The sequence below is a fragment of the Shewanella sp. POL2 genome, from assembly GCF_000282755.1.
Classification (GTDB): Bacteria; Pseudomonadota; Gammaproteobacteria; order Enterobacterales; family Shewanellaceae; genus Shewanella; species Shewanella xiamenensis.
On sequence record NZ_AKZL01000037.1, the window covers coordinates 1 to 44,685 of the forward strand.

The following is a 44,685-nucleotide window of genomic DNA, read 5'->3' on the forward strand; positions in this document are numbered from 1 at the left end:
GGTCAATAACATCAATTACAGTTTGAAAAACCTCAAAAAATGGCTCAAGCCAAGCCGCCGCCATGCGGGCATCTTACTCGCCCCCGCCCAAGTCAAAGTGCATTATCAGCCACTAGGCGTTATTGGGATAATCGTGCCTTGGAACTTCCCCGTCATGCTCTCCATTGGGCCATTAGTCACGGCGATTGCTGCGGGCAACCATGCCATGCTCAAACTTTCGGAATTTACTCCAGCAACCAATAGCGTTATCAAACAGTTGCTCGCCGAAGTATTTGATGAATCCCATGTTGCCGTTGTCGAAGGTGAAGCTGATGTCGCGGCGCAGTTTTCAGCACTGCCCTTCGATCATCTCCTATTTACTGGCTCAACCACGGTTGGCCGCCATGTGATGCGCGCCGCGGCCAATAATCTCACCCCCGTTACCCTTGAACTCGGAGGTAAATCGCCAGTAATTATCGCCCCCGATATGCCACTAGAGATAGCGGTAGAACGAATGATTTATGGTAAGTGTTTGAATGCTGGACAAATCTGTGTAGCGCCTGATTATGTGCTTTGCCCTAACGCTAAAGTGAGCGATTTTATTCAAGCCTATCAAGCAAAATTCCAAGCCATGTACGGCGCAATTGCCCAAAATAAGGACTACGGCAGCATTATTAATGCCCGCCAATTTGATCGTTTATTGGCTGTACTTGAGGATGCCAAAACCAAAGGTGCCAAGATTATCTCTGCCTCAAATGAAGCAATAGACAGCCAGAATCGTAAACTCGCCACTCAGCTGATTACTAATACCACTGAAGATATGCTATTGATGCAAGAGGAAATCTTTGGGCCGCTATTACCCGTTATCGGTTACGACTCTTTAGATGAAGCCATTAGCTACGTAAACCGTCGCGCCAGACCCTTAGCGCTCTATGTGATGAGTTTTGATGAAGCGAGCCAACAAAAAATCCTCAAGCAAACTCACTCTGGCGGTGTTTGTATCAATGAAACGGTATTCCATGTAGCAGCCGATGATGCGCCCTTTGGCGGCATAGGCCCATCTGGTATGGGGCATTATCATGGTAAAGAAGGGTTCCTCACCTTTAGCCACGCCAAAACCGTGCTAAGCCGTGGGCGCTTTAACACGGGTAAATTTGTCCATCCACCCTATGGCACTTTTATCCAACGTATGTTGATGAAGCTGTTTTTACGCTAATACGGGCCGCTTAGGAGTGGTTATGTCGAGCTTATTACCAACAGATACAGATACTAAGCCCATGACAGATAAACGTCAGGCGATACTCGATACCGCCTTATCGTTATTTGTCAGCCAAGGCTTTCATGCCACCTCGACCGCTTCAATTGCCAAGCAGGCTGGCGTAGCGACAGGCACACTGTTTCATCATTTCCCAACCAAAGAAGTGTTGATGGAAAGCCTGTTTCTCACAATTAAACAAGAGTTTGCTAATGCATTATTGTTAAATATCAAAGAAGGGAGCGATCTTAAAGAGCATGCAGAAATCCTCTGGCAGAGCGCGATTGACTGGTCGATTGATAATCCAATCAAGCAATTATTTTTTCAGCAATATTCAATGTCACCTATGATTGCGGCTTCTATCCGCGAACAAGCAATGAATAGCATCTTAGGGTTTATCGCCCAGTTGATAAAAAAAGGGCAGCTAATGGGATTAATTGCCCACTATCCCATTGAATTAATGCTTGAAAATTGCCACGGACAATACTTAGCAGCCACACGATTTTTTATAGATAACCCCGAATTGGGCAGAGATAAACATTATCGTGATGCCAGCTTTGCGCTGTTTTGGAAGGCGTTACGGGCCGACTAAACCTAAAAGCAATCGAGCCAGACTTATATCTGGCTCGATTGTGGCGATGTTTAACTGAATGAACAGATATTTAATACGATTAGTATAATCAGCTTTGGCTTAATTCAGGTTGTTTTTCTATAGGTTGCGACAACTGCGAAGCACTCCAATAACCTTGTTTTACACCCTTTTCGATAAGCTCAGCGACTGCTAACTCAATGGCTTGTAGTACACAAAACTGCACAGGTTCATTGGTGGTAAAACCGACTTCGGCTTCGGCCAAACGATTCAAACTGGTATAACGGAACAGGCCTGCACGCATTTCCTGCGAAAGTACCCTTTTACTCGTAGATACAGACATCATCACTTTGCCCGTGTGTACATCGACAGCACGCAGATAGATAGTGACTAAATCCTCACGGTACATTTCCGAGGCGCCGATACCGTAATATTCAACCCCTGTACCGCCTGTACTGGTGTTGGTCTCGTAACTGATAATGCCACCTTCTAGTAGCAATCTCGCCGTCGATAACACGGGGATATCATCGCCCTTTGAGCCATTTTGCTTATTACTGATCTTGCGCTCAGTTAATAAATTTTGCAGGCCTTCACGCTCAACGGGCGTAAACCATTTAGAGTCAATCAAGGTTTGCATCAGCATCGATGTTGCCCCTTGAGTGACCGCAGTTGAAAATGAGCTGACGTTAGCTTGAGGTTTATATTGCCCGGTTTGGTCTCGGAATGAATATACCGCAACTGGGATCGGAAATTTTGGCCCAGGCTGACTCTGTAGCTCCTTCATCACCTCACTCATTGGATTAACTTGAGCAGGAGTAATATTTAAGTCAGGCTTGGGGATCAAGCTACAGGCGGACATACTCAGCAGCATAGAAGCGATAAAGATGGAACGTGCCATTAGTTTCCGCCTCCAAAAGTTGGCATTTCAATCACCGTCACTTCGCCAGTTTCGATGTTAGTGATGGTTAACATCACTCCGGTGCCAGTAGAGGCGACTTCGATACGAAAATCGCCAGTATCGTACACCCCATCTTTGATCTCACCATCAGCAACGCCGCGGGTGATGGAGTTAATGATGTTACGTTCCAATGACTCCTTAAAACGGGTAACAAAGTCCTTCTCGGTCGAGCTGGCTTTATTATCGTTTTGAGCCTGCGCTTTATTGAGTAAAAAGGAGCCATTCGCAGGATTGCCCCCAAAGCTTGGGTTGACGGGGGTATAGATTAATTCGGTTGCTTGGCTGGTGTGAGCTATGCAAAACACAGCAAGAGAAAGTAACGTCCTGAATGTCATTATTGTTATCCTACAAATCGTCTGATGTTCCTGAAAAATCACCCGTAATCGCATTAGCCCTGACTTGAGCTAAGTAATCAATCGTCAACAAAATAGCCTGCTCTGCGCTCTCCTTAATCGGGTTCGCCCGACGACCAAAGTGCGTGGTATAAATACGAGTTCCATTCACTTCTAAGGTTAAAACGGTTCCGGCCTGCGGAAACACCGTCTCATACAAGGTCACGTTAAACCCTTGAGTAAACGGCAATTCGCGCCAATAACTTGAATAGTAAAACCCAAAATCCTTACCAAAACGCGTTAAGGTTCTATCTATCACAAGCCCACTGATTTCAATATCATCATCGGCTAACGCGCCAGGAGCGCTTATAAACAAGAATGGACACAAAATACTGAACAACAACCGCTGAATTAACGATTTCACAGGTCCCTCCTTACCTACAATGCTCAAACCTTCAGATACAGCGATAGCGTAAAATGCACACTTTGCCATGTTGTGCATGTAACATTTCACGCTTATTTTTATTAAAAGAAGGTTAACAGGATTGAAGAATGCTAGTCATTAGACTGAGACCTAAATTAGCCCAAAAAGCTAAGGTAAAAACCGCAAAATAGCCCATTTGGGTAATACATTAGAATGAGCAATGAAAACTCTTGATACACTATCAAACGCAGATTATTGCGGTAACCAGAGTTGTACTGACAGCCCGCCATCGGTGCGATTATGCATACTAATGCTGCCTTCATGGGCCTCAATGATTTCGCGGCAAAGTGGTAAGCCTAAGCCAGTACCCGATTGCTTGGTTGAGTAAAAAGGCAACAGGGCTTGCTCTAACACTTCCTCCGACATGCCACTACCACGGTCCTCTATCTTGATAATAAAGCCAGCGCCATCAACCAGCGTTTGAAAGCGAATGGTAAGCATGACCTCATCGGGATCGGAACCTGATTCATGGGCATTTTTCAGCAGGTTTAGCAGAACTTGCTCCATTTGCCCTTGATCGAAATAGCCCATTTCAGCGGGTAATTCATTGGCTAAGGTAAAAGGATAATGCTGGGTTAAATGTTCGATAAGCTGCTGCCACGCGACTTGACGTCGCTGCGGTAAAGGCAGTTTAGCAAAGCGAGCATAATTGAAAATAAACTGACTTAAGTGATTCGTGCGACTCTCTATAGTGTCGAATATCAGTTTAAGCTTTGGATTATCGAGATCTTTCGTGAGTAAACGCCCCGAGTTCACCATTGAAGCAATGGGCGCGACAGAATTATTTAGCTCATGGCTGATAATACGGATCACCTTCTTCCACACCGCCACTTCCTGACGATTAAGCTCTCGGGTCATCTGCTTAAGCAAGATTAAATTATGCTGTTGGTTATTCAGCAAAAATTGGCCGCGACTCAGATACCAAGTCTCAGTATCATCCTCACCCATGGTAAACAGGCCGCTCTTTTCTTGCTTAAGGGCCAAGGCAAGGGCATCGGGTAAGTCTTGCAGCAGTTCGTCGAGGCTCAAGCCTTCCATTTTGCCTTTGATATGGAAAAGATGCCGCGCCGCATCGTTGGCATACATGAGTTTTTGGTGATCGTTAAACAGCAGCATCACGTTAGGTGAGCTTTGAATCACTTTATCCAGCAGCAATTCGCGCTGATAAATATACTGCCGCTCCTGGCGCAGCTTAGCTGCCGAATCATTAAATAACTCAGCCAATGCCTTAAGCTGGCCCTCACCATTTGCCGGAATGCTGACGCTAAAGTCATTATCGTTAAAGTTGAGTAAGCCAACCTCTAAGGCATTGAGGCTACGAGCTAAATGGCGGGTAAACCAAGCCAAACCTAAGGCGCAAATACCACAGGTAAACAATAATATGAATAACCATTCGGTGATTGGTAGCCCTTGATCTGTCCCTTGCGCTAACGTCAACTTAGGCAGTGAGATAGGTTCTGCTGGCGGGGCCGTGGGCGGCACATCAGGATGGGCAGAAGGACTAAAAAGCCCGTCTTTAAGCTGCTCGAGTTTAAAAAGCTTAATTTGCAATTGTTCTTGCTTGAGCTGCTCTAACTTTTGCAGCTCATGCTTAATCTGCTCGGCCCTTAAACGCTCCTGTAATGACAACGTTTGTTGTAATTTCTCGTTATTTTTAATTGCCGCTTCGACGTTTTCTTGAAGCTTATCTACGTCGATGGGCGGTATATTAATTGCGGGGAGCTTGATGGGAGCTGGGACTTCAACTGACGAGATAGAGGGGCGATAGCTCACAGCACCTAGGGTCAATAGCACACCTAAGGCGCAACAAACAGTTGAATAAATGATTAATTTTGTTCGCAGTTGCACCTAAAACTCCACCTAAGACTCAATGTTTATCATGCTATGACTATTTTTCTAGACCAAACTTATCCATGCGGCGATACAGGGCTTGCCTACTTAGGCCAAGGGATTTAGCTACTCGTGCAATCACGCCCTTGTGCTGTCTTAAGGCCATTTCAATCTGCTCACGGCTAACATCCATAGCGTCGCTCGAATCCAGTTGAGCGGACACGTCTTGATTGGCAACTTTTATCTGTGATTCAATCGGGGCAACTTCGGTTATGGTTCGCCCAAACGTCATCGTATTTATCGTGTGAGTGTTGTTAGCATTGACTGGCGGTAAACCAAAATCAGCTTCCGTTAACACTCGACTTTGCGCCAATAGCGCCGCACGTTTACAGGCATTTTCTAGCTCGCGCACATTCCCCGGCCAACGATGCTGTAATAGCGCCTGTTGGGCGGGTTTACTCAAACTAAAACCCTCACCGACAAAATGTTTCACTAAGGGCAAAATATCGTCAATACGCTGATTCAGTGGCGGTAAGGCCAGTTCAATCACATTTAAGCGATAGAATAAGTCCTCACGGAAACGTCCCTCGGCAATATCTTGGGCAAGATCGGCATTGGTCGCACTGATCACCCTCACCTTCACTTTTAAGGTTTTATGGCTACCTAAACGTTCAAACTCCCCGGTTTGTAATACCCGCAATAATTTCACTTGGCCCGAGAGCGGTAAATTACCAATTTCATCCAAAAACAGCGTGCCGCCATCGGCCGCTTCAAAGCGACCAATGCGCGCCTTATTAGCCCCCGTAAACGCCCCCGCCTCAGCACCAAAGAGTTCGGCTTCGAGCAACTCCATTGGCAAAGCCCCCACATTCACCTTAATAAAGGGTTTGTTTTTTAAGGGAGAATTAGCATGGATAATATCGGCAAGCTTATCTTTACCGGCACCGTTAGGGCCTGTGATCAATACAGATACATCGGAGCGTGCCAGTTGTAAGGCTAAGTCAATACAACGCTGCATCGCACCACTACCAAAAACAATCCCGCACAGATCCGCATCGGCAATCGCGACTTGGCGTTGTGAATTAACTCGCTCGAGCCGATGATTTGTACGTGCAAGCTTATAGAGAGCAATTAAATTCGTAATGCTGTTTAGTAACTTAGCATCATCCCACGGTTTGCCCATGTAATCAGCGGCGCCGGCTTTAACCAACTCAACAGCGGTTTCGAGCTGCGTCCAAGCCGTCATTAAAATGATCGGCAAATCCGGCTGCCTATCACGCAATGCATAAAACAACTGCCGCCCTTCTTCCCCAGAGGTGGTATCGCGGGTGAAGTTCATATCTTGGATAACAAGATCAATATCATGGGTCGCGATCAGACCAAGGGCATCATCTGGTGTATGGCAAGTTAACACCTGATAACCATTGATCTCCAGCATTAAGCCTAAGGCCTGGCAGATGGCGTGGTTATCGTCGACAATCAGAATTGTGTCCATGTGGCAAAGTATATCCCGAGTAAAACTATTAACCTTAAAGTAACAAAAAGTGCAATAACATCCTACTGTTATCGCACTTTATGCCGCTCAGCTTATGTTACACAGTACGCGTCGCTGTCGCCGGAGATATCTTGGCAGCCTTGCGTGCAGGTAAGTACACCGCAAGGGTGGTCACCACAAATAATCCAACAACGGTGAATAATGGATAGGAAAGCGCCAGCATAGGTAAGCTATACAGGCTCATCAATTGCTGGCCTAACTGAATCGCTAACAGCACACCCAAAGTGCCACCTAACAGACATAGCAGATAGTTTTCCACTAAGAAGTAGCTGATAATATCGCGCTTTTTAGCACCTAACGCGCGGCGAGTGCCAATCTGCTTGGTGCGACGCTGGATATTAAACATCACCATCCCTGTCACCCCAAGTGAGGTAATCAACAACAGCAATACCACCATCATGGTTAGTACGGTTGCCATTAATTCATGGTCACGATATGCCTCGATACGGCGCTCGCTCATGGTTGTAAAGCCTTCGACTACCCGGCTAGGATATTCTTTATGCAGGGCTTCGGGGATGACCTCTTTTAAGCGCTCAATATCAGCTGGCTTAGCTCTTACTAAATAACGTTTATAGTCAGCGGGATAATTCACCGACAACACAGAACTAAACTCAAGGTTACTATTATCAACCCATGCCGTTTGTAAGCGCTCCAGCACTCCAATCACCACAAAGTGCTGTGTGCCCATATATACGCTCTTGCCAAGCGCTGATTCATTCGGCCACACCTTATCGACAAAGGCTTTAGTGACTATCATCTTGCCCCCATCTTCCAGCAACTCTGTGGTGATTTCCTGGGGATAGAAGTTACGTCCCTCGACTAACTTCAGCCCTAAGGAGTCGATAAAATGCTCATCACTCATATACATGCCGGTATTGGGCGTAGATTTAGCGCGCTCCTCAGGCCCTAGGGTAAAGTTACTCGACCAACCGCCGCCGCTCAGGGGAGCCATAGAGGTAGGTGCAACATCGATAACGCCAGGGATCGCACGAATGATCTCTAAATCTCGTTTATCCTGCGCTACTAAATCTGTCGATTTATCAAAATGATAAATGCTGAAATCAAAGACTTCACTTTCAACAATCCCCGACTCACGCGCCATTAAATTTAATCGTTCGGCGATAATAAAGCTGGCATTAGCGACGATAGCCACAGACAAAATAATCTGTAATAACAGTAGTAAGGGGCCGCTTTTACTGCGTAATAAACTGCTGAGAATAGGTTTGATATGTAACATATTGCCCCCGATTATTGGCTCTTAAGATAAACACTTGGGTTAGTGGTACACACACGCCACGCAGGATAAATACCCGCCACAATCGCTGCAAAAATGGCAATAACAGGCGCAATGAGCCACATGCTGGCGTCGAGATGAGTAATCGAAGCCTCAAGTTGAAACTTCTTTGTGAGCAACGCAAGTGAGCCCCAAGCCCAAGCCAAGCCGAGTAAGCCACCGAATAGTCCCATCAAAGACACTTCCACCATATGTTGGGCAAAGATCTGCCCTTGGCTGGCGCCGATGGCGCGGCGCACGCCAATTTCGGGAGCTCGGCGTAAAAACTTAGACAGCAACAACCCTAACATATTGACTAAGCAAACAATGAGGAAGAGTGCACTGAGGCCCACCAGCACCTTGTTATCCTCTGGCACCACTTTATTAATGGCTAGCCATTGGTCAATATCGGACAATTGCACATCGGCCTTAGGTGAGCTAAAGCGACCTAATTTCTTTTGTTGTTCAATATATTGGCGAACCCACTGACGGTACTCAGCAACTTGTTCAGGCGTATCGAGTTGCACCCAAAATTGTGTCCAATGCTTTTCGGAGGTTAAACGCTGCGCGTAGTTGTTGATGCTCTCATAGTTCCAGCCATTGGTATTTCCCCAACTGCCATATTCCTCAATCGGCGCTAAGCTGTAGGGCACAAACAAGGTATCCACATTACCAAAGGCGCCGTTGTTAAGGTCATAATAGTTTGGACTCGGCGCCCAAGGCTTAAGCACGCCAACCACCTGATAGGGCTTAGCATTAAAATAAATCGTCTTGCCGACACTATTTTGGCCCGCAAACAGCGTCTTATTCAGCTCATCGGTGAGCACCACTTCGTAGCGAGCATCTTTATCGACGCTGTCATCCCACGCCTGACCGTATTGAAACTCGAGGCCAAACAGTGGGAAAAAGTCGTTATTGGTTACCCTAACCCGAGATTGCAGCACGGGTAAAAAAGCGGGATCTTCGGTTTGCACCGCGCCGCCAGTGCGAAACATGGGGGTTTGCAGGCTCGGAATATCACTCTTAAGTAAGTTCATCCCGTCTTGATAGGTGATCTGTTGATCGAAGCGATCCCAGGCATCTGGCCCTTGGCTCCACAGCTGTACCGCAAACAACTGGCTGGACTTCTCCCCCGCAGGGTTAGTGGACATCATTTTGTAGATGTTAAGAGTGGTGATGGTGATGCCAATGCCGATAGAAATCGCCATGATCATCAATGCCGACAACATGGGCGTTTTTTTGATGCTACGCCAAGCTAAATCTAAGTAATAGAAGAACATAACCGCTCCTAGCCTTGGGCGTTAGCAACCAATTTATCGACACTGCTATGGCTTGCACTGCGGGCCGCATTGGGTTGATACATGGTAAAGTCGCAGACTTGACCATCGACAATTTGAATATTGCGCTGGGCACGGCGGGCCAGTTCAGGATCGTGGGTCACCATGATGATGGTGGTGCCAGATTGGTTAATATTCTCTAATAATTCCATCACTTGGCGGGCCATTAAGCTGTCGAGGTTACCCGTAGGTTCGTCGGCGAGCAGAAAACGGGGTTCCCCCGCTAAAGCACGGGCAATCGCTACCCTTTGCTGTTGACCGCCGGATAATTGAGTCGGCAAATGCTTCATCCGCGCACCTAAGCCCACTTGCTCTAATGCTTGCTCCACACGGCGTTTACGCTCCTTGGCACTAAAACCACGGTAGCGCAGCGGCACTTCAATGTTTTCCGCGAGGTTAAGATCGGGGATCAAGTTAAAACCTTGGAAGATAAAGCCAATCTTCTCATTGCGTACGGCGGCACTCTTGTTATCACTGAGGTTGGAGACATTAATCCCATCTAAAAAATAATCCCCATGGGTGAAGCCTTCGAGCAAGCCAGCGATATTTAAGAAGGTGGTTTTGCCTGAACCCGAAGGGCCTGTGACCGCCACAAACTCACCCTCGTTTACCTCAAGGTTGAAATCCCGCAGTGCGTGGGTTTCTACTAAGTCCGTTTTAAAAACTTTACTGATATTCTTCATTGATAACATTTTAATTTCCTTAATTAATTTTTATCTTTGCGCGTAAACGGCTAATAAAACGCGCGGGACTTCAATGTAACTTGAGCATGTAACAGACGAAGCAGAGGCAACCGCTTATCAGCCCAGAAAAGCACCCATAATGAACTCACTCAACTTACCGAACAGCCCATTTAGGCAAGAGAATATCAAGCTCACACTTTCCATCGAGACATCACCAATCTGGCGCATTTCGTCTAAGGGATTGGTCCATTCCAAAATATTTAAGCCAAGGAAAAACCAACTATTAGCTTCTCCAATCCCCAGCTCTACCGCCACAACTAACAAGGCCAAAGCGAATACGCCAAACAGCTTGGAGGACATCAACACACTGATATCAACATTTTTATGACTCATTATTGGCTCCTATTTACTTATCGCCGCAGTATTTTCAACCACGGCAATTTCCAATCCATCAATTTGATTAATAAGTTTTTTCAACCAAATAACATCAATGCATCTTAACCTGTTCGGCATGATTGAAGGGCTCAACACTCGAGATCACCCATTCGTCACCCGCTTTACCGCCTTCAATCACTTCCACCTGGCTCATACTGGTGCTACCCAGTTTAATCTGGCGGCGGGTAGCGATATCGCCTTCGACTTGATAAGCCTCCTCCCCGCCACCGCTGGTCATAAAGGCACCACGTTTGACCATCAACACATTTTCCCGATGTTCGAGTAGCACTCGGGCAGAAATGCGTTGGTTTTGGCGCAGCTTAAGGCTTTCGCTCTGGGCAAATTGCACTCTGGCGGTCACTTCACGGTTACGCACTTCGGGAGAAATCGAGGATAACTTGCCCATGAGTTTGACTTCGCCAAAGCTCAGCTCAACCTCCATGCCAAGTCCAAGTTCATCGGCGTAAGACTCTGGCACCGCAAGCTCGGCCTCATAGGCACTTAAATCGACCACAGTTAGAATCGGTTGATTGGCACTCAAACGCGTTTTTTGCTCTGTCAGCCAGTTGCCAATAATGCCGCCAACCGGCGCTTTAATATTTAAGGCTTCAACTTGGCGCTCTAATTCACCTACCGCTAACTGCTGGCGTTCAACTTCAAGCGCTTTATTCTTTACTTCAAAGGTCAAGGTATCCTTAGTTAATGCAGCGTCTTGCAACGCATGCTCAAATTTAAGCTTGGCTTTATGCAGATCATCTTTGCCCTTTTCATAGTCAATCTGCCCAATCAGCTGACTTTGAATAAGCTGCTCACCACGGCGACGTTCACGCTCGGCCGCCTCGAGATCGACCTTGGCCATATCTAAGGTTTGGTTGACTTGTAATTGGTTGCGTCTAGCGTCCAGCTTGGCACGCTCAAGAGCACCCTCCAAACCCGCTAATAAGGATTTCGCCTGTTCTAATTGATTGGTCAGTCTTGGACTATCTAGCTTGGCTACCACATCGCCTTTATTAACTGTATCGCCAGGATTGCTCAGTAGCGTCACTGTCCCTTCTTCAGTGCTGTAGAGGATCGGTGCATTGGCCGCGACGATTTTACCTGTAGTCGCGATATCCCGAGTCAGCGTACCTACATATAAAGTCGCAGTGGTTAACTCACTACGGCTAATGGATTTGCTCACATTATCGCTACTGAAACTGGCCCACACTAAGGCGCTCACTAATAAGGTGCAGCCGCCAATAATCAAGGGCACTTTGAGACGTTTAGCGTTTGATGGCGCAAGGAGAGTATCTTGGCCGCTGGTATCTTTAATCATGGCGTTTCTCGCTTCCCTGTCGGAGGGCTGGATATGCCCATCGCTACGGACACTATTAAAAATCGATATCCAGTAATAGCAACGCCTATGCCAATTCCATTAAAGAATTTATTTTCATTGTGTTAGATAAGATTTAAGATAAAAGTGTCCGCGGACACCACAGTTGAAAACTAAAAGTGTCCGCCTAAATTTAGCAAAAGTGTCCGCTTGATATGAGAAAAGGCTGCTTGTAGGTGTACGGTACTCAGCAAAGAACAAGCCAGCAGTCGCTCAACATGCGCTAACACTTTTATTCGCCAAATGACAGAGTTTCCCTTTACAGCTAAAACCTTGCCACATAAGATCCTGCCACCCTCGCAGCAGACATATCCAATAAGATGAATCGCCCTATGAAAACACTCACTATTACGCGTCCTGACGACTGGCATATTCACCTAAGAGATGGCGCCCAATTAACAGATACGGTTCGCGATATCAGCCGCTATATGGGCCGCGCTATCGTCATGCCTAACCTGGTTCCTCCCGCTATCGATACCGAAACCGCCTTGGCTTATTACGATCGCATCAAGGCGCAAGTGCCCGCAGGCTCGCAATTCGAACCCTTAATGGTGTTGTATCTCACCGACAAAACCAGCCCAGAGGAAATCCGTAAAGCTAAAGCCTCGGGCAAAATCGTTGCAGCTAAGCTCTATCCCGCAGGCGCGACCACCAACTCGGATTCTGGCGTCACCGATTTGAAGAACATCTACCCAGCCCTCGAAGCGATGCAAGAAGTGGGCATGTTGTTCCTAGTGCATGGTGAAGTGACTGATTCATCGATTGATATTTTCGACCGTGAGCGCGTGTTTATTGAGAATATCCTCAGCAAGATCGTGGCCGATTTCCCGAAGCTTAAAATCGTTCTCGAGCATATCACCACTAAGGATGCGGTCGATTTTGTGACTCAAGCGTCTGACAACGTGGCCGCCACAATCACCGCGCACCATTTACTTTATAACCGCAACCATATGTTGGCTGGCGGTATTCGTCCGCACTTCTATTGCCTGCCGATTTTAAAGCGCAATACCCATCAGCAAGCACTGTTAGCGGCTGCGGCGAGTGGCAATAAGAAGTTCTTCCTCGGTACTGACTCGGCGCCACACGCAAAAGACCGTAAAGAAGCCGCCTGTGGCTGCGCGGGTTCTTATACTGCCCATGCCGCCATAGAGCTTTACGCCGAAGCCTTTGAATCGGTTAATGCACTGGATAAATTAGAAGCCTTTGCCAGCTTCAATGGCCCAGATTTTTACAATCTGCCCCGCAACAGCGATACCATCACCCTAGTGAAAAAATCTTGGGATGTGCCCGTCAGTTACCCACTTGGCGACAACAACGTTGTGCCAATTCGCGCTGGCGAACAAATCGATTGGCAGGTTGAATAACAGGCCTTTTGATGCGATAAACGGTGAGCCTACCGTTTATCGAGCTCGAAACCGTTAAGAGTCGCCTTAGGGCGACTTTTTTATAACCAACACGTAAAACCATAACCTATTATCTTTTAAGAGAAAAAGTATGCATACACGGAAGTTACTAACGCTATTGTCCTCAAGCCTATTAATTACCACTACACTGCCACTCAGCACGTTTGCCGCCGATGAACTCACAGGCGTTTGGCAGGGACAACTGGGTAAAAGCAAGATAAGAGTCTGCTTTAACCAATATGGCACCGGCAGTTATTACTATCAAAAATACCTCACCCAAATTCGACTCGAACAGCAAGACGGCATCTGGAAAGAAGAGAACAACACCGGAAACTGGCAGTTTGATACCGTAACACCACAAACACTGAGTGGCCAGTGGTTTAAAGACAGCGCCAGCAAGTCACTGCCAATACAACTTGAGCGGCAAATAAGCCCAGATAACAATGATGATTGCAGCGCCGATGCCTACAATCTGCCGCTTGAAACTAAGCCTTCGGTGAGCCGTGGAAAATGGCAACGCTTTCAGACTATTGAATACCGTCCGCTGACCTTTGGCACTGATGTTGGTATCGAATTTAACGGCCCACAAAAAGGCATTTCGGCAATTAATCACTGGCTTGAGAGAAAGCTCACCGATGATGCGCAGCTGGCACAAACCTTTGAGACTCGCCGCAGAATGTTGGCTCAAATGGGCAGCTTTGTGACTGACGAAACCTTTGCAGAACCCATTTTCCTTAATCAGCATTGGCTTAGTGTGCGCTTGTATCGCTGGGCAGCGGGTTATGGTGCCAATGGGATCAGCCAAGAGTTTGTTAGCTTCTCGCTTGCAGATGGAAAACCTTTCCATCCTTGGCAATGGTTTATCGAGAATGAACAGCCTCAAGCCATGCCGGAGAGTATGAGTTATCCGTTACCACAAGCACTTAAGCAAAAGCTGTTTGCCGATATTCCGCCAAACGCAGAATGCCCCACCTCCGACGGCTCTGGCTATTATCAACTGACTCTTGAGGCAACTGGAATGAAGTTTTGGGAAATGCCCCGTGGTGACGGCTGCGAGCAGGAGTTTACCTTAACCCCTCAAGAAGCCATGCCCTTTGCCACTCAATGGGGTAAAACACAACTTAAACTATTGGAATAAATTACGTATTACAAAACTACGGTATTGGGAAAGTAGGCTGTAATGGTGATAAATATGATGACACCAAACGCGCTTTCCCATCCAACACAGCAACGCATTTCAAACTTACCCGTTTCAGTAAGGGATCATCCTTGAGCAATTTAACCGTAAACAGCGTGACACCCGAAGCCTTAGTGCAAGCCCAGTTAGTTGCCTATAACCAACACGACCTTGCAAGCTTTGTGGCACTCTTTAGCGACAACGTTTGTATTTACCGTCCACCCGCCACAGAGCCCGTTATTCGGGGTAAAGCCGCATTTCGCGATTTCTATCAAAATGAACGCTTTAACTTGCCGCATTTACATGCCGAAATCCTCAATCGTATGGTTGTTGGCAATAAGGTCGTGGATCACGAACGGATCAGCGGCATACACGACGAACCTTTTGAAGTGATGGTGGTATTTGAGGTAATCGATGGGCTAATCCAAAATATGTGGAGTTTTGCGACTAACTGATGGGTTATCGGGCTTTATTTGATGCAAGATTGAACCGCTATATTCACTCCGCATCTTCCGAGTAAAGCATTGCCTGAACAGCATCGTATCTCAATACGTCAACATGCCCGAGTAGAAAATGGCTAAAGACCCACTACACTTAACCATCTAAATTCGCCATAAACAAGGCACACTTCAATAGCAACGAGGGAACACATGAACGCTAAAATCATCTTCACAGCCAGTATTGCACTATTACTATCCGCAAATTGCCACGCCATTAACGATGAGTATCGCAAGTTACTTGAGCGTTCAGGCTGTACCCAAGTGTCTGAAATGCAAGGGTGCGATATCCACAAAACCAAAGAAGAAAATGCCAAAGCAATGGCTTCTCCCAAAGCCGCTGCTGACGCCATCATTCCCAATGCCCAACAATGGATAGCAACAGCCAGCTCAGGAGCAACGGTTGCAAATATTCAAATCGATGATAAACATCAGGTTTGGGTTAACGGTAAACACGTAAAATCCAGTCAAAGTGGTGGAGCCATCAAATTCAAAGACGGTATGGTGGAATTCACCATTTATCCCGATGCCAGCTCGAATAAAGAGAGTATGTGGATTGATAACGATGCAGGATCAAAAGGCCCGATTACGGCCAAGTAACGCCTAGTAACAACCTACACTTGCCATCCCGCAAAAATAGGGGCTTACGCTTACAGCAGATAAAGTTCGCTAGCATACGCGATGAGCCCTTTAATACTATGGTCGTTTTGAAAGTATCGAATGGGCTCATTCAAGCGAGACTGCCTTTACAGCCAACAGAAGACATTTCATATCCCTGAACCTCAAAACGCCCTTTACAGCATGAATCAATCACGGGCTTCTAACATTGGCCTATGATGCTTACACAGGCCCGTTAACCCTATTAGGATTAACTTTACTAGAATGGTTAACCTACCAATGTTTATCAGAAAAGTGTTACACCTATCCCAGATTTACTTTCGACAACTCATTTTAACGTGAAATCAACGGATTCTGTGAGATGGATGACTGTCCCTTGGCCGCAAAATGCCTTAGGGTTAGTAGCAATTGCCAAAAGGGTAAAGCCAAGCGCCCTTTTTCTTTAACCATTTTGCCTAACAACAGGAATTGCTGATGTCTGATAACCAAAATGCCTTTTACGCCCGCGCCACTGAGTTGATTAAGCTCGCTAACCAGCAAAACCAAAACACTGAAATCCAAACTGGTGAAGTCAGTGCTTCATTTATGTGGGCCCTCGCCCGCTACAACGCTTGGTTTGGCTCCACCAGCTTTGAAAACAAAGAGCAAATGCAGGCCAAAAAACAAGAAATGATGGACTACTACATGGAGCGTTATAAAGAAATGCTCGACGCCAATCTCGAGGACTATATCGAAAACTTCGACCACTACCGCGCAACGCAAAAGTAATCGTTTACGCAACGCCCGATAGCCTAAGGTTATCAGGGCGTCTGATTTTTAGCTTAAGTGGTGATGACTCTCATTCCTCAACACTTAGCTACATCGTTATCCAATATTGATTAATTCTCGTCACGACAAGCCAGTATTTGCGACCGAATGTCTGCCTTAAGCACTAACATCTTGCTGTCAGTTGAATACTTAACAGAAATATTAACATAGGCTCTTTTTAGCTACTCATGTTGGTTTTAATCCATAAATAAGCAACATAGATAACCACCGTAGTATATCCAGCCGATATCACTAGATTACATTTCCAAAGAGTTAACCAAAAAGATCCTCTGAAATAAGTACGCTTTCTGACCTCATGATTAAACAATGCAATTGAAGAAAATATCAACATCAGTGCGGAGCATCCCAGCATAGGTAACAACAGAAACATAATACCCAAACCTGCCGCTCCTAAAGATGCGTTAGATGTTTCATTACCAATGGGGGCGAGCATCATAAAGCCCAAAGCTATCCCTGCTATTGTAAGTATCAATCCCAAAAGTTGGAGTGTTCTCATCATCGTCCTTAAGATTAAATCCGCACATACTAGGGCGTATTGACGTTTCGAGATTAGAAGGACTATGTATGCAAAGAACGCCAACAACATCCTATCTACGCTCTCTTTAACAATCCCTAATTTATATCGTCGTCTCTACGATTGTTAAATCTACAAAATGGCGCTTGTAACAGTGTGTAAGCGGAGCAACTAAACCCAATCTCATGTTAAACATGAATTATTAGTGGGTTCTTGTGAGCAAATGCAACGGCATATCATCATCTAAATAGGCCTCATCTGCCAGATAGAGCTTATTAGTACGGATCATCTTCTGGATCATCTCAACATAGGCGTAGCCGCGCTCTGAATATCGATCCAAGGTACCAGCAAGCGCAACACCCGTAATTGTTTGATTGGCTTGCCTTGATTCGGCACGAAGCTGACGCATTTTGTGGTAAGCACTATGGGTATTTAAATTCAATAAGTATCCTTCAACGGAGGCTAAGGGTGTCTCAAATCGCGCCAGCCCATACTGCCCCATCCCCTGGCGCTTTTGCTTTGGCTCCATACCATTACCATTAAAATCCCACTGACCAAACAAGGCATTCCCCTCAAGAGTAAAGCGCGATGTCCCCCAACCACTTTCCTTTGCCGCCTGGGCCAATACTAGAGATGGAGGCAAAATATCTACCCGTTCAAGCAGGGCTTGCCTGTGGGACGGTGATAACGACGGTATTGGATTACTGATAACTTTGTACTTAACCGCTAAAGCGACCAAGCCAGTGTCGTTGAGGGGCGCAGAGATTACCTGTTGCCGTTCTTGTAACACTTTTTCATTCGCTAATAATACTAAGGGGGTCATCAATCTAAAAAACACCATCTTCTTTTGCTTCACAGGCAATTGCTCTGATACCGACCGCCATCCTTTACCTACGGCATCAAAGGTTAATCTCGGAACCGATTTATTCCCCTCATGGAAATTTTCAGCAGTGTAATTAAGGGATTCAAAAAATAGCATCAAATCATCAATGGAGTGAATACTTACAGTGATAGGTTGAAGTTCTGCCTGCTGCACGGACCGTTGCTCACGCTCTGGTTGAAATATAATGCCGCCAATACGATGTTCACCTTGAGTATCTTGATTATTCACTTGGGTATAGGAAGGCTGAATTAAGGCTGATAATCCCATAATAGGTGGTTTTGTTGACTGACAATTTGCAAGCGGATAGCAAGTCTTTTCAGTTGTAAACGCCGTAGACAAGAGCTGATTAAACACCAATTTGTTGTCGGTCATTTCTGCTGCGGCGAATAGAGGTGAAGGCATAGACATTAGGAATAGCATAAGCATTGCTAAGGGCAGTTTACAGTTTATCAACATGGAATCTCTCTGGAGAAAAACAATCGCAGTCCAACTAGCCAAAACACAGGGCGGGAAAGATAACAATAAAATCCTGACAATTTGCTTAATAGCTAGGCAACTAGGTTTGTAATACTGACTTGACTGCGGAAATATCGCATGTGTCAAGCAGTTGAGGCGGCTTTTGATAAAATGACCCGCAGGCATGCCATGTTCACTCAGTGAACTCCATCATAAAAATGGGAACATGTAGAGATGCAAACGCTATAGACCATCGGCTTCACTACATAAGTCATCTTAGCGATCAGAAGACTGGTTGAAATGATTAAGAACCAAGACTGAATAAAACAAAGTATTTCGGCATGCACATATAAAAATACTTTGCACGACTTATTATTTTTAATAAATCGAAAATAGTATGGTTACATTGAAAGGCACCAATAAATAATGACCATTTTATAGATCAACATATTGATTATGAATTGTAATAAATTCAGACTTATTATTGAGCACAGCCATAACACACTTAGGATCAAACTGTTGACCCGCATTATCCTCAAGATAAGCAAATGCATCCTCAAACGACCATGCCTCTTTGTATGGTCGTTTGCTTGTTAAGGCATCCAGAACATCAGCAACAGTGACTATTCTTGCTTCTAACGGAATATCCTCTCCTTTTAATCCCTCAGGGTATCCCTTACCATCGAAACGTTCATGATGGTAGTTGATAATATTTTTTAACATCTCCGTATGGTGTATCCCATTGAGACTAAACTCATTAATCATCAAATTAATCATCTCACTACCTTTAATGGTATGAGTTTTCATCACCTCAAATTCTTCAGCGGTTAATTTCCCTGGCTTCAATAGTATTGCATCTGGCACGGCGATTTTACCTATATCATGTAACTCAGAAAATAGATAAATAAACTCAACTTCCTCATCACTTAATCCTAACTCTTTTGCGACTGTTTTAGCGATGATGCGCGAATATGAAGACATTCGGTGTAAATGATTTGCCGTTTCTTCATCACGATAACGACCAAAGGCTCTGGCAGTAATAAGTGCCCCATTAAATGTCTGAATAGAAAGAAATTCAACTGCAATGATACCTGCTAGGATTTGTGCATATGCGGAAAGTTCAGCACGTATTGCATCATCAAAATAACTACTCTCTTTAGAGTTACAAAATAAAAAACCAACAAAACGATCATTAAAATACAATGGTTCGGTATAACTAGATTCGTAGCCCGCCTCAAGCACTTTTCGACTATGTTCAGAACTATATATAAGTTGAGTACATAAATTATCTAATACCCTAGCTTGGCGGCTTTCCACTATATGTTGGAGAGACGGTGTTTCGCTCAATTTTGCCTCATATAAACTCAACGGTGGCTTACCATCTGTACTATGCACAAAGGTTTTAATTTTATCTGTATGTTGATCATATATAGCAATTGCGATTCTAGTTAATTTGTCAAAATTTTTACGGAGTCGTGCATGAACATAATGCACTCGTTCATTTATTGTCCTGTCCATGATTCACTCCGCAATTAAATCTCAATAATTACAATACGAACATATTCGTTAGCGATAAAAACAACTGTTTTTTATCGCTAACCAAAGGTTTGACTTAAATTTTTAAGTTGATTTGCTCTATTCAATAAATTTTTACTCGTCGCACTGACGCCTTCAACTTTCATACTATTGTCATGGGATATTGATGAAATAAGATTAATATTTCTATTAATATCTTCAATCACAGCTTGTTGCTCAGTTGCAGCTGAAGATATTTGGCTGGAAAAAGCGGATACTTTATCTATTTCAACCGTAATATGATTTAAATATTCCGCTCCAATTCGAGTGCTAGAAAGGCAAGTATTCGTTCTACCGACATTCAAATGCATCAACTCTTTCCATTCATTCAGTGTACGCTGAATATGCCCTATACTCGTTTGAATTTGCTCTGTCGCTTTATGAGTACGAGTAGATAGATTACGAACTTCATCGGCAACAACTGCAAATCCTCGCCCCTGCTCACCGGCGCGAGCCGCTTCGATTGCAGCATTGAGTGCTAACAAATTCGTTTGATTAGCAATCCCTTGTATTTCAGACATGATAGTGTCTATTCGTTCTGACTCACTGGACAAAGCTACTGCAGAATCAAAAGCTTGTTCAGCTTGGGTCGCTAATGAGGCAACTTCAGTTTCAACATTTTTTAGTTGCTGACTGGTCACCTGACAATGACGACGGGCTTCTTCAATCTGTAGATTACTCGCTTGGATATTACGATTAATTTCTTCTGCTGCGGATGCCATTTCAGTCACCGCAGTAGCAACTTGTTGGATCTGTAGATCTTGGGAGGTGATATCATTGCTCGTGGTAGACATAGACGTACTAATCTGATCCGCAATAGATTTCAATGAATGGGTTGCGTCATCAACTCTTCCTAAAACAGTCCGAATTCGCGCCTGCCCAAGTTTGATATGAAAATCTGCAATACTGTGGGGGGCGTCACCAGAAAAAATCAGCCGGCTAATGCTATCGTAGTCATTCTCTAATCGCTGCAAGTATCTAGGCGTTAAAAATAACTGCTGTCGATTTAAGGCAATGATAGCGAGTAAGGGCAAGATCACTAAGAGTGATTGAGGAAAGGTTAGCCACCAAACACTACAGACAATGGCTATGGATAATAAAAGAAAACTGACTAGATGATTTGATAGTAACTTATTGCCCCAAAATATATTTTTCTTGTTTTCAAGCGCTCTTAACTCCTTATACATCACACTAGCACGCGCTTTATGTTCAGGCGTAGGGCAACAACGGACTGATTGATAACCTGAGATCCGGCCATCCTCATAGATGGGGGTAACATAGGCATCGACCCAATAATAACTACCATCTTTACAACGGTTTTTAACCATGCCACGCCAGGGCTTGCCTTGCTTTAAATGTTTCCATAAATCGGCAAAAGCAGCTTTCGGCATATCTGGATGTCTAACTAAATTATGATGCTGACCAATCATTTCATCGAGTTGGTATCCAGCCACTTGGCAAAAGCCGGGGTTAGCGTAGGTAATTACGCCATTAAGATCGGTTGTGGAAACGAGCTGTAGATCTTCAGAAAATTTGACTTCACTATCTTTAGTCACTACATCCTTGTGTACCATGATCACAATCCCTGATTTACGGTTGGATTAGTGTAAAAGTATAGTAAGGTTTTCCTTAATTGCACTTTTATGAAACAGCACTACTAGGGCGTGCGAGGTTTCAGGATTATTTTGCAGCATTTGACTGACACTTATACAAAGCAAAGTCCGTGCGATGTCATGACTCAATCTAAACAGGCGATAACATAGCAGACACGCCAACACGTCCTAAATCCCCAAAGCCAGCAGCATATAATGCATTCAAAGCAAACAAATTTCTCATCTGTCGTTTATGTAAGCACCTAAAATCAAAGAGGGGCAAACAATCCTATTTGCCCCTCTGATGCAGTGACACTGTGGCGAATCAGTTAGTTACTTATGCGCAGCAAGAACAAACTTGATACATCGCCATTATTGAGTACATGTTTTTGTCGTTTGGCAATCAACCTGCTGCTTAAGTTGCTGTGCATATTGCTCCGCTGCTGCTTTTGCCTTTCGGGCTTCCACTTTTTGCTGCACATCTTCAGCTAATGCCTTATCAAAGGTCTCCATGCCAAAATAGTCGGCAACATCCAAATAAATAAACCAAGCGGCAGCGGCAACGAGGCCATAGGTCAGTAGACGTAACATGGTATTTAAACCTCAATAATTGTATCGACATCTGCAATATAGCTGAGGTTTTTTATAAAGAAAACTGTCAATTTAATGACCAAAAAATGTCAAATAAATACCATTAATCAATGAGATACAAAAACACAAAAACCTTAAATTACAGAGTTTTAGCATTTTAAGATTAAAGTCTGCATTAAACTGTCAAAATTAATGATTTACCATGGAAAAAGATCGATTATTTGACATGTTTTTATAAAGTGACAATAAACCATAATCTCCTTAACTAACGTCAGGAAATCGACGATAAAATCATCAAACCCTATTTTTGGCATAAAAAGCTAAACCCAGCGATAGCCAATTAGGTTAACTTCAAATTCTGTTTAGCCTAAGTGCCAGCAATCCCTCCCAGCAGCTTTACTGCGATATAATGCCGCATCAGCGCTCTCAAATAATTTTTGGGGCAACTTTGGGCCAATGGCAATACCTATGCTTAAGGTTACCCGACACTGTTTCTCACGCCATTGTTGCAGACGGATAGAATCTAATAACCGATTAAGATTGTTCACTAATTCAGCTTTATCTTCCAAAGGGAATAAACAGGCAAACTCATCGCCACCAAAGCGATACACTTGTCCACGAGTGAAAGTCACCGCCAAAATATCTGCGACACGTCGCAGCACAGAATCTCCAAACTGATGACCAAACTGATCATTTATCTGTTTAAAAAAATCGACATCAATCAGGACTAACACATAGGGCGGCTGATGCATTCCAAATTGATTAAGATCTTCATCAAATGCACGACGATTGCCTATATTCGTTAAGGGATCAAGCCTAAGTTTTAAATGTTGCGTTGCTAGTTTATTTTTAATTTTTCGCAGGCTTTTATCCACGAACCAAGATGAATTCACTAACTTATCTTCAGATAACACGCCATTTAACTGTTCAACTTCTAACTCAATTAATTTAAGTTCTTGTCTAAAAACTTTCATTAGTGACCTAGTTCCCATAGCGGCAACAATAAAAAATGCAGCAATAGGAAGTAATAGTAAAACAAGCTGTTCCACAAGTGCCTTTTGGAACCTAACTGCTGGCACATAAATACCTACTTCCCAATCAGCATAGGCTAAAGGTTTCACTAGCAATATGCCATTCAGTAAACCACTAACACAAACTAAAGATTGATTTGCAGAAACAGTATCGAACTGTAATAGCTCACCATTCACTACTGACAACATTTCTTGGCTTTGACGATCACGAATAAAAACTGAAATATTTAAATTGGTCGACATTCGCTCCAACACTTTATCCAAGGTATCAAGAGACATATCAACCAGCATAACACCAATAGGTAATCCACTGTCAGACAATACTTTTTGCCCAAGACTTAGTACTTTTTGATGGCTATTAAATTCCTCATAGGGACCGATCCAAACTGGGGCATTTGATTCAGATTTAAGAATATGAAACCAAGGTCGCGTCTCAGGATTAAAATCAGCGCTTTTTTCCCAATGAGGGTAGCTATCAATATGTCCATTTAAGGCATTATAAAAATAAATATAATGCTCTTCTTCCATTTTAATTTTATGCCCTACAGCCCAAACGGGATTAAATACAGACTCACCTGCAAGAATAGCATTCTGATCAAGCATAGAAATTAAGACTGAATGTTGCTTTTCATTTTCTTTAACTAGCTCATAGATATAGGTACTTTCAAGTACATTCAGTATTTCCTCATACCCCACCATTCTTAATCGAACATGGTTTTGATAATTTAACACTGCTATTAATAATGTAATAATCACAATCGCAATGCTGGCAAATAGAAATGCTTTAGTAAGTAAGTGATGTTGTTTTAGATGAGGTAATAAGGATGATGGCATCGTGTATCTAGATAAAGTAATTTGTACGAATACTAGGGGGATCATCCTCTCACTTCATTGATAGTTATCAAATTTGAAGATAAAAAACGTTAACATTTAAAGCTTTTAAATGCCGAAGCTTACAAAAAGAAAATAGTTTTATGAAATTGTTTAAACCACAAGAAACTGAAACAAAAATAACATGTTTTCAACCACAAAAATCAGCATGGATTTACATATTATCGACAAACGGTTGAGGCAGTTCATAATTCTTTGGCTGCCATACCAGCGTTTTTTATAAAACGATTAATTGATGCTGATTCGATAAAAAAATACTCAAATGCGACTCAAGATCACAACAACATTCCTAAGGTAAGCTCCACCCTCAAAGGGTTTACTCGGCTTAAAAAGCTTGAAAAAAGATCCCAAAGGCACTGAAAATCGCCACAAACCAAGAGAGGGATCGTAAGGTGCCTTTATTCAATAGATATAAAATCTGATACGCAAAGCGCGCCACAATATGCACAATGGCTAACCATTCGGCTGTAGGTGTCACCTTGCCGGTTGCGATTACAGTCAGCACCGCCAAGCCAAATATCAGCAGTGATTCAAACGCATTTTGATGCCCCGCTAACGCCCGAGCACCAAATCCAGTTAACTGCGCCTGCTGGCTGCGAGGATGATGGTTATCATAACCACCCGCTTTAGCCATCGCCCAGGCCACAGGACCTTTGGCTAAGTACGGCAATAACATGGCGACAAACAAACAAGTCAGTAGTGTATTCATAGGATTCCCTTATTGCTTAGAACAATAAATGCATATCAAACAGTGCGTTGTAGTGCTTATAACAGTGAATTTACTAGCAAAAGGCGATTGATTAACGTGCCTTATCTAAGGCATCGCAAACGGCCTTTACACCAAGTAAAGCTCTAGGCGTCGCGCGGTGTAATAAATCGGCATTTAATTGATAAATATGCTGGTTTTTAACGGCGGGGATTTCGGTCCATTTACGCCAATCAATCCCTTTAACATTGCCTTCTTCTTCGCTTTGTAAAATCACCTCGGGCAAGGTCAGTAGCACATTCTCAAGACTCACCTGCGGATAATCACTCGCCGCATCATAAAAGACATTTTGCCCATGGCACACGCCAATAATCTGCTGGATCCAACTGTTTTTCGCAACCGTCATTAAGGGCGTCGACCACAACTGATAAAACACTTTAGGCTCAGATTTAGCGGCGTTTTCATTGCGGAGTCGAAGCAGCTCGCGGCGATAATCCGTTGCCACTTGATTAGCCTGCTCCACATGCCCCGTTAATTGGCCTAACTCTTCAATTTCTTTGGCAACATCTTCAAGGGTGTTTGGGGAACTGCTGTACAGTTTAAAACCTAAGTTTTTGAGTTGGTTGATATCCTCGGCTTTATTGCCCGTATCCCACACCACAATCAGATCGGGATTAAGCTCTAATACGCGCTCAATCTGAATACCATAATAACCACCAATACTAGGGATTTTTTTCGCCGCTTCGGGATAATCCGCATAATCTGTGGCGGCCACAATCGTCTCTCCCGCACCAATGGCATAAAGCATTTCAACCGCGTGGGGAGACAACGCAATAATACGTTTTGCTGGCTCTGCGATAGCTGATATAGGTAACAGGGCAAGACTGACACCTAGGATAATAATGCGTCGAATTAACATGAAATTCCTTATGATTTAATCGATTAACTTTTCTGGCCAGCCATATTTTTCAAGGTAGGTCTGCAAGTTTTTAGGGCGATACTGAGGATCTTGATCCCAACGCACCTTGACCGAATGATGCAACAATACAGGCGCAACATTCGGGTCAAGCGCCCGCAAATACGGCTGCTTAATCCGATAAAAACTACGGCGTGAATCGTGCAGCGTCGCCAAGGGATTAGGGCGTAAACTGGCCATTAAATGTGGCTCGAGACTTAAATTAAACCGCTCAGCCTCAGCGATCATCCACTCAAGGGCATTATCTGACAATAAAGAGCCATCTTTATCCGGCTGATAACTGCCGCCAATATTGCTATGGGCGCCAGCAAACCACACTTGCTGCATATCCATATTGTCGCGTAATTGCCAGATAGTGGGCTCAAAGTCGCTGCGATGCTCGTCTATCGCCAAGGCATGGCGGGCAACACGCACATTGCGACCAATTTTAGTGTCGTAAAACTCATCTTTATCTTCAAATAAGCCGAGGAAGGAAATCGGGATCCCCATAGCGCCCACCGTATCCCACACCCCAACAAACTTAATCTCCCGTGATTCATGGCTGTGCTTTTGTCTAAACTCAACGGATTTATCGCCGCTTGGAGCAAAGGGCGCGCTGCTTTTTTTATAGTGGTCAAAGGCTTGTTGGATAAGCCTCGCATCGGGGCGCTTAAGAATACCGCAGTTATTGATAAGGCCACACAGGCAACGCACTGTGTATGCGCCTCGGCTAAAGCCAAAGAGATAAATCTCATCGCCAGGGGAGTAGTTCTGCACGATATAACGGTAACCATCCATGATATTTTTATGCAGCCCACGCCCTGTCGCGCCGCCAATCACTTCATCGTAATAGGAGCCCACACCCCAATCGTAAAACACCTGCTGGGGTTTTCCATCGGCCGCCATCGGGCTAATGGCCCGCGCCAGACGTAGCACATTGGTGGGAAAATCCACCTTAAGGTCTTTCTCGGGTCGATTCCAAGTACCGTCAGCACAAATCACAATACGTTTATTCATCGCATCATCCTTGAGTTATCCATGCCCACAAAAGCGCTCAATAGAACGCTAACGGATTTTATCTCGGAACAACAGCCTTAATTAGTGTTGAAGCACTGCTTACGGCGTTTGCTCACTCACCAAACTCACTAAGATTATTCACTCTGCTTAATAATCAAATCCAGGCTGCGCTTTAATGCCCGCTTCGAAGGCATGTTTAATGGGTTGCACTTCACTTACCGTATCGGCCAGCTCGATAATCGCTCGGTGGCAGGCGCGGCCAGTGATAATCACATGCTGCATAGATGGACGGTTTTTAAGTGCAGTCAGTACCCGTTCGACATCAAGATAGTGATAACTCACCATATAGGTCAGCTCATCGAGCATCACGCAATCAATGCTCTCGTCTTGCAGTAAAGCTTCAGCTGCTTCCCAAGCGACTAGGGCGGCTGCGGTATCCTTTTCTTTATCTTGGGTTTCCCAAGTAAAGCCTGTACCCATCACATGAAAACTAACGCCTGCGCCTTCAAGTAGATTACGCTCACCGCATTCCCAAGTGCCCTTGATAAATTGCACTACCGCCGCTTTTTTGCCATGACCCACCGCGCGGGCAACAGTACCAAAACCTGAGGTCGACTTGCCTTTGCCATTGCCCGTTAGGACTAACAAAATGCCCTTTTCATCCTGAGCGGCGGCAATTTTTGCATCAACCCCCGCTTTGAGTTTTTGTTGGCGCGCTTTGTGGCGTTCAGCCTTTAATTGTTCTTGGTTATTATCGTTTGCTGTTGTCATGGTTTGGTATTCATCCTACGGCTTAACTGATGCGGTTAAGATTGCCTGTAATTGTGGTAAATCTAGATGCTCGGCTAGTACATCAGCCAAACGATTCAACTGTTGTTCGCGAATTTCATTGATATCAATTGCTTGCGCATCTTCTAATCCCGCCCAGCGCAGAATTAACTGGCACGCCTCAGGGCTGTCGAATAGCCCGTGTAAATAAGTGCCTAGCACTTGCCAGTCCTCACTTAAGCAGCCGTCAGCAAAAGACTTTTCCGCCTGTTCATCGTAAGTTAGCTCATTGTTCAAGCGTAATGGTGCGCCCTTGGCGGCATCACTGGAGGTGAGATATTGGGACTCACCGCAGTGGATCTCATAACCTTTGACCGCCACAGTCTGCCCTAACAATCTCAACTCACCTGCGACGCTACGTAACTGCTTTTCGGCTTTAAATTGGGTGGTTATGGGTAAATAACCCAAACCTTGGCTAGTCCCAAGCACATCTTCTATCCCTAACGGATCGGCAATGCGCTCACCCAGCATTTGATAACCACCGCAAATTCCCAGCACTTTACCGCCGTAGCGCAAATGCTTAGCAATTTGCTTATCCCAGCCTTGCTCACGTAAAAAAGCCAAATCGGCTCGCACATTTTTACTGCCGGGTAAAATCAGCAGATCGGCGACAATATCTTGTGTCTGAGCTAAGGCTTGCGTCTGGAGTGACACATAATCAAAATCGATATCGGGATGAAGCCTGAGGGGATCAAAATCCGTGTGATTGCTGGTGCGTGGATATACCAGCGCTCGCACTTTAAAACGACTCTTGGCCTGCTTAGTTGGCGAGTCAGTGAGCGCATCCTCGGCATCTAAGTGCAAATCATGCAAATAGGGCAGCACGCCTAATACTGGCTTTTGCGTATACGTCTCAAGCCAATCAATACCAGGCTGCAACAGGCTGATATCACCGCGAAAGCGATTGATCACAAACCCCTTTACCCGCGCCTGTTCTGACTCGGATAACAGCGCCAAGGTCCCGACCAAATGGGCAAACACGCCGCCTTTATCGATGTCGGCAATAATAATCACCGGGCAGTCAACCGCCTCGGCAAAACCCATATTGGCAATATCCCCAGCACGCAGGTTGATTTCAGCTGGGCTCCCCGCCCCTTCAACCACTATGGTGTGATATTGCTGACCTAGGCGTTCAAAGGAGTCCAAAACGGCATTAAGGGCCATGGCTTTATAATCTTTCGATTTTTCACCAAAAAAAGCCGAGGCTTCGAGTGTCGTTAACGCTTTACCCTGCACAATAATTTGGGCGCCCGTATCTGAACTGGGTTTGAGTAAAATCGGATTAAAATCAGTATGTGGCGCTAAATAACAGGCCGCGGCTTGCAGCGCCTGTGCGCGACCAATCTCGCCGCCATCAACAGTCACAGCACTATTAAGCGCCATATTCTGTGGTTTAAAAGGAGCGACGTTTACACCCTGACGGGCTAGCAATCGGCAAATTCCCGCCACCAACGTACTTTTACCCGCATCTGAGGTGGTGCCCTGCACCATTAATACTTTGGCGCCTTGGGACGATGTTTGAGGCAAACTAGCGGTTGACGTTTGATTGGTTGCCGTGGGATCTGCAACGTTATGTGAATGCATGGGCAAGGACATCACTCAATAGAGGAAATAAGATAAAAGGCGCTTCTTTTTATACGAACTAAATGCAAAAGCGGCTCAAAATAACATTCACAACTTGATTTAAATGCACCAGCTCATTTAAGAGCGCTAGCTCGATTTAAGCGTCAGCGGTAAACCCGCCACCACTAAGGTCACATTATCCGCAACAGCAGCAACATCTTGGTTTAACCAGCCAGCTTCATCCACAAATTGGCGACTCAGTTCCCCCAAGGGCACAATGCCTGAGCCTACTTCATTACTGATTAAAATCACCACACCTTCAAGTGTATTTAACGCACTGACAAAATCCGTTTTGGCCTGTCGCCAGTGGGCTAACACATCGTGTTGAGATGATGTCGCAAAAGCTAGGGCAAAATCTGATTCGGTCGAAGCTGGCTCAGCCTGTGGGTGGACAGCAAGTAATTGATTGGTTAACCAAAGCGTTAAGCAATCCACCATAATCACCCGCCCCGGCTTAGCTAAATGCTTAAGCTTGGCGGTTAATGTCAAGGGTTCTTCAATCAACTGCCAGTCGATATCGTCCTTGGCTCGGCCATCTTGATGTAAACGGATCCGACTGGCCATTTCAGCATCGAGTGCCTGCGCGGTTGCAACGTAGCAGGCATCGAATCCTAAAGCCGTATACTGGCGTACTAAGGTTTCACCGTAACGGCTCTTACCGCTACGAGCGCCGCCCAGCACTAAATGGATCACAGAATGCTACCTACAACGAGCAGCACGAAGTAACACACAATTTCACAAATTTGCTGCGCAGCGCCTAAGGTATCGCCTGTATAGCCGCCAATTTGACGTCTAAAGATCACCACGATCAAACGGCGCAATCCGATCATAATCAACAACAGCGACAGTGCAGCAATCCCCTTTAACACCAACAGCACTAACACACCACTGGCGATCAAAATAAATAGTTCATTAATGCCTTGGTGCTGCGCTAACGGCTTAGATTTACTGGACTCATCATCGCGCACATATTTTTCGGTGAAAATAAGGCTCGCGGCCACGACTCGACTCACAGTATGGGCGACAATCATCGCCGAACCAGCAACCACAGGGTCATAAAGCGCTAATTCCACCAATAATTGCCATTTAAGCATCAAGACAATAATCAAGGCCAAGGCACCATAACTACCAAGGCGCGAATCCTTCATAATGCGCAGCTTGTCTTCAGCCGTCCAACCGCCACCAAACCCATCGAAGGTATCGGCTAACCCATCTTCGTGGAAACCGCCCGTTAACAGCACGCCCGTTAACATCGACAGCAATACAGACACCCCAGCGGGTAACCAATTTTGAGTCAGCCAAAAAACGATGGCGCTTAACAGTCCCACCAGTAAACCCACTAAGCCAAAGTAACGACTGGCTTTATTGAGTTTATCGGCATCGACTTCGACCCATTTGGGCATAGGAATACGGGTAAAATAGCCCATGGCCACAAAAAATAAATCTATCTCTTTGTGCCAGCTTTCGCGTTCTGACATAAAGCATCCTTAGTGAATACACACTTGCAGCAAGGTTTAAAGTTAAAACGGTTAGCTAAAAGTTATTATTTTAAATTAAGTTAAATAAATAACTTAGCAGGGCTACATCATACAACAGCCTCAATCCCTGCATCACTAAAACTCGCCATTTGATTGTAAAAATTTACTGCGGCTTGAATTAACGGCAATGCTAAAGCTGCCCCCGTGCCTTCACCTAATCTAAGCCCCAAAGATAACAAGGGTTTAGCTTGCAAATATTCCAACATACGTTGATGGCCTTGCTCCTCGGAGCAATGGGCGAAAATCAGATAATCCCGCACATTAGCATTGATCGTCACCGCGACTAATGCGGCGGCGGTCGCAATAAAACCATCCACAACTACCAACATCTTGCGCTCAGCTGCAGCCAGCATGGCACCAGTCATTTGCACAATTTCAAACCCGCCAAGACAAGCAAGCACTTGTTTTGGCCCACTAAGCGCACTTTGATGCGATAGCAACGCCAGTTCTACCAAGGTTAACTTACGCGCTAAAGTGTCGCTATTAATGCCTGTACCGCGCCCCACACAGTCAGCTACATCTAATTGCATAATCGCCGCCATAATTGCCGCGGCAGAGGACGTGTTGCCAATCCCCATTTCACCAAACGCAACCAGATTACAGCCTGCTTGATGGTGACGCTCAATAAGCTCGCGCGCCATATCAAAGCCCTTATCCACACTCGTTAAAGGCATGGCTGGCTCCAAATGAATTGCAGCAGTACCCGCGCCAAGACGTTGATCGATAATCCCTTCTAGCCCCTCAACGGGTGTCAAAATACCGCAATCGATCACTTCAAGCGTAAAACCTAATTGGCGACAAAACACATTAATGGCCGCGCCGCCGTGGGCAAAGTTTTGCACCATTTGGTGGGTGACTTCACTTGGGGCAATCGAAACCCCTTCAGCGGCAATGCCGTGATCCCCTGCAAATACCAACATGGTCGGTTTGACTATCTGCAATTGTTGTGGCCCTTGAATGCGAGCAATTTGTAATGCTAAGGATTCGAGTTGTCCCAATGCACCTGGCGGCTTGGTCTTAAGATCGATTTTTTGTTGAATAACCTGATCCTGCGCTTTACTCACAGGCTCGATTTGAAATGACAGGCTTGATTGAGACATTCACACTCCAGTGACTAATTCGATTTCAATAACTCGTTCGATTTCAATAACTCGTTCGATAACAACTACGACGCATACAGCGGCTATTTTCCATACGCACTTAGTACTAAATTAGCTAATCCTCTGCGAAAAACGCGAGTTCAATTAGTTGCGCCGACGCAAAATCAGCAAAAAGAAAAAACTACCTATCGAGGCGGTGATAATACCAACGGGCAGTTCTTGATTACCCAGTAAACATCTCGCGAGCACATCAATCCACACCATAAACAAGCCGCCCACTAACGCGGTGAGCAAAATGGGCTGACGCCCGGGAAATAACAAGCGCACAGTATGGGGGATCATTAATCCAACAAAACCTATGCCACCACAGGTCGCCACTAAAACGGCGGTAATTAGCGAGCAGAGCAATAACATATTGAGGCGTAATTTAGGTACATTCACCCCTAAGGTGTGAGCCGTTTCATCCCCCGCCTGCAGGGCCATAATCTGCCGCTTCCAACCGAGGATGATAAAAAAACTTACCAATACAACGATGGATGGCAAAATTAAGAGCGGCCAACTGGCCTTAGCAAAACTGCCCAAACTCCAAAAAAGCACTGATGCCGTGGCCTGCGGGCTGGCAAAATACAACAGCAAGCTGGTTAATGCGCCAAACATAAACGATGTTGCCACCCCAGAGAGCAGCATGCGCTCAACTTGGCTGTTGAGCCCAAGCCCTGACAAGGCGAGAACAATAAGAACGGATAAACTGGCACCAATAAAAGCGCCGAAAGGCAAACTAAACCACAGGAGCCCAGCAAACATTCCCGAGCCACTAAAAATCCCCGAATTGGCAATAACGCCAGCATTACCGAATAGACCAGAGCCAGTAAACAAGGTCAGCATCACCACAGCGCCAAAGGAGGCACCTGAACTGATGCCAAATAAATAAGGGTCAGCAAGGGGATTGCGAGTTACGGTTTGCAGCACACTGCCCGCTAAAGACAGCCCCGCCCCCGCCACAAACGCGAGCAATATCCGTGGCAACCTTAATTCCATCACAATCCGCTCCGTCATCGAGGCGGTAGTTGACGCACCGTCGTTGGCGAAAAATTGATTGAATAATTTAATAAACACATGCAACACATCTAAAAAGCTGATATTTGCCGCGCCAAAACTGGCGGCCGCAATCGGGGTCAGCAGGGCAAAACCCACCAAGCCAAGAATCAGCCATTGCTGGCGGGTTAATGGCGTTAAAATATGGGTTAAAAGATTCATCATTATCAGCTTAAACGTGTGAATCATGGCGTGTTTATCTCCCCGTTGATGTTATGGGGAGCGGATACAACCACATCATCCGTCGGTGATTTTTGATAACCATAAAAGTAATTAATTAAAGGATTGGCATGTTGTGGATGGGGCATCACTTGAGCGCAAACACCAAAAACTTGGGCAATGCGCTCCTCTGTTAATACCTCACTCGGCGTGCCCATGGCGCTCACTTGCCCCTTATCCAGTAGCAGCAAACTATCACACAGGGCACTTGCTAAATTCAGATCATGAATAGAGGCAATGACACTAATGCCAAGGCTTCGAACCAACTCCAAAATTTGTATTTGATAGCGCACATCGAGGTGGTTTGTGGGTTCATCTAAAATCAGTAACTGAGGTTGTTGCACGATAGCGCGGGCAATCAGTGCCCGTTGTTTCTCACCGCCGGAGAGCCTTTCATATTGCTGATAGCGCTTATGGCTAAGACCTACCTTTTCAAGCGCCTTGATAATTTTTTCACTATCACCGCTGGAATTAGTATCGAACATCCCTTTGTGGGGCGTGAGCCCCATAGCAACGAGTTGCTCTGTGGTCATATCAAAATAGTGCGGCGTATCCTGCTGCACCACAGCTACTTTGCAGGCAAATGCCTTGGGCGAAAGCTCGTTAATGTCCTGCGAAAACAAACTGATTTGCCCCAGAGTTGGGCGAATAAAACGATATATACAACGCAGTAAACTGGATTTACCCGCACCGTTAGGGCCGATTAATCCCAGCATTTCACCGCGTTGTAGGGCAAAGTTAATCCCTGAAAGAATGGTTTTGCCTTCGATGGTCCAACTTAATTGGCTGACATTGAGTGCCACATTAGCTAGCACCGCCGAAGATTGCACATCTGTTGACGTGGAAGGCTTCATTTAAAGCAGCTCCCACAGGCATATTTTGTACCCAAACCCAGTAGCACCATGGGCCACAGGGCGAAACGTATCAATATCATTTTCTGCTCCCTCGAGTCACCCGCTCGAGAACTAAGGCTGCACGCAGCGAAAACAGAAATAGGCAGGTCTCCTGACTTGTAGCAAAGAAGGTTCTAGGTTCTAGGTTCTAGGTTCTAGGTTCTAGATTCTAGGCTCTAGATTCTAGGCACTTCTTTTAACTACTCACAGTTGCGGGTACAGTTCGGGCTGGCTGATGGGCAGCACCCCGATTCCCTATTATGTTTGGGTTGATCCGGCGTTTATAACGACTATTGCCTTAAGCGAATAGCGCAGGATAAAGCGAAATTCCCAACACCTATTTCTGCGACATTTAAACTTAGCGAACACCATGTGCTATCTCGCTCAAACGTCAGGGAAAAGCATTATCCTATATCTTGCTCATTAGGCAATGCAGTTTAAATCAGAAAATGTTCATCATCCCATTTAGCATGAGATTTCAAACTCAATCAGCATGGCCCGATGGCCAGTCTAAGCGCCAGTATCGAGTCCCATGTTTATCTTCGAGTACATTAATCGTCACCACCGCGGCAACCGGTAAAGTCAGTTGACTGTAAAACCCTACCGTTCTCACCGCCCCCAATGCTCTTGCCATTAAATGACGGATCACCCCGCCGTGGGTCAAAACCCAGATATTGGCTGTGGGTGCATCGGCATTACACTCGCCGTGGGCCTGTTCATCATCCAACGCCAGCAGGGCAAACTCTTTATTGAGGATCTGCTCTATTGCGCCATCGATACGAGCCTCAAAACTTGCCATCGTTTCACCATTGGGCGGCGACACGGTCCAAGGATCTTGCCAATAGGCCGCCATGCGCTCGCCATCCTGTTGATATAACTCATCGAGTAAGCGACCATCCCAATCGCCAAAATCCATTTCTTGTAGATCCTCCAGTAGGTTGACCTCAAGCGGCGAAGGCGTTGGTGCAGCTAAATGTGAACTCTCAGACAAGCTGGAATGCGGCTCCAGCGCCAACTCCTTGGCAAATTCAGCGCAGCGCCTTGAGGTGGAGCTGTAAATACCGTGGCATTCACTGGCCTGCAAAGCGACTGCTGCCAACATCTGCCGCCAGCCCTTCTCGCTCAGTGGAACATCGACTCTGCCACGTAAAATGGCCCCGCCCTCGCATTCCCCATGGCGTAACAGTAATAAGCGAACTTGTTTCATATATGCCTTTTAAAAATCTTAGGACCTAAACTCTAGATTCTAGATTCTAGATTCTCGCTCCTAATGACTTTCACCTTGCCCTGACAATCCGATGTCGCGTATTATGGACGTCTATACGTATAAATGTCCAAACCATAACGAACGACATTCAATAATAAAATGCAATTTACCGCAGAATTGCATATTTTTGGACTCAACTTAGCTGTAGTAAAGGTAATCATTTATGGCGATATCTCTCCATCGAGCCAGCCAAACACTGGCAGACATTCGCAACCAGTTGTCAAAGCGCATTCTGATTTTAGACGGCGCCATGGGCACTATGATCCAAGGCTACAAGCTAGAAGAAGCCGATTACCGTGGCGAGCGTTTCAAGGATTGGCATACCGACGTTAAGGGCAATAACGATCTTTTAGTGCTCACGCAGCCACACATCATCAAACAAATTCACACCGACTACCTATTAGCCGGTGCGGATATTATTGAAACCAACACCTTTAACGCCACAACTATCGCCATGGCCGACTACGATATGCAGTCGCTGTCCGCCGAAATTAACCGTGAAGGTGCGCGCCTCGCCCGTGAGGCCTGTGATGAAATCGAAAAAGCCACGGGTAAACCACGTTATGTCGCCGGTGTGTTAGGACCCACTAACCGTACCTGCTCTATCAGCCCCGATGTTAACGATCCCGGATATCGTAATATCCACTTTGATGAGTTAGTGACCGCTTACTGCGAATCGACCCGCGCCCTGATTGAAGGCGGCGCCGATATCATTATGGTCGAGACCATCTTCGATACCTTAAACGCTAAGGCCGCATTATTTGCCATCGAAACCGTGTTCGATGAACTCTTTGGCGCTAACTCGCCAGCACGTTTGCCAGTGATGATCTCCGGCACTATTACCGATGCCTCGGGCCGAACCCTTACCGGACAAACCACCGAAGCCTTTTATAACTCCCTTCGCCATATCAAGCCGTTATCTATCGGCCTTAACTGCGCCCTTGGGCCAAAAGAGCTGCGTCCCTACGTTGAAGAACTGTCACGCATCGCCGAATGTTATGTGTCGGCGCACCCTAACGCGGGTCTACCAAACGAGTTTGGCGGTTACGATGAAACCCCAAAAGACATGGCCAGCGTTATCCAAGAATGGGCCCGTGAAGGCATGCTCAACATTATTGGCGGCTGCTGTGGTAGCACACCCGAGCATATTAAGGTCATTCGCGAAGCGGTGGAACCGTTTGCCCCGCGCGTATTACCCGAGATCCCCGTCGCCTGCCGTTTAGCAGGTTTGGAACCGCTCACTATCGACGCCCAAACCCTGTTTGTGAACGTGGGTGAGCGCACCAACGTTACTGGCTCGGCCAAATTTTTAAAGCTGATCAAAGAAGGCAAGTTCGAACAGGCGCTCGATGTCGCCCGTGAACAGGTAGAAAGCGGCGCGCAGATCATCGACATCAACATGGACGAAGGCATGCTCGATGGCGTGGAGGTGATGCATAAGTTCTTAAATCTTATCGCCTCTGAGCCAGATATCAGCCGCGTGCCGATTATGATCGACTCCTCGAAGTGGGAAGTGATTGAAGCGGGCCTCAAATGTATTCAAGGCAAGGGTATTGTTAACTCTATCTCCCTCAAAGAAGGCGAAGAGAAGTTTATCGAGCAGGCAACCCTCGTTAAACGCTACGGCGCGGCGGCCATTATTATGGCGTTCGACGAGCAAGGCCAAGCCGATACGAAGGCGCGCAAAGTCGAAATCTGTACCCGCGCCTACCGCGTGCTGGTCGATAAGGTCGGCTTTCCGCCCGAAGACATTATCTTCGACCCGAACATCTTCGCCATTGCCACGGGTATCGATGAGCACGATAACTATGCTGTCGATTTTATTGATGCCATTAAAGAAATTAAGGCCACCCTGCCCCACGCGATGATTTCGGGCGGGGTATCGAACGTGTCGTTCTCCTTCCGCGGTAACAACCCAGTGCGTGAGGCGATTCACGCAGTATTCCTGTACCACGCGATTAAAGTCGGTATGGATATGGGGATTGTCAACGCGGGCCAGTTAGCGATTTTTGACGATATCGACCCAGAGCTTAAAGTACGGGTCGAGAACGTGGTGCTCAACCTGCCTTGCCCGGTTGAAGGCTCGAGCAATACCGAGCAATTGCTTGATATTGCTGAAAAATTCCGTGGCGATGGCTCAAGTGCCGCTAAAAAAGAAGATTTAGAATGGCGCTCATGGCCAGTTAATCAACGTCTCGCCCATGCGCTGGTGAAAGGCATCACCGAATTTATCGACGAAGATACTGAAGCGGCTCGCCAAGCTGCCTCCCGTCCGCTGGATGTGATTGAAGGCCCGCTAATGGACGGTATGAATATCGTCGGCGACCTGTTTGGCTCGGGTAAAATGTTCCTGCCACAGGTGGTCAAATCCGCGCGGGTGATGAAAAAGGCCGTGGCCTACCTCAATCCCTTTATTGAAAAAGAAAAAGTCGCAGGTCAGTCGAACGGTAAGATTTTGATGGTGACCGTAAAAGGCGATGTGCACGATATCGGCAAGAATATTGTCGGCGTGGTGCTTGCCTGCAATGGCTTTGAAGTGTTCGATTTAGGCGTGATGGTGTCAGTAGAGCGCATTCTTGAGGCGGTGAAAGAACACAATATCGATATTATCGGCATGTCAGGGCTTATCACCCCAAGCCTCGATGAGATGGTGCACAATGTGAAAACCTTCCACCGTGAAGGGCTCACCATTCCAGCGATTATCGGCGGCGCTACCTGCTCGAAAATCCATACTGCGGTGAAGATTGCGCCGCATTATCCCCATGGCGCGATTTACATTGCCGATGCCTCGCGCGCAGTGCCTATGGTCAGCAAGCTAGTCAGCAATGAAACTCGCCAAGCGACCATTGATGAAACCTACGCCGAGTATGACGATATGCGCACCAAGCGTTTATCCCAAGCTAAGCGTAAGGAAATCGTCTCGCTAGAGGCCGCCCGTCAAAACCGCTGCCAGCACGATTGGGCCAACTACACCCCATTCAAACCTAACGTGCTCGGTCGCCAAGTATTTGAAGACTATCCATTAACCGATTTAGTCGACCGCATCGACTGGACGCCCTTCTTCCGCGCATGGGAGCTGCACGGTCATTACCCTGAAATCTTAACCGACAAAGTAGTCGGCGTTGAGGCGCAAAAGCTGTTCGCCGATGGTCAGGCGATGCTTACAAAAATCATCGAAGAAAAATGGCTCACCGCCAAGGGCGTGATTGGGCTATTCCCCGCCAATACCGTCAACTTCGATGATATTGAGCTGTACACAGATGAGACTCGCACAGAGGTTGAGCTGACCACCCATCACCTGCGGATGCAACTTGAGCGGGTCGGTAACGATAACTTCTGTCTGGCCGATTTTGTCGCGCCCAAAGACTCAGGCGTTGCCGACTATATGGGCGGCTTTGCGGTTACCGCAGGCCATGGGATTGATGAGCATATCGCCCGCTTTGAGGCGAACCATGATGACTACAACGCCATTATGCTCAAGTGTTTAGCCGACCGTTTAGCCGAAGCCTTTGCCGAGCGGATGCACGAGCGCGTACGTAAAGAGTTTTGGGGTTATGCCGCCGATGAGCAGCTCGATAACGAGGCGTTAATTCGCGAAAAATACAAGGGCATTCGCCCTGCACCGGGTTACCCCGCTTGCCCGGATCACACCGAAAAAGGCCTGTTGTGGGAACTGTTAAAGCCGAATGAAACCATCGACTTAAACATTACCGAAAGCTACGCCATGTTCCCTACCGCCGCAGTATCGGGCTGGTACTTTGCCCACCCGAAATCCCGCTACTTTGGCGTGAGTAATATTGGTCGCGATCAGGTGGAGGATTACGCGAAGCGTAAAGGGATGACTGTTGCAGAGACGGAGAAGTGGCTAGCGCCAGTGCTTGACTATGATCCCGAGTAATCGGGATTTAGATTACGCTAACGCGGTTTGAGATCTAAGATCGGTCTTGCGACCGAAAAGGTCGTGGGGCTTCACCCCACACCCGATGTTGCTGGTTCGTTTTGCATTGCGAACTAGCAACCATATCGCTGTAAGGTGATGATGTAACTCATTGCCTGCCGCAGGCTTTAGCACTGTTACCCCAGTGACACGCCGTGCATACATCCTTGTAGGCTCTACTAAAACATCCATGTTTTAGAAGGTCACTGGTGCAACAGTGCCCTATCTGGTGTACCCATTACGCTCTGCAAAAATTGCATGGGCTAATTCAGAAAAAATCATCATATAAAAGACTTATTTCGCGCTTATTCGAAAATCACCGATTTTCATTCGCCCCTTCCCCAAAAGCTACGCAGACGTACTGTCTGCGTCACGCGCCATTTTTCAATAAAGAGTCTTCATCGCCCTTCAGAAACTTCGCAGGGGATGGGTGAACTTCTGTAAGAGTAGAGTTAACTTTTTGCATTCAAAAAGCTATGCATCTCCTGTTATTTCCGTTCTGGAATTCCATTTCACACAAGGATAAATAGAGTTAACGAGGGGGATTAAAATGTGACTGAAGTTGCTTGATTCGCTCTGGGATCAAATCCATTTTATTGTCGGTGTTTAACTCATCACAATTTTCAGCGACAACCCGTTCTACGCCAGTTTCATCAGTAAAATAGAGTTTTTCGCAGTCGCATCTCAGTTTAGCGATGAGCGGCTTTTCCGCTTTAGCTTGGCGAACCTCGGCAACCCAGCAGGAATCAGCACAACCGCAGGAATGATAAATCAGCTCCTCACCAGAGACAGGCCAATCCAGCTGATATTCGCCTGCCAGCGCATTACTCACACATAGCACAAGAGCAAAGAATACGAATAATAGATATCGAATCATTTTTAATCATCCAAGGCTTATCTGAGTTCCTTAAGGACTAAGCATTAAAGCACCTTATTTAATGCTTAACCTAAGAATAACCAGAAATTTACGATCGCGCACTAACAATGGATATCCATTTTATTCTGCGGATTTAGCAATGGGTGTCTAATCAAACTTTTATCAATAACCAAATAAAATTAATGGCTTCACCTAAAAACCAAAACTAAATAACTAATAAATAAGAAAACAGCTTAGTAAAAACTAATTCCTAGCGATTTATTCATGCTGACATAAGAATGTGATTTTTAATTTTATAAATCCTATCAACAATATGATCAAAATCGGCCCCACCAATAAAAGAAAAAGCGAGATTTTTTATCGACTTATTATTTATACCATCTCTTATTTTATAAAGGCATTTATGAAATGCTCCTGTCGAACAGAACTGACAAGTAATAATTTCACCGCCAGAGCACATTCCATTAAGAGAGTTAATACTTTTTAAAATTTCGACTGAAAAAGATTCAACCAACCACTTACCCTTTGAAATACTTTTTAAAGTCATTAAGTTTGGAGACAAGTCAAGATGAGCAGCAAATCTATCTAGTTCATCAATCTTACTTAAAATAGCATGTTGAATTTTAACATCATTTAGTCTACCTGTTGGGTAAGAATAAAAGAATATTGACTTATATTCAGAATCCAAAGAAGCTCTTAATGCTTCGAGTGAAAAGTAATATAAACTTAGTAGATTTTTTTCCACATCCTTAAAGATCTTAACACAAAGATCTTCATTAATTAAACTCTTACCAGCCTTAGTACATAAACAAAGAATATTATGCAACACATCTTTAGAAACAAAATAACTTTCAATAGAGTAGTATTCAAGTACCAATATCGGTTCCAAAGCAGGCAATTCATTTCTATAATCCCTAACATCCTTATCGATAATACCTAAAATGTGTTCATCCAGCTTATACTTGCTATTTTTAATATTGTTAAGCTCTCTTATAGCTGTAATAACCTGCTCACACCCTTCCGAATACCCTTCAATATTTTCAACAGCATAAATTTCTACTTCGAATGGAACCCTTGCCGATAACTGATTATAAATAAGAATATCATCCATCCCTTCAACAATTATTGCTGGAACACCTGTCATTACAGCTTCATTGAAGATTTCATCTATTTCATAAAAATTTCCTGACATTTACGATCTCCAAACCTTCAGTTCAGAAAGGAAATTCGGATTTCTCTTAGCTAATGCCGGAGAATGAGAAGCAACAATAATTTGAGTCGTAGGTAACAGAGCTGAAAAAATAGACATCAACTCTCGCTGCCACTTTATATTCAATGATATTTCAGGCTCATCAATAATTAAAAAATTACGATCCTGCCCCTCAAAAAGAACCAAAGCTAAAAAAGTTAATATATGTCTTTCCCCACTTGAAAGCTCGTTTACAGTATGGTGCTCACCATCAATTTCAACATAAACCTCCCTACCATTAACAAATAGTTTTTTACCATCTATTAAATATCCATTAAATTTGTCAACCAATAAGTTAATAGAACTTAAAACAAGCTTTTCAACTTCCAATTCATCAATCATATTTTCAAAAAGTTGACTTAGTAATGAATGTCCTAGTATTTTATCTAGCTCACCCTTCTGGTTAATTTTATTTAAAATATTAACAATTCTATTTTTAAAGTTATTATCCTCACCATCATCAAGAGCCTCTATAATTCTATCTTTATTTTCCAATATCCTTTGCCCTAACACTTCACTATTTGAAACTTTTGTTGAAGGGTTACTATTTTCTATATCGATAGCAACTGACAAGGTATCAAATAGTGCGCTTTGAATTTTTCGTGTAGCTGTGAACCTAGCTATCCTATAACGTTGCAACAAAAGCTCTTCAATATTTTCAATCTTAATATTCTGTAAATATAAATGATGCTTTCCAAAGTCAATTTCAGGCCTTCTATTTCTATATTTAACAGCATTTCGCCTTCTAATAAAGAATGATAACTCCTCAGATAATTCAAAAATTTTCTTTCTCTGAAAGCCAACTGAACGAGCTTCGTTAAAAAAATCATTATTTTTATTGAAATTCATAAAAAAATCATAGAATAGCTCAGGATCAATATTCACAGCCTGAGTGCTTACACCTCGTTCAACACCTAAAGAAAGAGATCTGGAATTTTGTAAAAAACTATTTTCAAATTCTTCCCAGTTAAAGACCCCATCATCCATTGAGACTATAACATCTCTTACATTACCACCATCAGATATTTTACATTCAATACGATTAACACCAGGGCAGGATCATACTTTGTTAACCGCATGGAACTTATCAGTATCAGCATGATCTGATCAGGCATGTTATTCTACTAAGCCTAATCTATGTCCTTGTTTGACCATTTGAAACTCATTGAAGACCCACGCTCATATATCAACCTTGAACACAATTTGGTCGATATCATTTTCCTCGTTTTAGCCGCCACCGCTTCTGGTTGTCACGGATGGCTTGAGATTGAGGAGTTTGGCCATGAGCACTTGTCATGGCTCCAGAGACATCGGCCTTTTGCAAAAGGGATACCCACTCGGCACTCTATTGCGCGGATCATTAAAGCAATTGATGTTGAGATGATGGTACTTGCACTGTTTCGCTGGACGAATAGTTTGAGAGCATCTGCTGGTAAACCATTAATCGCCATTGACGGCAAAACCCTCCGTGGTGCGGTTAATCAGAACGGTACAGAGCAAGCATTACACCTCGTCTCAGCGTTTGATACTGAGCAAGGCCTTGTTCTCTATCAACAAGACACCAAAACCAAAGGCAGCGAAGTGGCTACCGTTCGCGAATTACTGCATATGTTGGATATCCAAGATGCCGTATTGACCTTTGATGCGCTGCACTGCAACAAAGAAACACTGGCTCAAATAGTCAAGCGTAAAGGTGATTATGTTGTGCAAGTGAAAGGTAATCAGCCGACACTGAGAAAAGCGATTGAAGCGCTATTTCAGCCACACTGGGAGACTAATGCCGTCGATATCCCAATGTTTGAAGAAAGCAACAAGGGACACGGTAGAGAAGAACGTCGTACCACGTTTCAAATTCCAGCCTTATTGCCAAAGGAGCTTGCCAAACAGTGGCCATCGGCCAAATCGATAATCGCTGTTGAGCGTGAACGTAAGCGCAAAGGAACGACGACTATCGATACACATTACTACTTGAGTTCATTGGATATTGAGGTAGAACTCGCCGCTCGGGCTGTTAGGCAGCATTGGCACATCGAGAATCAACAACATTGGGTACTGGATGTCACGTTCAAAGAAGATATGTCGCGGATAGGCGATAGAGACAATGCGAAGAAAATGGCGTTATTTCGCCGTATTGTGCTCAACTTGTTGCAGCAACACCCATTAAAGGTAAGTAAGCCGAGTAAGATGCGCAAAGCCGCGTGGAATGGGGATTTTAGGTCAGAGATTTTCTTTGGTTAACATATTTAACAAAGCTTAATCCTGCCCTGCGATTAACACCTAATGCCTTTAATGAACTTTCATCTTGAGAAAGAAATGCGCTAATAGCTTTTAAAAATGTTGTTTTCCCACAACCATTATCACCGAAAATAATAGTAACATTATCATCAGAAAAATTAACACTAGCAAATCTATCTCTTGATTTAAAGTTGTGAAATGTTATTTCATCAATTCTCATAAAAACTCCATTTTTTAAAATTAAAACTTAAAATGATTAAAAACCAATCAAGATAACTATTAAATATTAAGTAAAAACTAAAATCTATTGAATATTTGTAGAATCATAAACTCTATCAAATTCTGCTTTGGCATCGGCTTTATGGTTTAGACAGTTAACCATATGCTCATCTGACTTATAGTTTTTGCAGTCTTCGGGGACGATATAGTATTTGCGCCATGCTTCGGCTTTACGTATGCGTGCCGCTTCATTTTGCTGAGCGATACGTTGCTGTTCCGCAGCCCGCTGAATTGCAATTTGTTGCTGTTGATATTCAATAATCTTGCGTTCTTTTGCGGCTTGTTGGCGAGCAAGTTCAGTTTGCTTTTGTTGCATAGCAAACTCATTAAGCCCTTGCGTCAGGCGGTATTCGATATAACTCAAATAGCCAATTCGCACTAACAAAGTGACCAAACCCGCTAACAAGATCCCTAAGGTAATTTGTAAAACTGATTTCATTCCAAAATCCATTTCTATTCTGAACAGCTCTTTTCATCAGAAAACATAAATACTACGGGATACACCAGAACTGGCATTGTTGCACCAGTGACGTTGAGAAAAATGGGCAGGTCATAGTAATACTAACCTGCCATTCCTGTGCTTTACATTCCATGAGTCATTTCTGGTTATTTAGCAAACTTGCATCCACTGTTTAGCAATTAGAGCTTTAACAAGGCTTTGTTTCCTAAATCGATTCAGCGAACAAAGCCCCTCATAATCGTCTAAATATCAAACTACACGGTAAGTTA

Annotated in this window: 41 protein-coding genes and 1 riboswitch; of the genes, 9 read left to right on the plus strand and 32 right to left on the minus strand. The window is 44.9% G+C overall.

Annotated features, from left to right (window positions below):
• Positions 1-1,195, plus strand: a 1,195-nt coding sequence (locus SHEWPOL2_RS11590; RefSeq protein ID WP_037428397.1) for a coniferyl aldehyde dehydrogenase, incomplete at its 5' end; no start/stop codon positions are given.
• Between the two features lie 22 nt (positions 1,196-1,217).
• Positions 1,218-1,826 carry a TetR/AcrR family transcriptional regulator gene (locus SHEWPOL2_RS11595; RefSeq protein WP_037421559.1) on the plus strand — a complete coding sequence of 203 codons (609 nt, stop codon included), beginning with the start codon at positions 1,218-1,220 and terminating at the stop codon, positions 1,824-1,826.
• Between the two features lie 88 nt (positions 1,827-1,914).
• On the opposite strand, the gene SHEWPOL2_RS11600 is transcribed toward SHEWPOL2_RS11595, so the two are convergent.
• The 10 genes from SHEWPOL2_RS11600 to SHEWPOL2_RS11645 all read right to left on the minus strand — a co-directional run bounded on the left by SHEWPOL2_RS11600 (position 1,915) and on the right by SHEWPOL2_RS11645 (position 12,025).
• Positions 1,915-2,721: a CsgG/HfaB family protein gene (locus SHEWPOL2_RS11600; protein ID WP_037421563.1), complete on the minus strand. Its 807-nt coding sequence runs from the start codon at positions 2,719-2,721 to the stop codon at positions 1,915-1,917.
• Positions 2,721-3,116, minus strand: coding sequence for a curli assembly protein CsgF (locus tag SHEWPOL2_RS11605; RefSeq protein WP_037421565.1), 396 nt, complete (start codon positions 3,114-3,116; stop codon positions 2,721-2,723). Before SHEWPOL2_RS11605 ends, SHEWPOL2_RS11600 begins: the two co-directional genes overlap by 1 nt.
• Before the next feature lie 10 nt (positions 3,117-3,126).
• Positions 3,127-3,537: a curli production assembly/transport protein CsgE gene (locus SHEWPOL2_RS11610; RefSeq protein WP_037421568.1), complete on the minus strand. Its 411-nt coding sequence runs from the start codon at positions 3,535-3,537 to the stop codon at positions 3,127-3,129.
• Between the two features lie 252 nt (positions 3,538-3,789).
• On the minus strand, positions 3,790-5,445 hold the full coding sequence (locus tag SHEWPOL2_RS11615; protein ID WP_037428400.1) for an ATP-binding protein: 1,656 nt from the start codon (positions 5,443-5,445) through the stop codon (positions 3,790-3,792).
• Between the two features lie 40 nt (positions 5,446-5,485).
• On the minus strand, positions 5,486-6,922 hold the full coding sequence (locus SHEWPOL2_RS11620; RefSeq protein ID WP_037428402.1) for a sigma-54 dependent transcriptional regulator: 1,437 nt from the start codon (positions 6,920-6,922) through the stop codon (positions 5,486-5,488).
• Positions 6,923-7,019: 97 nt separating this feature from the next.
• A complete protein-coding gene (locus SHEWPOL2_RS11625) occupies positions 7,020-8,219 on the minus strand; it encodes an FtsX-like permease family protein (RefSeq protein ID WP_037421576.1) in 1,200 nt (399 codons plus the stop codon).
• A gap of 11 nt (positions 8,220-8,230) precedes the next feature.
• The gene (locus SHEWPOL2_RS11630) at positions 8,231-9,535 is read right to left on the minus strand and encodes an ABC transporter permease (protein ID WP_037428404.1); all 1,305 of its coding nucleotides are present in this window, start codon (positions 9,533-9,535) and stop codon (positions 8,231-8,233) included.
• An 8-nt stretch (positions 9,536-9,543) separates the two neighbouring features.
• The gene (locus tag SHEWPOL2_RS11635) at positions 9,544-10,284 is read right to left on the minus strand and encodes an ABC transporter ATP-binding protein (RefSeq protein WP_023269017.1); all 741 of its coding nucleotides are present in this window, start codon (positions 10,282-10,284) and stop codon (positions 9,544-9,546) included.
• A gap of 108 nt (positions 10,285-10,392) precedes the next feature.
• Entirely contained in the window at positions 10,393-10,668 is a 276-nt protein-coding gene (locus tag SHEWPOL2_RS11640) for a hypothetical protein (protein ID WP_037428407.1), read from the minus strand.
• Positions 10,669-10,762: 94 nt separating this feature from the next.
• Positions 10,763-12,025 (minus strand): HlyD family efflux transporter periplasmic adaptor subunit, encoded by a 1,263-nt coding sequence (locus tag SHEWPOL2_RS11645; RefSeq protein WP_037428408.1) that lies wholly within the window; start codon positions 12,023-12,025, stop codon positions 10,763-10,765.
• 389 nt (positions 12,026-12,414) lie between these two features.
• On the opposite strand from SHEWPOL2_RS11645, the gene pyrC reads away from it, so the two are divergent.
• From pyrC to SHEWPOL2_RS11670, 5 genes are all read left to right on the plus strand, one after another.
• Positions 12,415-13,446 carry a dihydroorotase gene (gene pyrC, locus SHEWPOL2_RS11650; protein WP_037421589.1) on the plus strand — a complete coding sequence of 344 codons (1,032 nt, stop codon included), beginning with the start codon at positions 12,415-12,417 and terminating at the stop codon, positions 13,444-13,446.
• A gap of 130 nt (positions 13,447-13,576) precedes the next feature.
• Positions 13,577-14,623: a hypothetical protein gene (locus tag SHEWPOL2_RS11655; RefSeq protein WP_037428412.1), complete on the plus strand. Its 1,047-nt coding sequence runs from the start codon at positions 13,577-13,579 to the stop codon at positions 14,621-14,623.
• Positions 14,624-14,754: 131 nt separating this feature from the next.
• The gene (locus SHEWPOL2_RS11660) at positions 14,755-15,117 is read left to right on the plus strand and encodes a nuclear transport factor 2 family protein (RefSeq protein ID WP_037421594.1); all 363 of its coding nucleotides are present in this window, start codon (positions 14,755-14,757) and stop codon (positions 15,115-15,117) included.
• 195 nt (positions 15,118-15,312) lie between these two features.
• Entirely contained in the window at positions 15,313-15,759 is a 447-nt protein-coding gene (locus SHEWPOL2_RS11665) for a hypothetical protein (RefSeq protein ID WP_037421597.1), read from the plus strand.
• A 492-nt stretch (positions 15,760-16,251) separates the two neighbouring features.
• A complete protein-coding gene (locus SHEWPOL2_RS11670) occupies positions 16,252-16,545 on the plus strand; it encodes a DUF3144 domain-containing protein (protein ID WP_037428416.1) in 294 nt (97 codons plus the stop codon).
• Positions 16,546-16,762: 217 nt separating this feature from the next.
• Here the strand turns inward: SHEWPOL2_RS11670 and SHEWPOL2_RS11675 are convergent, their stop codons facing one another.
• The 17 genes from SHEWPOL2_RS11675 to SHEWPOL2_RS11755 all read right to left on the minus strand — a co-directional run bounded on the left by SHEWPOL2_RS11675 (position 16,763) and on the right by SHEWPOL2_RS11755 (position 35,319).
• Positions 16,763-17,101, minus strand: coding sequence for a hypothetical protein (locus SHEWPOL2_RS11675; RefSeq protein WP_037428446.1), 339 nt, complete (start codon positions 17,099-17,101; stop codon positions 16,763-16,765).
• 220 nt (positions 17,102-17,321) lie between these two features.
• Positions 17,322-18,458 (minus strand): glucosaminidase domain-containing protein, encoded by a 1,137-nt coding sequence (locus SHEWPOL2_RS11680; protein ID WP_231640351.1) that lies wholly within the window; start codon positions 18,456-18,458, stop codon positions 17,322-17,324.
• 435 nt (positions 18,459-18,893) lie between these two features.
• Positions 18,894-19,976 carry an HD domain-containing phosphohydrolase gene (locus SHEWPOL2_RS11685; RefSeq protein ID WP_037428419.1) on the minus strand — a complete coding sequence of 361 codons (1,083 nt, stop codon included), beginning with the start codon at positions 19,974-19,976 and terminating at the stop codon, positions 18,894-18,896.
• Positions 19,977-20,053: 77 nt separating this feature from the next.
• Entirely contained in the window at positions 20,054-21,589 is a 1,536-nt protein-coding gene (locus tag SHEWPOL2_RS11690) for a methyl-accepting chemotaxis protein (RefSeq protein ID WP_204366683.1), read from the minus strand.
• A 408-nt stretch (positions 21,590-21,997) separates the two neighbouring features.
• Positions 21,998-22,216 (minus strand): hypothetical protein, encoded by a 219-nt coding sequence (locus SHEWPOL2_RS11695; RefSeq protein WP_037428423.1) that lies wholly within the window; start codon positions 22,214-22,216, stop codon positions 21,998-22,000.
• A gap of 362 nt (positions 22,217-22,578) precedes the next feature.
• Positions 22,579-24,081 carry a sensor domain-containing diguanylate cyclase gene (locus SHEWPOL2_RS11700; protein ID WP_197278467.1) on the minus strand — a complete coding sequence of 501 codons (1,503 nt, stop codon included), beginning with the start codon at positions 24,079-24,081 and terminating at the stop codon, positions 22,579-22,581.
• A gap of 382 nt (positions 24,082-24,463) precedes the next feature.
• A complete protein-coding gene (locus tag SHEWPOL2_RS11705; RefSeq protein ID WP_037428426.1) occupies positions 24,464-24,847 on the minus strand; it encodes an MAPEG family protein in 384 nt (127 codons plus the stop codon).
• A 91-nt stretch (positions 24,848-24,938) separates the two neighbouring features.
• On the minus strand, positions 24,939-25,763 hold the full coding sequence (locus SHEWPOL2_RS11710; RefSeq protein ID WP_037428429.1) for a cobalamin-binding protein: 825 nt from the start codon (positions 25,761-25,763) through the stop codon (positions 24,939-24,941).
• Positions 25,764-25,778: 15 nt separating this feature from the next.
• Positions 25,779-26,816: a DUF2235 domain-containing protein gene (locus SHEWPOL2_RS11715; RefSeq protein ID WP_037428431.1), complete on the minus strand. Its 1,038-nt coding sequence runs from the start codon at positions 26,814-26,816 to the stop codon at positions 25,779-25,781.
• 147 nt (positions 26,817-26,963) lie between these two features.
• Positions 26,964-27,587, minus strand: coding sequence for a cob(I)yrinic acid a,c-diamide adenosyltransferase (gene cobO / locus SHEWPOL2_RS11720; protein WP_037428432.1), 624 nt, complete (start codon positions 27,585-27,587; stop codon positions 26,964-26,966).
• 15 nt (positions 27,588-27,602) lie between these two features.
• Complete coding sequence (locus SHEWPOL2_RS11725) at positions 27,603-29,135, minus strand: cobyric acid synthase (RefSeq protein ID WP_086024029.1); 1,533 nt, start codon at positions 29,133-29,135, stop codon at positions 27,603-27,605.
• A 219-nt stretch (positions 29,136-29,354) separates the two neighbouring features.
• Positions 29,355-29,960 carry a bifunctional adenosylcobinamide kinase/adenosylcobinamide-phosphate guanylyltransferase gene (gene cobU / locus SHEWPOL2_RS11730; RefSeq protein ID WP_037428433.1) on the minus strand — a complete coding sequence of 202 codons (606 nt, stop codon included), beginning with the start codon at positions 29,958-29,960 and terminating at the stop codon, positions 29,355-29,357.
• Positions 29,957-30,745 (minus strand): adenosylcobinamide-GDP ribazoletransferase, encoded by a 789-nt coding sequence (locus tag SHEWPOL2_RS11735; protein ID WP_037414785.1) that lies wholly within the window; start codon positions 30,743-30,745, stop codon positions 29,957-29,959. The genes cobU and SHEWPOL2_RS11735 overlap by 4 nt, the downstream gene beginning before the upstream one ends.
• A 107-nt stretch (positions 30,746-30,852) precedes the next feature.
• Positions 30,853-31,905 carry a nicotinate-nucleotide--dimethylbenzimidazole phosphoribosyltransferase gene (gene cobT, locus SHEWPOL2_RS11740; RefSeq protein ID WP_037414788.1) on the minus strand — a complete coding sequence of 351 codons (1,053 nt, stop codon included), beginning with the start codon at positions 31,903-31,905 and terminating at the stop codon, positions 30,853-30,855.
• 144 nt (positions 31,906-32,049) lie between these two features.
• Positions 32,050-33,189 carry an iron ABC transporter permease gene (locus SHEWPOL2_RS11745; protein ID WP_050991353.1) on the minus strand — a complete coding sequence of 380 codons (1,140 nt, stop codon included), beginning with the start codon at positions 33,187-33,189 and terminating at the stop codon, positions 32,050-32,052.
• The gene (locus SHEWPOL2_RS11750) at positions 33,186-34,073 is read right to left on the minus strand and encodes an ABC transporter ATP-binding protein (RefSeq protein ID WP_037414795.1); all 888 of its coding nucleotides are present in this window, start codon (positions 34,071-34,073) and stop codon (positions 33,186-33,188) included. Before SHEWPOL2_RS11750 ends, SHEWPOL2_RS11745 begins: the two co-directional genes overlap by 4 nt.
• A 123-nt stretch (positions 34,074-34,196) precedes the next feature.
• Positions 34,197-34,421, minus strand: a riboswitch (cobalamin riboswitch).
• Positions 34,422-34,596: 175 nt separating this feature from the next.
• Positions 34,597-35,319, minus strand: a complete 723-nt coding sequence (locus SHEWPOL2_RS11755) for a histidine phosphatase family protein (protein WP_037428434.1) — start codon at positions 35,317-35,319, stop codon at positions 34,597-34,599.
• Positions 35,320-35,542: 223 nt separating this feature from the next.
• Between SHEWPOL2_RS11755 and metH the strand changes: the two genes are divergently transcribed.
• Positions 35,543-39,277 carry a methionine synthase gene (gene metH, locus SHEWPOL2_RS11760; RefSeq protein ID WP_037428437.1) on the plus strand — a complete coding sequence of 1,245 codons (3,735 nt, stop codon included), beginning with the start codon at positions 35,543-35,545 and terminating at the stop codon, positions 39,275-39,277.
• Between the two features lie 571 nt (positions 39,278-39,848).
• Here the strand turns inward: metH and SHEWPOL2_RS11765 are convergent.
• The 3 genes from SHEWPOL2_RS11765 to SHEWPOL2_RS22265 all read right to left on the minus strand — a co-directional run bounded on the left by SHEWPOL2_RS11765 (position 39,849) and on the right by SHEWPOL2_RS22265 (position 42,429).
• Entirely contained in the window at positions 39,849-40,193 is a 345-nt protein-coding gene (locus tag SHEWPOL2_RS11765) for a hypothetical protein (protein WP_037428439.1), read from the minus strand.
• Positions 40,194-40,455: 262 nt separating this feature from the next.
• Positions 40,456-41,385 (minus strand): DUF4435 domain-containing protein, encoded by a 930-nt coding sequence (locus SHEWPOL2_RS11770; protein ID WP_037428440.1) that lies wholly within the window; start codon positions 41,383-41,385, stop codon positions 40,456-40,458.
• Complete coding sequence (locus SHEWPOL2_RS22265) at positions 41,386-42,429, minus strand: AAA family ATPase (RefSeq protein ID WP_050991354.1); 1,044 nt, start codon at positions 42,427-42,429, stop codon at positions 41,386-41,388.
• Between the two features lie 150 nt (positions 42,430-42,579).
• Between SHEWPOL2_RS22265 and SHEWPOL2_RS11780 the strand changes: the two genes are divergently transcribed.
• On the plus strand, positions 42,580-43,680 hold the full coding sequence (locus SHEWPOL2_RS11780; protein ID WP_037428442.1) for an ISAs1 family transposase: 1,101 nt from the start codon (positions 42,580-42,582) through the stop codon (positions 43,678-43,680).
• On the opposite strand, the gene SHEWPOL2_RS11785 is transcribed toward SHEWPOL2_RS11780, so the two are convergent.
• Together SHEWPOL2_RS11785 and SHEWPOL2_RS11790 are read right to left on the minus strand one after the other, a co-directional pair.
• Positions 43,655-43,897, minus strand: coding sequence for an AAA family ATPase (locus SHEWPOL2_RS11785; protein ID WP_037428444.1), 243 nt, complete (start codon positions 43,895-43,897; stop codon positions 43,655-43,657). The two genes, SHEWPOL2_RS11780 and SHEWPOL2_RS11785, sit on opposite strands and share 26 nt — an antisense overlap.
• 84 nt (positions 43,898-43,981) lie before the next feature.
• Positions 43,982-44,395: a hypothetical protein gene (locus SHEWPOL2_RS11790; RefSeq protein WP_037428445.1), complete on the minus strand. Its 414-nt coding sequence runs from the start codon at positions 44,393-44,395 to the stop codon at positions 43,982-43,984.
• Between the last annotated feature and the right edge of the window lie 290 nt (positions 44,396-44,685).

Excerpts from the sequence above, each read along its gene's own strand:
- SHEWPOL2_RS11640 (WP_037428407.1), bottom strand. The coding sequence starts at position 10,668 with ATGAGTCATAAAAATGTTGATATCAGTGTGTTGATGTCCTCCAAGCTG.
- SHEWPOL2_RS11670 (WP_037428416.1), top strand. The coding sequence starts at position 16,252 with ATGTCTGATAACCAAAATGCCTTTTACGCCCGCGCCACTGAGTTGATT.
- SHEWPOL2_RS11630 (WP_037428404.1), bottom strand. The coding sequence starts at position 9,535 with ATGTTCTTCTATTACTTAGATTTAGCTTGGCGTAGCATCAAAAAAACG.
- SHEWPOL2_RS11680 (WP_231640351.1), bottom strand. The coding sequence starts at position 18,458 with ATGTTGATAAACTGTAAACTGCCCTTAGCAATGCTTATGCTATTCCTA.
- SHEWPOL2_RS11645 (WP_037428408.1), bottom strand. The coding sequence starts at position 12,025 with ATGATTAAAGATACCAGCGGCCAAGATACTCTCCTTGCGCCATCAAAC.
- SHEWPOL2_RS11635 (WP_023269017.1), bottom strand. The coding sequence starts at position 10,284 with ATGTTATCAATGAAGAATATCAGTAAAGTTTTTAAAACGGACTTAGTA.
- pyrC (WP_037421589.1), top strand. The coding sequence starts at position 12,415 with ATGAAAACACTCACTATTACGCGTCCTGACGACTGGCATATTCACCTA.
- SHEWPOL2_RS11685 (WP_037428419.1), bottom strand. The coding sequence starts at position 19,976 with ATGGACAGGACAATAAATGAACGAGTGCATTATGTTCATGCACGACTC.
- SHEWPOL2_RS11605 (WP_037421565.1), bottom strand. The coding sequence starts at position 3,116 with ATGACATTCAGGACGTTACTTTCTCTTGCTGTGTTTTGCATAGCTCAC.
- SHEWPOL2_RS11675 (WP_037428446.1), bottom strand. The coding sequence starts at position 17,101 with ATGAGAACACTCCAACTTTTGGGATTGATACTTACAATAGCAGGGATA.
- SHEWPOL2_RS11625 (WP_037421576.1), bottom strand. The coding sequence starts at position 8,219 with ATGTTACATATCAAACCTATTCTCAGCAGTTTATTACGCAGTAAAAGC.
- SHEWPOL2_RS11765 (WP_037428439.1), bottom strand. The coding sequence starts at position 40,193 with ATGATTCGATATCTATTATTCGTATTCTTTGCTCTTGTGCTATGTGTG.
- SHEWPOL2_RS11780 (WP_037428442.1), top strand. The coding sequence starts at position 42,580 with ATGTCCTTGTTTGACCATTTGAAACTCATTGAAGACCCACGCTCATAT.
- SHEWPOL2_RS11665 (WP_037421597.1), top strand. The coding sequence starts at position 15,313 with ATGAACGCTAAAATCATCTTCACAGCCAGTATTGCACTATTACTATCC.
- SHEWPOL2_RS11705 (WP_037428426.1), bottom strand. The coding sequence starts at position 24,847 with ATGAATACACTACTGACTTGTTTGTTTGTCGCCATGTTATTGCCGTAC.
- SHEWPOL2_RS11745 (WP_050991353.1), bottom strand. The coding sequence starts at position 33,189 with ATGATTCACACGTTTAAGCTGATAATGATGAATCTTTTAACCCATATT.
- SHEWPOL2_RS11695 (WP_037428423.1), bottom strand. The coding sequence starts at position 22,216 with ATGTTACGTCTACTGACCTATGGCCTCGTTGCCGCTGCCGCTTGGTTT.
- cobO (WP_037428432.1), bottom strand. The coding sequence starts at position 27,587 with ATGACAACAGCAAACGATAATAACCAAGAACAATTAAAGGCTGAACGC.
- SHEWPOL2_RS11655 (WP_037428412.1), top strand. The coding sequence starts at position 13,577 with ATGCATACACGGAAGTTACTAACGCTATTGTCCTCAAGCCTATTAATT.
- SHEWPOL2_RS11785 (WP_037428444.1), bottom strand. The coding sequence starts at position 43,897 with ATGAGAATTGATGAAATAACATTTCACAACTTTAAATCAAGAGATAGA.
- SHEWPOL2_RS11770 (WP_037428440.1), bottom strand. The coding sequence starts at position 41,385 with ATGTCAGGAAATTTTTATGAAATAGATGAAATCTTCAATGAAGCTGTA.
- SHEWPOL2_RS11790 (WP_037428445.1), bottom strand. The coding sequence starts at position 44,395 with ATGAAATCAGTTTTACAAATTACCTTAGGGATCTTGTTAGCGGGTTTG.
- SHEWPOL2_RS11755 (WP_037428434.1), bottom strand. The coding sequence starts at position 35,319 with ATGAAACAAGTTCGCTTATTACTGTTACGCCATGGGGAATGCGAGGGC.
- metH (WP_037428437.1), top strand. The coding sequence starts at position 35,543 with ATGGCGATATCTCTCCATCGAGCCAGCCAAACACTGGCAGACATTCGC.
- SHEWPOL2_RS22265 (WP_050991354.1), bottom strand. The coding sequence starts at position 42,429 with ATGGATGATGGGGTCTTTAACTGGGAAGAATTTGAAAATAGTTTTTTA.
- SHEWPOL2_RS11750 (WP_037414795.1), bottom strand. The coding sequence starts at position 34,073 with ATGAAGCCTTCCACGTCAACAGATGTGCAATCTTCGGCGGTGCTAGCT.
- SHEWPOL2_RS11735 (WP_037414785.1), bottom strand. The coding sequence starts at position 30,745 with ATGTCAGAACGCGAAAGCTGGCACAAAGAGATAGATTTATTTTTTGTG.
- SHEWPOL2_RS11620 (WP_037428402.1), bottom strand. The coding sequence starts at position 6,922 with ATGGACACAATTCTGATTGTCGACGATAACCACGCCATCTGCCAGGCC.
- SHEWPOL2_RS11700 (WP_197278467.1), bottom strand. The coding sequence starts at position 24,081 with ATGCCATCATCCTTATTACCTCATCTAAAACAACATCACTTACTTACT.
- SHEWPOL2_RS11595 (WP_037421559.1), top strand. The coding sequence starts at position 1,218 with ATGTCGAGCTTATTACCAACAGATACAGATACTAAGCCCATGACAGAT.
- SHEWPOL2_RS11715 (WP_037428431.1), bottom strand. The coding sequence starts at position 26,816 with ATGAATAAACGTATTGTGATTTGTGCTGACGGTACTTGGAATCGACCC.
- SHEWPOL2_RS11710 (WP_037428429.1), bottom strand. The coding sequence starts at position 25,763 with ATGTTAATTCGACGCATTATTATCCTAGGTGTCAGTCTTGCCCTGTTA.
- cobT (WP_037414788.1), bottom strand. The coding sequence starts at position 31,905 with ATGTCTCAATCAAGCCTGTCATTTCAAATCGAGCCTGTGAGTAAAGCG.
- SHEWPOL2_RS11600 (WP_037421563.1), bottom strand. The coding sequence starts at position 2,721 with ATGGCACGTTCCATCTTTATCGCTTCTATGCTGCTGAGTATGTCCGCC.
- SHEWPOL2_RS11725 (WP_086024029.1), bottom strand. The coding sequence starts at position 29,135 with ATGGTGCAGGGCACCACCTCAGATGCGGGTAAAAGTACGTTGGTGGCG.